General features: G+C 71.3%; 54 protein-coding genes and 4 pseudogenes (2 of these 58 only partly in view). 19 read left to right on the top strand and 39 right to left on the bottom strand.

Annotated elements, in window-relative coordinates:
* The 6 genes from FFT09_RS00865 to FFT09_RS00840 all read right to left on the bottom strand — a co-directional run.
* A protein-coding gene (locus FFT09_RS00865; RefSeq protein ID WP_138381505.1) for a beta-ketoacyl synthase N-terminal-like domain-containing protein crosses the window boundary here: on the bottom strand, positions 1-233 show its beginning. It extends 1,057 nt beyond the left edge of the window; the window shows 233 of its 1,290 coding nt (coding positions 1-233); its start codon is at positions 231-233; its stop codon lies beyond the left edge, outside the window.
* A complete protein-coding gene (locus tag FFT09_RS00860) occupies positions 230-1,498 on the bottom strand; it encodes a beta-ketoacyl-[acyl-carrier-protein] synthase family protein (RefSeq protein WP_138381504.1) in 1,269 nt (422 codons plus the stop codon). The genes FFT09_RS00865 and FFT09_RS00860 overlap by 4 nt, the downstream gene beginning before the upstream one ends.
* Entirely contained in the window at positions 1,495-1,959 is a 465-nt protein-coding gene (locus FFT09_RS00855; protein ID WP_138381503.1) for a cupin domain-containing protein, read from the bottom strand. Before FFT09_RS00855 ends, FFT09_RS00860 begins: the two co-directional genes overlap by 4 nt.
* Before the next feature lie 44 nt (positions 1,960-2,003).
* The gene (locus FFT09_RS00850) at positions 2,004-2,729 is read right to left on the bottom strand and encodes a SchA/CurD-like domain-containing protein (protein WP_081190239.1); all 726 of its coding nucleotides are present in this window, start codon (positions 2,727-2,729) and stop codon (positions 2,004-2,006) included.
* Positions 2,711-3,058 carry an antibiotic biosynthesis monooxygenase family protein gene (locus FFT09_RS00845; protein WP_037333268.1) on the bottom strand — a complete coding sequence of 116 codons (348 nt, stop codon included), beginning with the start codon at positions 3,056-3,058 and terminating at the stop codon, positions 2,711-2,713. The genes FFT09_RS00850 and FFT09_RS00845 overlap by 19 nt, the downstream gene beginning before the upstream one ends.
* A 178-nt stretch (positions 3,059-3,236) precedes the next feature.
* Positions 3,237-3,848, bottom strand: a complete 612-nt coding sequence (locus FFT09_RS00840; protein ID WP_244231126.1) for a TetR/AcrR family transcriptional regulator — start codon at positions 3,846-3,848, stop codon at positions 3,237-3,239.
* 311 nt (positions 3,849-4,159) lie between these two features.
* Between FFT09_RS00840 and FFT09_RS00835 the strand changes: the two are divergent.
* Positions 4,160-4,375: pseudogene (locus FFT09_RS00835) on the top strand (SAM-dependent methyltransferase); the annotation flags it as partial.
* A gap of 16 nt (positions 4,376-4,391) precedes the next feature.
* Here FFT09_RS00835 and FFT09_RS00830 read toward each other — a convergent pair.
* From FFT09_RS00830 to htpG, 3 genes are all read right to left on the bottom strand, one after another.
* Positions 4,392-4,844, bottom strand: a complete 453-nt coding sequence (locus FFT09_RS00830) for a MarR family winged helix-turn-helix transcriptional regulator (protein WP_244231124.1) — start codon at positions 4,842-4,844, stop codon at positions 4,392-4,394.
* A gap of 163 nt (positions 4,845-5,007) precedes the next feature.
* Positions 5,008-6,459 (bottom strand): CoA transferase, encoded by a 1,452-nt coding sequence (locus FFT09_RS00825; protein WP_244231122.1) that lies wholly within the window; start codon positions 6,457-6,459, stop codon positions 5,008-5,010.
* Positions 6,460-6,644: 185 nt separating this feature from the next.
* Positions 6,645-8,558, bottom strand: coding sequence for a molecular chaperone HtpG (htpG, locus tag FFT09_RS00815; RefSeq protein ID WP_024873789.1), 1,914 nt, complete (start codon positions 8,556-8,558; stop codon positions 6,645-6,647).
* 166 nt (positions 8,559-8,724) lie between these two features.
* Between htpG and FFT09_RS00810 the strand changes: the two genes are divergently transcribed.
* Positions 8,725-9,936, top strand: coding sequence for a C39 family peptidase (locus FFT09_RS00810; protein ID WP_138381501.1), 1,212 nt, complete (start codon positions 8,725-8,727; stop codon positions 9,934-9,936).
* Between the two features lie 6 nt (positions 9,937-9,942).
* Here the strand turns inward: FFT09_RS00810 and FFT09_RS23040 are convergent, their stop codons facing one another.
* The 4 genes and pseudogenes from FFT09_RS23040 to FFT09_RS00800 all read right to left on the bottom strand — a co-directional run bounded on the left by FFT09_RS23040 (position 9,943) and on the right by FFT09_RS00800 (position 11,730).
* The gene (locus tag FFT09_RS23040; RefSeq protein ID WP_208544322.1) at positions 9,943-10,566 is read right to left on the bottom strand and encodes a zinc-binding dehydrogenase; all 624 of its coding nucleotides are present in this window, start codon (positions 10,564-10,566) and stop codon (positions 9,943-9,945) included.
* Positions 10,567-10,587: 21 nt separating this feature from the next.
* Positions 10,588-10,632 (bottom strand): annotated as a pseudogene (locus FFT09_RS23500) (hypothetical protein); the annotation flags it as partial.
* Positions 10,633-10,666: 34 nt separating this feature from the next.
* Entirely contained in the window at positions 10,667-10,810 is a 144-nt protein-coding gene (locus tag FFT09_RS23035) for an alcohol dehydrogenase catalytic domain-containing protein (protein WP_208544321.1), read from the bottom strand.
* Positions 10,811-10,980: 170 nt separating this feature from the next.
* Complete coding sequence (locus FFT09_RS00800) at positions 10,981-11,730, bottom strand: SDR family oxidoreductase (protein ID WP_138381500.1); 750 nt, start codon at positions 11,728-11,730, stop codon at positions 10,981-10,983.
* A 225-nt stretch (positions 11,731-11,955) separates the two neighbouring features.
* Here FFT09_RS00800 and FFT09_RS00795 point away from each other — a divergent pair, with 225 nt between their 5' ends.
* Entirely contained in the window at positions 11,956-12,654 is a 699-nt protein-coding gene (locus FFT09_RS00795; protein ID WP_138381499.1) for a hypothetical protein, read from the top strand.
* A gap of 43 nt (positions 12,655-12,697) precedes the next feature.
* Here FFT09_RS00795 and FFT09_RS00790 read toward each other — a convergent pair.
* Positions 12,698-13,500, bottom strand: a pseudogene (locus FFT09_RS00790) (transposase family protein).
* A 117-nt stretch (positions 13,501-13,617) separates the two neighbouring features.
* On the opposite strand from FFT09_RS00790, the gene FFT09_RS00785 reads away from it, so the two are divergent.
* The gene (locus tag FFT09_RS00785; protein ID WP_167305310.1) at positions 13,618-14,376 is read left to right on the top strand and encodes a polymorphic toxin-type HINT domain-containing protein; all 759 of its coding nucleotides are present in this window, start codon (positions 13,618-13,620) and stop codon (positions 14,374-14,376) included.
* 521 nt (positions 14,377-14,897) lie between these two features.
* Here FFT09_RS00785 and FFT09_RS00780 read toward each other — a convergent pair.
* From FFT09_RS00780 to FFT09_RS00755, 6 genes and pseudogenes are all read right to left on the bottom strand, one after another.
* Positions 14,898-15,233, bottom strand: a pseudogene (locus FFT09_RS00780) (MmcQ/YjbR family DNA-binding protein); the annotation flags it as partial.
* A gap of 39 nt (positions 15,234-15,272) precedes the next feature.
* Positions 15,273-15,653, bottom strand: a complete 381-nt coding sequence (locus tag FFT09_RS00775) for an HAD family hydrolase (RefSeq protein ID WP_244231120.1) — start codon at positions 15,651-15,653, stop codon at positions 15,273-15,275.
* 237 nt (positions 15,654-15,890) lie between these two features.
* A complete protein-coding gene (locus FFT09_RS00770) occupies positions 15,891-16,898 on the bottom strand; it encodes a sporulation protein (RefSeq protein WP_138381496.1) in 1,008 nt (335 codons plus the stop codon).
* 146 nt (positions 16,899-17,044) lie between these two features.
* Positions 17,045-18,262 (bottom strand): YeeE/YedE family protein, encoded by a 1,218-nt coding sequence (locus FFT09_RS00765; protein ID WP_425273040.1) that lies wholly within the window; start codon positions 18,260-18,262, stop codon positions 17,045-17,047.
* Between the two features lie 97 nt (positions 18,263-18,359).
* Positions 18,360-19,973 (bottom strand): FAD-dependent monooxygenase, encoded by a 1,614-nt coding sequence (locus tag FFT09_RS00760; protein WP_138381495.1) that lies wholly within the window; start codon positions 19,971-19,973, stop codon positions 18,360-18,362.
* A gap of 15 nt (positions 19,974-19,988) precedes the next feature.
* Positions 19,989-20,951 carry an MBL fold metallo-hydrolase gene (locus FFT09_RS00755; protein ID WP_138381494.1) on the bottom strand — a complete coding sequence of 321 codons (963 nt, stop codon included), beginning with the start codon at positions 20,949-20,951 and terminating at the stop codon, positions 19,989-19,991.
* Positions 20,952-21,131: 180 nt separating this feature from the next.
* Between FFT09_RS00755 and FFT09_RS00750 the strand changes: the two genes are divergently transcribed.
* Entirely contained in the window at positions 21,132-22,454 is a 1,323-nt protein-coding gene (locus FFT09_RS00750; RefSeq protein ID WP_138381493.1) for an MFS transporter, read from the top strand.
* Between the two features lie 102 nt (positions 22,455-22,556).
* Here FFT09_RS00750 and FFT09_RS00745 read toward each other — a convergent pair whose 3' ends face one another.
* Positions 22,557-23,207 (bottom strand): response regulator, encoded by a 651-nt coding sequence (locus FFT09_RS00745; RefSeq protein ID WP_341868992.1) that lies wholly within the window; start codon positions 23,205-23,207, stop codon positions 22,557-22,559.
* Positions 23,204-24,334: a sensor histidine kinase gene (locus FFT09_RS00740; RefSeq protein WP_244231118.1), complete on the bottom strand. Its 1,131-nt coding sequence runs from the start codon at positions 24,332-24,334 to the stop codon at positions 23,204-23,206. Before FFT09_RS00740 ends, FFT09_RS00745 begins: the two co-directional genes overlap by 4 nt.
* Before the next feature lie 100 nt (positions 24,335-24,434).
* Between FFT09_RS00740 and FFT09_RS00735 the strand changes: the two genes are divergently transcribed.
* Positions 24,435-25,646, top strand: a complete 1,212-nt coding sequence (locus FFT09_RS00735) for an alpha/beta hydrolase (RefSeq protein ID WP_138381491.1) — start codon at positions 24,435-24,437, stop codon at positions 25,644-25,646.
* Here FFT09_RS00735 and FFT09_RS00730 read toward each other — a convergent pair.
* Complete coding sequence (locus FFT09_RS00730; RefSeq protein ID WP_138381989.1) at positions 25,621-26,157, bottom strand: ATP-dependent Clp protease proteolytic subunit; 537 nt, start codon at positions 26,155-26,157, stop codon at positions 25,621-25,623. The two genes, FFT09_RS00735 and FFT09_RS00730, sit on opposite strands and share 26 nt — an antisense overlap.
* Before the next feature lie 373 nt (positions 26,158-26,530).
* On the opposite strand from FFT09_RS00730, the gene FFT09_RS00725 reads away from it, so the two are divergent.
* The 4 genes from FFT09_RS00725 (at position 26,531) to FFT09_RS00710 (ending at position 33,111) form a co-directional block, all read left to right on the top strand.
* Positions 26,531-29,332 carry an AfsR/SARP family transcriptional regulator gene (locus FFT09_RS00725; RefSeq protein ID WP_167305308.1) on the top strand — a complete coding sequence of 934 codons (2,802 nt, stop codon included), beginning with the start codon at positions 26,531-26,533 and terminating at the stop codon, positions 29,330-29,332.
* Between the two features lie 103 nt (positions 29,333-29,435).
* Entirely contained in the window at positions 29,436-30,770 is a 1,335-nt protein-coding gene (locus tag FFT09_RS00720; protein ID WP_138381489.1) for an NAD(P)-binding domain-containing protein, read from the top strand.
* A gap of 44 nt (positions 30,771-30,814) precedes the next feature.
* Positions 30,815-32,005, top strand: coding sequence for an MFS transporter (locus FFT09_RS00715; RefSeq protein ID WP_138381988.1), 1,191 nt, complete (start codon positions 30,815-30,817; stop codon positions 32,003-32,005).
* A 41-nt stretch (positions 32,006-32,046) separates the two neighbouring features.
* Complete coding sequence (locus FFT09_RS00710) at positions 32,047-33,111, top strand: NAD(P)-binding domain-containing protein (protein ID WP_138381488.1); 1,065 nt, start codon at positions 32,047-32,049, stop codon at positions 33,109-33,111.
* 23 nt (positions 33,112-33,134) lie between these two features.
* On the opposite strand, the gene FFT09_RS00705 is transcribed toward FFT09_RS00710, so the two are convergent.
* Positions 33,135-33,539: an arsenate-mycothiol transferase ArsC gene (locus FFT09_RS00705; protein WP_138381487.1), complete on the bottom strand. Its 405-nt coding sequence runs from the start codon at positions 33,537-33,539 to the stop codon at positions 33,135-33,137.
* A gap of 55 nt (positions 33,540-33,594) precedes the next feature.
* Between FFT09_RS00705 and FFT09_RS00700 the strand changes: the two genes are divergently transcribed.
* Genes FFT09_RS00700 through FFT09_RS00690 form a run of 3 tightly spaced genes read left to right on the top strand, consistent with a single transcriptional unit; the run spans position 33,595 to position 35,604 of the window.
* A complete protein-coding gene (locus FFT09_RS00700) occupies positions 33,595-33,933 on the top strand; it encodes an ArsR/SmtB family transcription factor (RefSeq protein WP_244231116.1) in 339 nt (112 codons plus the stop codon).
* Positions 33,930-35,012, top strand: coding sequence for an ACR3 family arsenite efflux transporter (gene arsB / locus FFT09_RS00695; protein ID WP_279631000.1), 1,083 nt, complete (start codon positions 33,930-33,932; stop codon positions 35,010-35,012). Before FFT09_RS00700 ends, arsB begins: the two co-directional genes overlap by 4 nt.
* Before the next feature lie 43 nt (positions 35,013-35,055).
* On the top strand, positions 35,056-35,604 hold the full coding sequence (locus FFT09_RS00690) for a hypothetical protein (protein ID WP_138381485.1): 549 nt from the start codon (positions 35,056-35,058) through the stop codon (positions 35,602-35,604).
* A 54-nt stretch (positions 35,605-35,658) separates the two neighbouring features.
* On the opposite strand, the gene FFT09_RS00685 is transcribed toward FFT09_RS00690, so the two are convergent.
* Positions 35,659-37,029 carry a hypothetical protein gene (locus FFT09_RS00685; protein ID WP_208544320.1) on the bottom strand — a complete coding sequence of 457 codons (1,371 nt, stop codon included), beginning with the start codon at positions 37,027-37,029 and terminating at the stop codon, positions 35,659-35,661.
* Positions 37,030-37,410: 381 nt separating this feature from the next.
* Between FFT09_RS00685 and FFT09_RS00680 the strand changes: the two genes are divergently transcribed.
* Both FFT09_RS00680 and FFT09_RS00675 read left to right on the top strand, forming a co-directional pair.
* Positions 37,411-38,358 carry a hypothetical protein gene (locus FFT09_RS00680; RefSeq protein ID WP_081190258.1) on the top strand — a complete coding sequence of 316 codons (948 nt, stop codon included), beginning with the start codon at positions 37,411-37,413 and terminating at the stop codon, positions 38,356-38,358.
* Positions 38,348-39,268 carry an NADH-quinone oxidoreductase subunit H gene (locus tag FFT09_RS00675; RefSeq protein ID WP_138381483.1) on the top strand — a complete coding sequence of 307 codons (921 nt, stop codon included), beginning with the start codon at positions 38,348-38,350 and terminating at the stop codon, positions 39,266-39,268. The genes FFT09_RS00680 and FFT09_RS00675 overlap by 11 nt, the downstream gene beginning before the upstream one ends.
* Positions 39,269-39,279: 11 nt before the next feature.
* On the opposite strand, the gene FFT09_RS00670 is transcribed toward FFT09_RS00675, so the two are convergent.
* Together FFT09_RS00670 and FFT09_RS00665 are read right to left on the bottom strand one after the other, a co-directional pair.
* The gene (locus FFT09_RS00670) at positions 39,280-39,711 is read right to left on the bottom strand and encodes a CBS domain-containing protein (RefSeq protein ID WP_024873765.1); all 432 of its coding nucleotides are present in this window, start codon (positions 39,709-39,711) and stop codon (positions 39,280-39,282) included.
* Positions 39,712-39,795: 84 nt separating this feature from the next.
* Complete coding sequence (locus tag FFT09_RS00665; protein WP_081190260.1) at positions 39,796-40,575, bottom strand: TerC family protein; 780 nt, start codon at positions 40,573-40,575, stop codon at positions 39,796-39,798.
* A gap of 193 nt (positions 40,576-40,768) precedes the next feature.
* Between FFT09_RS00665 and FFT09_RS00660 the strand changes: the two genes are divergently transcribed.
* Positions 40,769-41,677 (top strand): sigma-70 family RNA polymerase sigma factor, encoded by a 909-nt coding sequence (locus FFT09_RS00660; RefSeq protein ID WP_138381482.1) that lies wholly within the window; start codon positions 40,769-40,771, stop codon positions 41,675-41,677.
* Between the two features lie 147 nt (positions 41,678-41,824).
* On the top strand, positions 41,825-43,348 hold the full coding sequence (locus FFT09_RS00655) for a DHA2 family efflux MFS transporter permease subunit (RefSeq protein WP_081190262.1): 1,524 nt from the start codon (positions 41,825-41,827) through the stop codon (positions 43,346-43,348).
* A gap of 129 nt (positions 43,349-43,477) precedes the next feature.
* Here the strand turns inward: FFT09_RS00655 and FFT09_RS00650 are convergent, their stop codons facing one another.
* From FFT09_RS00650 to FFT09_RS00640, 3 genes are all read right to left on the bottom strand, one after another.
* Positions 43,478-43,867: an STAS domain-containing protein gene (locus FFT09_RS00650; RefSeq protein ID WP_138381481.1), complete on the bottom strand. Its 390-nt coding sequence runs from the start codon at positions 43,865-43,867 to the stop codon at positions 43,478-43,480.
* A 240-nt stretch (positions 43,868-44,107) separates the two neighbouring features.
* Positions 44,108-44,566, bottom strand: coding sequence for an Lrp/AsnC family transcriptional regulator (locus tag FFT09_RS00645; protein ID WP_081190264.1), 459 nt, complete (start codon positions 44,564-44,566; stop codon positions 44,108-44,110).
* Positions 44,563-45,717: a M24 family metallopeptidase gene (locus FFT09_RS00640; protein ID WP_081190265.1), complete on the bottom strand. Its 1,155-nt coding sequence runs from the start codon at positions 45,715-45,717 to the stop codon at positions 44,563-44,565. Before FFT09_RS00640 ends, FFT09_RS00645 begins: the two co-directional genes overlap by 4 nt.
* A gap of 77 nt (positions 45,718-45,794) precedes the next feature.
* On the opposite strand from FFT09_RS00640, the gene FFT09_RS00635 reads away from it, so the two are divergent.
* The gene (locus FFT09_RS00635) at positions 45,795-46,757 is read left to right on the top strand and encodes a 5'-3' exonuclease (RefSeq protein WP_138381480.1); all 963 of its coding nucleotides are present in this window, start codon (positions 45,795-45,797) and stop codon (positions 46,755-46,757) included.
* Here the strand turns inward: FFT09_RS00635 and FFT09_RS00630 are convergent.
* From FFT09_RS00630 to FFT09_RS00615, 4 genes are all read right to left on the bottom strand, one after another.
* Positions 46,733-47,152, bottom strand: a complete 420-nt coding sequence (locus tag FFT09_RS00630; protein WP_244231114.1) for a DUF4333 domain-containing protein — start codon at positions 47,150-47,152, stop codon at positions 46,733-46,735. The genes FFT09_RS00635 and FFT09_RS00630 overlap by 25 nt on opposite strands.
* A gap of 47 nt (positions 47,153-47,199) precedes the next feature.
* Positions 47,200-48,390: a GNAT family N-acetyltransferase gene (locus FFT09_RS00625; RefSeq protein ID WP_138381479.1), complete on the bottom strand. Its 1,191-nt coding sequence runs from the start codon at positions 48,388-48,390 to the stop codon at positions 47,200-47,202.
* Positions 48,391-48,464: 74 nt separating this feature from the next.
* Positions 48,465-49,229 (bottom strand): DUF4333 domain-containing protein, encoded by a 765-nt coding sequence (locus FFT09_RS00620; protein ID WP_138381478.1) that lies wholly within the window; start codon positions 49,227-49,229, stop codon positions 48,465-48,467.
* Between the two features lie 87 nt (positions 49,230-49,316).
* Complete coding sequence (locus FFT09_RS00615; RefSeq protein ID WP_081190268.1) at positions 49,317-52,073, bottom strand: DEAD/DEAH box helicase; 2,757 nt, start codon at positions 52,071-52,073, stop codon at positions 49,317-49,319.
* Between the two features lie 74 nt (positions 52,074-52,147).
* On the opposite strand from FFT09_RS00615, the gene FFT09_RS00610 reads away from it, so the two are divergent.
* Positions 52,148-52,522: an MmcQ/YjbR family DNA-binding protein gene (locus FFT09_RS00610; protein ID WP_138381477.1), complete on the top strand. Its 375-nt coding sequence runs from the start codon at positions 52,148-52,150 to the stop codon at positions 52,520-52,522.
* Here FFT09_RS00610 and FFT09_RS00605 read toward each other — a convergent pair.
* From FFT09_RS00605 to tatA, 5 genes are all read right to left on the bottom strand, one after another.
* Positions 52,511-52,990, bottom strand: coding sequence for an SRPBCC family protein (locus FFT09_RS00605; RefSeq protein WP_081190270.1), 480 nt, complete (start codon positions 52,988-52,990; stop codon positions 52,511-52,513). The two genes, FFT09_RS00610 and FFT09_RS00605, sit on opposite strands and share 12 nt — an antisense overlap.
* Complete coding sequence (locus FFT09_RS00600) at positions 52,987-53,358, bottom strand: ArsR/SmtB family transcription factor (RefSeq protein ID WP_081190271.1); 372 nt, start codon at positions 53,356-53,358, stop codon at positions 52,987-52,989. The genes FFT09_RS00605 and FFT09_RS00600 overlap by 4 nt, the downstream gene beginning before the upstream one ends.
* A gap of 158 nt (positions 53,359-53,516) precedes the next feature.
* Positions 53,517-54,452 carry a diacylglycerol/lipid kinase family protein gene (locus tag FFT09_RS00595; RefSeq protein WP_081190272.1) on the bottom strand — a complete coding sequence of 312 codons (936 nt, stop codon included), beginning with the start codon at positions 54,450-54,452 and terminating at the stop codon, positions 53,517-53,519.
* Between the two features lie 3 nt (positions 54,453-54,455).
* Positions 54,456-55,406 (bottom strand): twin-arginine translocase subunit TatC, encoded by a 951-nt coding sequence (tatC, locus tag FFT09_RS00590; RefSeq protein ID WP_081190273.1) that lies wholly within the window; start codon positions 55,404-55,406, stop codon positions 54,456-54,458.
* Between the two features lie 95 nt (positions 55,407-55,501).
* Positions 55,502-55,689 carry the 3' portion of a Sec-independent protein translocase subunit TatA gene (gene tatA, locus FFT09_RS00585; protein ID WP_138381476.1) on the bottom strand. The gene runs 205 nt beyond the window's last position, so 188 of the gene's 393 nt are visible here — the last part of the coding sequence; its start codon lies off the right edge, out of view — the gene reads right to left on this strand; its stop codon occupies positions 55,502-55,504.

The following is a 55,689-nucleotide window of genomic DNA, read 5'->3' as shown; positions in this document are numbered from 1 at the left end:
CACAGGTCCGTCTGCGCCACGACCCGGGGCGCGATCGCCTCCGCCGGGTCGAACTCACCCACCTCCCCCGCGTACCGGACCGGGTACCGGCTCGTGTCGAACCGGCTGATGGCGCGGATTCCGCTCACCCCGGCCAGCGCGGAGCGCCAGAACTCCGCGGTGTCCCGCCCGGTCGGGGCGACGACACCGAGCCCGGTGACGACGACTTGGGCGACCTGGGCGACCTGGGTCATCGCGCCCTCCGGCATCTGGCGTCGAGCACCACTGCCGACTGGAACCCGCCGAAACCGCTGCCCACGCTCAGCACCAGGTCCACGCCCTGCTCCCGGGCCGCGCCCGGCACGTAGTCCAGATCGCACTCGGGGTCGCGGTGCTCGTAGTTCGCCGTCGGCGGCACGACGCTCCGGTCGATCGCGAGCACACAGGCGACCAGTTCGAGGCTGCCGATGGCGCCGAGCGAGTGCCCGACCATCGACTTGATCGAACTCATCGGCGTGCGGTAGGCGTGCTGGCCCAGACTGCGTTTGACCGCCGCCGTCTCGTGGCGGTCGTTCTGCTTGGTGCTGGAACCGTGCGCGTTGACGTAGCCGACCTCGTCCGGCGCGGCCTTCGCCCACCGCAGCGCTGTGGTGATCGCCCGTGCCATCTCGACGCCGTCGGCGGTCAGCCCGGTCATGTGGTGCGCGTTGCCGAACGTGGCGAACCCCGCGACCTCGCAGTACACGGTGGCGCCACGACGGCGGGCCCGGTCGAGGTCCTCCAGCACGAGCGCCGCCGCGCCCTCCCCCAGCACGAAGCCGTCCCGCATCGCGTCGAACGGCCTGCTGGCGCGCTCCGGCTCGTCGTTGCGGGTGCTCGTGGCCTTGATGGCGTCGAAGCAGGCCACCGTGATCGGCGAGACGGGAGCGTCGGCGGCACCCGCCACGACCACGTCGGCCGTCCCGTCCTCGATCAGTGCCGCGCCGTAGCCCACCGCGTCGAGGCCCGACGTGCAGCCCGTCGAGATCGTACGCACGGGGCCCCGCGCGCCGACGGCGTCGGCCACCTCGGCCGACAGGGTGCTCGGCACCAGCGCGTGGTAGAGAAACGGGGCCGCTTTGCTCGGGTCGACCAGCCATTCGGTCCCGGAGCCGGACACCTCGACATAGCCCTCCTCCAGCCGGATCGTCGACCCGACCGCGGTGCCCATGCTGACCCCGATCCGCCACGGGTTGAGCGGCGCCAGCTCGATGCCGGAGTCGTCGACGGCCTCGCGCGCCGCGACGAGTCCCAGCTGCGCGTGCCGGTCGAGCCGCGCGCACTCAGCCGGGGTCAGTCCCTCGGCGACCGGGTCGAAATCGCATTCCGCGGCGATCCGGGACCGGAAGCCCTCCGCGTCGAACAGCGTGATGCCCCGGGTCGCCGTCGTGCCCGAGGTGAGCAACCGCCAGAACGCGGCCACCCCGGCCCCGCCGGGCGCCACGACGCCGAGCCCCGTGACGGCCACGCGCCGCGTCACCGGCTTCCTCCCCCTGACTCGGTGGACTCGGTGTCGACGTGTCCCAGCTCGGGGCGCGGGGCCAGGGGGCCGAGGTGGAAGACGGCTCTGGCGGCGGCGGTGCCGTCGTTGCGCAGCCGGTGCCGGGTACCCGGCGGCACGAGCAGCGCGTCACCGGGGCGCAGCCGCCACGGCTGCCCGTCGAGGTCGACGGTCAGCGAACCCTCCACGACGTAGAGAAACTCCTCCGAGTACGGGTGGTAGTGCTCGGCGATCCGCTCGCCCGGCGCCAGGCGTGCCACACCGGAGAACCCGGAGACCGAACCGGCGTTGCGCGGGCTGAGCAGGGTCCGGATCTCACCGCCCCGGCGGCGGTCCGCGGGAACCTCCGACTCGTGTACCCGGTAGAGCGGGCGATGTGCGGGCCGCTGCCGCACCGGTACGGGGCCCGGCTCGACGGGCGACTCGGTTGCGTCCACCATGATCACTCCTGACGACACGAACGGTAGGGAAAGGACGGTGCGGGTCACGGGCCCGCGACGCCTGCCTCGCGGTGGGTCACCAGCGGCAGCCGGTGCTCGGTGAGAAACCGGGTGATCCCGGCGGTGGTGGCCAGCTCCCAGCCCGGCTCCAGCACGCTCTCCAGCGCGGAGACGGTCGGCGCCCCGAGCGCCGCCCTGCCGAGCCGCGCGAACGTCACGTCGGGGTCGCCGATCACGTCGAACACGCGGATCACGAGGTCGCCGTGCCGGAACACCGTCGTGCCCGCCACTCCCGACCGCGCTCCGGTGGCGAGCGGCGACGACTGGCCCCAGGCCAGCACGCGCGCGAGCGCGGCTCCCTGACCGGGCCGGACCGGGTAGCGCAGGGCCACGCGGGTGCGCGGCGGGCGCCCGATGCGGGAGTCGGGCACCGCGGCCTGGTGCGCCACCCGGGACATCAGCGCGTGGGCGAAGAACGCCCGCACCGCCTCGGGGTCACTCAGATCCCGGCGTCGTGCGAGCAGCGGGTTCAACGCCTCCTCCGTTCGCCGGATCGCCGGATCAGCCGCCACGTGCCGCATGATCGCCGGCAGTGGTCCGCGCACGTCCATGACGCGCACCACGTGGTTGCGCCAGCAGAAGACCGAGGTCGCGAGCAATCGGGCGCCGTCGCCGGCATCCGGATCCGGCCGTGGGTAACGGCGCAGGACCTCGCGCGCGGCGGCCTCGGTACCGGGCCGCACCGGGAAGGTCAGGGCGTGTCGTTCCACGGCGCCCCTCCGGTCTCCGCGCGCGCGGTGTCACGGTGGATGGTGTAGCGCAGGGATTTCCGCCGGGCGACCGTGGCCATCATCGGTGCGGCGAGTGCCTGGTGCTCTGGGGTGCGTTCCCACGCGAGGAAGTCCTCGGCGCTGCGCCACTGGCTGGTGATCAACCACTCGCCGGGCGAGTCGGTGGACTGGCACACCTGGTCGCCGAGATGGCCCGGGGTACGGGCCACGAGCCAGCGCACCGATTCGTAGGCGGCCAGGAACGCGTCCTCCGCACCCGGCTTGAGCGTCAGCAGGTACAGGACGCGGTACGCGGGTCCGGTGCTCATGCGATGCCTCCTGTCCACTGTGGATCGGAGTGGGAACTTCCTATCCAGACTCAACCACGCGAACAGTGAAAGTCAATACGAAAAACGGTCGACAGGAAAAGGAACGGACCCGATCCGGATCGATTTTACCAATACGCCACCGATCCGTATTTCTGACAGAAGCGAATTCGAGGACTATTCACGAAAGCTGGTTCCGTGCGATGACGTGCCCGGCCAGCACGTGATCGACAAGGCGCGCCGCGAAGCGGCCGTCACGCAGGTCGTCGGGGCTGCCCGGCACGGCCGAGCAGAGCACGACGCGGGACAGCACGGGACCGGTGAGCATGGTCAGCAGCATCTCGGTCTGGCTGTGCGGCGCGAGCGCCCCGGTCCGCACGCCCGCACACAGCACATCGCGGATGGCGCTCACCCGAGGCTCGATCACGAGGTGGACGTAGCGCGCATACAGCTCCGGCGTGCCCAGCAGCCGGGGCAGTAACCGGCCCGACCGGGACTCCACCAGCCACCGGCACAGCTCGTGGACCAGCACGACGAGGTCTTCCCGCAGGTCAGCGCCGGGTGGCCGGACCGGAGCCTCGGTGAGCGACTCCAGCACGTCGCGCAGGACGGCCTCCTTGTTCGGCCACCGGCGGTACAGCGTCGCCTTGCCGACCCCGGCCCTCGCCACGACGGCCTCGGTGGACAACGCCTCGACCGGCACGCCCTCCAGCAACAGGTCGACGGCCGCGCGCAGAATCGCCTGACTCGCCCGCTCGCTGCGGGGCCTGCCGGGCGCGCGCGAGGAGGGCACCGCAGCACCGGCCCCGGCCGAACACATCTCCACCGCCTTTCCCACCCATACCGCCGAGCGCGGGACGCGGTCGCCGAACACCGTGCGGCCACCCGACGGTGGCAGCCCACTGTAACCGGAAAAGGGACCGCTGTTTTAGCCAGCTAAACCGAGACGGAGGTGGTGTGAATCTGGTTCGTGAACGGGTTGGAAACATTGACGAAGGGCCAGCGGCCCGCGGATTGTTTTTCCGGTTCACCGGCCCCCGAGTGTGCCAGAATGGACCCCATGACTTCCGTCTCCGAGAGTTCCAATGCCTCCGCCGACGGTAGTCCACCGAGCACACCTTCGACGGGCAGCGCGCCGTCCTCACCTACTGGCACCGGCCACTGCACGCGATGACCGATGCCTTCGCCGCAGCCGGATTCCGGACAGCTGTGGTCAGTGAGCCGCCTCCGGCTCCGGGCGCGCATGAGCGTTTCCCCGGCGAACTGGCGGAAAAGCCGGTCTTCCTGTGTTTCCTGTTCTTCGTCCTGGAGGCGATCTGACCGCGCGCTCGACCGCTCAGTTCTCACACATCTTCACCAGCAGCGCCCGCAGGGTCGCGTATTCGGTGCCGCTCAGGTTCTCGACGAGCCGTTCCTCGGCCCGTGACCACAGCGTCCGGACCTCGGCCCGCACCGTCCAGCCGTGCTCGGTCAGCAGCACCGTGCCGCCCCGTCGCCCGGCGCGCCGTTCTCGACGGACGAGGCCGGCGCGTTCGAGCCGCTGCACCATCTTCGTCACCGTCGCGGGCACGGCCTGCACCCGCTCGGCGAGGTCGGCCTGCGCGAAGCCGGTGTCGTCCCAGCGCTGGAGCAGCACCTGCTCCTGCCCGCTGTAAACGCCGAGGCGGGACAGGTCCCGCGCCAGTTCGTTGCGGCGCAGCCGGGCCAGCAACACCAGCCAGTACAGGGCGGTGTCGGTGAGGTCGAACTCGCCGCCGGGAGGGACGGCGCCGGGGTGCGAACGCTCCACGCTATCGCTGCCCACGCACACCGGTTCGCGGCAGCACCGCGCCCACGTCAGTCACTGGTCCTCCCGGGAAGGTCGGCGACCAGCTTCGATCCGGCACGCCCGAGGCGTCAAGTCCGGGTGCCCCCTTCGGGTCACCCCGGCTCGACTTGATCGGCCATCCCAGCTAACCGCGCCCGGACGCGGACGGGATGTCCGTCGCCGTCCAGCTCGGCTCGTCGTGGCCCAGTTTGACGGCGCCACGCGCGAACCGCAGGGTGGTCCGGGCACCGCCCACCACGGTGAACGGCGGGATCACGCGCCGGGCGGGTCCCCAGTCGGTGTGCTCGGTGCCGGGGCCCTCCGGCACCGACGCGGGATCGAGCTCCGGCGCGGTGGTGGCGGGTGGTGTGCCCGCGAGCAGCCGGGCCATCCCGGCGAGCGAGGTGCGCACCCTGGTGCCACCGCGTCCGCGATGGCGCTCGGCGAGACCGCGCAGGGTCGCGGCCGCCAGCAACCAGCCCGCCGCGTGGTCGAGCGCCTGCACCGGCAGCGACGACGGTCCGTCCGTGCCCGCGCGGCGGGCGCCCTCGGCGGCGAGCCCGGAGGTCAGCTGCACGACGCTGTCGAAACCACGGCGGTGCGCCCACGGTCTAGCGGGGCCGTAGGCGCTGAGTGCGACGTCGACGAGTCCCGGACGCAGCCGCGATCGGCGCTCGGCGCCGAGCCCCGCGCGGTCGAGGGCGCCGGGGCGGAGGCTGTGGACAACGACATCGGCCTCCGCGAGCAGCGTGTCGAGGTGCTCGCGCCCCGCCTCGGTCCGGAAGTCCAGCCGGGCGCACCGCTTGCCCGCCGTGACCTCGGGAACCAGGCCGGGTTCCTCCCAGCCCGGCGGGTCGAGCCGCAGCACGGTGGCGCCCAGTCCCGCCAGCGTGCGGGTGGCGACCGGCCCGGCGAGCACCCGGGTCAGGTCCAGCACCCGGATTCCGGTGAGCGGACGCCGTTCGGTGGGAACCCACTGTGCCCCCTGTGCCCACTGCGACAAGCCGTTGTCGCGGGGCGCGGTCGGCTCGCGGGTGAGCAGCGGCGCGTCCGCCACCGCCCGGCCCTGCGGATGCCGTCGCCAGTCGGCGAGCGTGCGCATCGCACCCGCGCAGCCGCCGCGTGCGACGACCAGATCCTCCAGCTCCTCAGCCCGGTAGGCCCGGCACGCGGCGGCCACCTCGTCGCGTGAGCCGGGCACGCCGAGCACGTCGAGCGCGGCGTCGCGGTGCGCGGGAACGTTGGTGTGAAGGCGGATCCAGCCGTCGGCGCACTCGTAGTTGCCCGCGATCGGATCCCAGGCCGCCGGAAGCCGCCAGCCGTCGGGACGCAACGAGAAGCCGAACCACGCCGAGGCGGCCTCCTTGTCGACCCGCACGTGGGATCGGCCCGTCCCGACGCCTACCGCCTCGACGAGTTCGGCCACGGCGCATCCCGTCACCGCCACGGCGGCGGTGGCCAGTTCGGACACCGGGAACACCGAGGGCAACGCCGCCTCACCACGGCACTCGACGCGGCCGAGCCGGTCCGGATCACCGCCCAGCACTGCCCACATGATGCCCAGGAAAGCGTCGGTGACGCGATCGGGTGGCCGCATGCCGCCACCCTAGTGCGCGGCGCCCAACCCAGCCCCGCATCCACTGCGCCAGGCGGGCTAAAGCCGGGACCGATCCGGTGCTCGACCCGGCCTCGCCGGAGCACCGCGCGGTGCTGGACGCGGGCGCGGAGATCCCCGCCGACGGCCACGTACTACATCTGTAGTGACCGTCGGCGGGGATCTCGCTACAGCGCTCCGGTCAGCCGGCTCGCGAGCACCGTGGTGAAGCGCTGGGGGTCGGGCAGTTCGCTGCCCTCAGCCAGCAACGCCATGCCGTGCAGCAACTCGGCGGTCTCGCGCAGCGCCGCCTCCTCCGCCCCCGCGCCGTGGGCGTCCCGCAACGACGTCACCAGCGCGTGCTTCGGGTTCAGCTCCAGGATGCGCTTGGCCACGGGCACCTCCTGCCCGGCCTGCTGGTACATCCGCACCAACGCGGGCGGGAGGTCGTGGGTGTCGCCGACGAGGCAGGCGGGCGAGCTCGTCAGCCTGCTCGACAGCCGCACTTCCTTCACGTCGTCCGCCAGCGCCGTACTCAGCCACTCTCGCAGCGCGTCGAACTCGCTCTCGTCGGGCTTGTCCGCCTCCGCGGAGTCCTCGCCGTCGCCGTCCAGGTCGACCTGGCCCTTGGCGATCGACTGGAACGTCTTGCCCTCGTACTCGCCGACCTGCTCGACCCAGAACTCGTCGATCGGATCGGTCAGCACCAGCACCTCGAGGCCCTTGGCGCGGAACGCCTCCATGTGCGGCGAGTTCTCGATCATCGAGCGGGACGCGCCGGTGAGGTAGTAGATGTGGTCCTGGCCCTCGCCGGTCCGCTCGACGTAGTCCCGCAGCGTCGTGGGCTCCTCCGCGTCGTGTGTGGACGCGAACGACGCGACGTCGAGGATGGCCTTGCTGTTGTCCGGGTCCTCGACCAGCCCCTCCTTGAGCACGCTGCCGAACTCCCGCCAGAACGTGTCGTAGTTCGCGCGGTCGTCGCTCATCATGGCCTTGACCTCGGCCAGTACCTTCTTCACCAGGCGGCGGCGCATGAGCTGAATGTGCCGGTCCTGCTGCAGGATCTCGCGGGAGACGTTGAGCGACAGGTCCTGCGCGTCCACCACGCCCTTCACGAAGCGCAGGTAGTCGGGCACCAGCGCCTCGCAGTTGTCCATGATGAACACCCGCTTGACGTAGAGCTGGACCCCGCGCTTGGCGTCGCGGTAGTAGAGGTCGGCCGGCGCGCGGGACGGCAGGAACAACAGCGCCTGGTACTCGAAGGTGCCCTCCGCCCGCACCGAGATGGTGCGCAGCGGGTCGAGCCAGTCGTGGCTGATGTGCTTGTAGAACTCGCGGTACTCCTCGTCGGAGACCTCGTCCTTCGGCCGGGCCCACAACGCCTTGCGCGAGTTGACGGTCTCCCACTCGCGGGTGGTCGTGCCGTCCTCGTCGGTCCGCTCGACCTCCAGCCGGATCGGCCACGTCACGAAGTCGGAGTAGCGGCGCACGATCTCGCGGAGGACGGACTCGGCGGTGTAGTCGTGCAGGTGGTCCTCGGCGTCCTCGGGCTTGAGGTGCAGGGTCACCGCGGTGCCCTGGGGTGCGTCGGCGACGGGTTCGAGCGTGTAGGTGCCGGTACCGTCGGAAGCCCAGCGGACGGCTTCGGCCTGTCCGGCCTTGCGGGTCACCAGCGTCACCGAGTCGGCCACCATGAAGGCCGAGTAGAACCCGACGCCGAACTGGCCGATCAGTTCGCTCGCGGCGGCACCGTCGGCCTGCTTCGCCTCCCGCAGCGAGCGCAGCAGCTCCGCCGTCCCCGATTTGGCGATGGTGCCGATGAGGTCCACCACCTCGTCCCGGGACATGCCGATGCCGTTGTCGCGCACCGTGAGCGTGCGCGCGACCCGGTCGACTTCCAGGTCGATGCGCAGGTCGTCGATGTCGGCGTCGAGATCCTTGTCGCGGAAGGACTCCAGACGCAGCTTGTCCAGCGCGTCGGAGGCGTTCGACACCAGCTCACGCAGGAAGATGTCCTTGTTCGAGTAGATGGAGTGAACCATCAGCTGCAGGAGCTGGCGCGCCTCCGCCTGGAACTCGTGCGTCTCGATCTGGGCAGTCACTCAAGTCTCCTCGCCAGAAACACGGTTTGTCGTCCGGCCGCTCACACGGCCACCGGGTCGAGTATCCCGCGTGCCGCCCGGTCGCGGTGATCCCGCCCCGGTTGTGGCGCACACTCACCCGGAAAGGGGTTTACACGGCGTTTCAACATCATGAAAATCACTCGCCATGCGCAGGAGCCTGACGTCGTTCGCTCTCTCCGCCGCCACCGTCGCGGCCACCCTCACGCCCGCCGCCGCGGCGAGCCCGGGAGAGGAGGAGATCGACTACCACGAGTGGTCCGGGGTCTCGGCCTTCCACGACGGCGCCACCGACGGCGTCGCGGCCACCGGGAAGGGGTTGCGACTGTCGCGGCCGCCGGGCAGCACCGATACCGGAACCTGGCTCTCGCCGTGGTACTCCCCCGGTTTCGACGCCACAGAGCTGATCACCTCGTGGAACGCCACCACGCCCGACGGCACGTGGCTGAAGATCGAGGTCACCGCCCGCACCGGCTCCGGCGACCGCACGCCGTGGTACACGCTCGGCACCTGGGCCTACGGCGACGGCGACATCGAACGCACGACCACGCCGGGCCAGAGCGACGAGCACGCGGCCGTCTACGTCGACACCCTCGCCGCGAACGACGGCGTGGCGTTTCGCTCCTACCAGGTCCGGGTCACGCTGCACGGCGACGAGGACACGGGCGCCACGCCCGTCGTGCGCGCGGTGGGTGCGATGACCTCGACCGTGCCGGATCGCTTCGAGGTGCCGACGTCCGCGCCCGGCGCGGCGCGCGGCACCGAGCTGGCCGTGCCGCGTTACGCGCAGAACGTGCACTCCGGCCACTATCCCGAGTACGGCGGCGGGGGGCAGAGCTGGTGCAGCCCGACGTCCACCGAGATGGTCGTCGAGTACTGGGGCCGCGGCCCCGATGAACAGGATCTCGCGTGGCTGCCCGACGACTACGTCGATCCCACGGTCGCCCACGCCGCCCGCCACACCTACGACTACGCCTACGAGGGCACCGGCAACTGGCCGTTCAACACCGCCTACGCCGCCCACTACGGGCTGCGGGGCCACGTCACCAGGCTGCACTCGCTGGCCGAGCTGGAGAACTACATCGCCCGCGGTGTCCCGGTGATCACCTCGGTGTCGTTCCTGGAGAGCGAACTCGACGGCGCGGGGTACGGCACCGACGGGCACCTCATGGTCGTCATCGGATTCACCGCCGAGGGCGACGTCATCGTGAACGACCCGGCCTCGGACAGCAACGAGCAGGTGCGCAGGGTCTACCACCGCGACCAGTTCGAGACGGTGTGGCAGCGCACCCTCCGGCACACCGCCGATGGCGCCCTCGCCGGTGGCCCCGGCGGCATCGCCTATGTCATCCGGCCCTGAGCCGAGTCAGAACCGCAACAGCACCTTGCTGGACGTGGCCGCGTCGCGGGCGACGGCGAACGCCCGCTCGGCCTCGTCCAGGCCGAACTCGTGGCTGAGTACCGGATCGACGTGCAGCGATCCGTCGGCCAGGGCCGCCACCACGTCGGCGAGTTCGGCGTGGAAGCGGAAGGACCCGGCGACCGTCAGCTCCCGCGTGGCGACGAGCCCGGTGGGAAACGGCTGCTCCGGCGACGGCGGCAACCCCAGCAGCACGAGGTGTCCGCCCCGGCGCGACGCGAGCACGGCCGAACGCACCCCGGCGGCGGCACCGGAGGAGTCGATGGCGACCTCGGCCTTGAGGTCCTCGGGCGGCGCGCCCAGATGAGTGGCGGTGGCACCGAGTTCGCGCGCCACCGACAGCGGACGCTCTCGCAGATCGGACACCACGATCTCGCGCGCGCCCGCCCGCCGCAGCACGGCCACCACGAGCAGTCCGATGGGCCCGGCTCCCACGACGAGGACGCGGCGGCCCGCCACGGCCCCCGCGCGCGACACCGCGTGCCACGCCACGGAGGCGGGCTCGGCCAGCGCGGCCGTGCGCACCGGCAGGCCACCGGGCAGCGGCAGCAACCGCCGCGCGGCGACCACGTAGCGTTCGGCGAAGGCGCCGTCGGTGTGCGGTACCCGGGCGGCCGAGCCGAGGTAGGACGTGTGGGGACAGAGGTTCTGCCTGCCCTCCCGGCAGAGATCACACTGCTCGCAGGGGGTCGCGGGGGTGGACCGTGACCGGTGTGCCCTCGGCGGGACCGGACCCGTCGGCCGCGGCGGCGACGACGTGCCCGGAGACCTCGTGCCCCAGCACCATCGGGGCACGCAGCACCGACTCGCCCACCGCTCCCGAGGACCAGTAGTGCAGGTCGGAGCCGCAGATGCCGCCTTAGTCGACGGCCACCACGGCTTCGTGCGCCTCGGGGGTGCGCTGTGTCCGGCGCTCGACGCGCAGGTCGCCGGCCGCATGGGCGACCAGCGCCCGGTAGGTCGTGCTCATCGTGATCGGACTCCTCACACCACGGCCGTCATGCCGCCGTCGACGAACAGCACCTGGCCGTTGACGAACGCCGAGGCATCGGAGCACAGGAAGACGGCGGGGCCGACGAGGTCGGCGAGATCGCCCCAGCGCCCCGCCGGGGTTCGCCCGGTGACCCACGCGCTGAAGTCGGGGTCGTCGACGAGTGCCTGCGTGAGCTCGGTGGCGAAGTAGCCGGGCGCGAGCCCGTTGATCTGGAGGCCGCGTCCCGCCCACTCCGCGGTCATCGCGCGCGTCAGGTTCCGCAGGCCGCCTTTCGCGGCGGTGTAGGCGGCGATCGAGGGCCGGGCGAGTTCGGTCTGCACCGAGCAGACGTTGAGGATCTTGCCGCTGCCGCGCTCGATCATGCCACGGGCCACCGCCCTGCCCACCAGGAACGCACTGGTCAGGTCGGTGCGCAGCACAGCGTCCCAGTCGGCGAGGTCGAGGTCGAGCATCGGTTCGCGATGCTGGAAGCCGGCGTTGTTGACCAGGATGTCGACGCCGCCGTGCCGCTCGGTGACTTCAGCGACACCTCGCGTGACAGCCGCCTCGTCGGTGACGTCGAACGCCTCGGAGTCGCAGTCCAGCTCCGCGCGAGTGGCCGCGAGCCGCTCGCGCGGAGCGCGGCCGTTGAGCACCACCGTGGCACCGGCCCGCGCCAGCCCGGCGGCGATCGTGCGACCGATTCCCCTGCTGCTGCCCGTCACCAGCGCGACGCGGCCCGACAGGTCGAACAGCTCCACGGAGAACCTCCAAGAATGGTACTACCTTTGCAGCCGAAAAATAACACCATTGATTCACCCTGTAAACATCGTGTCCGCAGCCTGGGTAGCCGTGTTCGCACCGCACGATGCGGACACGGCTACGGGAACTGCGGACACGGCTACGTAACCTGCGGACACGGCGTCAGGGCAGTCAAGGTGGCCTTCACCGCACCCCGCCCGCGCGGACGGTGGCATCATGGGTCGATGAGTACCCCTGTTTCCTCGGGCGGCCAGCGCGGTGCGCGCCTTCGCCCCGTCCTCGCGGCCGGAGCGTGCGTGGTCGCCGCGGCGCTCACCGTGCTCGGCACGTTCCTCCCGCTGTTTCGCGGGGAGCTGAGCGCGCTGGGCAGTGTCCAGTTCGATCTGGCCATCACCGCGTGGGGCTTCGACACCAACGCTCCCGTCCAGGAGGGCGGCGTCGCCAACAACGGTATCCCGCTGTCCGTGGCGGCGGCGCTGCTGTTGGTCGCCGCTGTGCTGGTGGCGGTCCCCGCGTTGCGCCGACGTCCCACGCCGATGGGGCGGCTGGCGTGTGGCATGTCGGCGGCCTTCCTCGCCGGAATCACGGTCGCGGTGGTGATGCAGTCGCTGAGCTGGCTCGAGACGTTCCGCGCCACCGGCGACACCGGAGCGGTCCCCGAGGTCGGGCTGGAGACCGGGCTCGGGGCAGGCCTGTGGCTGCTGGTGGGCGCGACCGTGCTCGCCCTCGCGGCCGTGTGGCTGGCTCCCCCACCGGGGGCGAGCACCGCGGACCGCGAACCGATCACCCCGCGCTACGGCTTTCCCGCCCCGGGCGGCGGCCAAGCTCCCGGTTCACAGCCGGGGCCCCAACCCGGGCCCCAGCACGGTTCGCAGTCCGGGCAGCCACCGGCATCACCGCCTCCTGCCCAACCGCCGCACTGAACTCTGAGCGGCGCACGGCCTGGTAACCGCCGTGGTCCCGGACTCAGCGCACCACAGTGAGCCTTTTCCAACTTGGATTCCAGTTGGTCTGGATGAGCACGGTCACGGTTTTGATCAGTCGTGTTGCCTGGGTGGGGCAGCTGCGGATTTTGCGGAGGATGTGCCAGGATTTGAGTTGGGCGCCTGCCCCGTTCTCCGGGACCGCGCAGGCGGGCGGGTGCGGCGTTGACCTGCTTTTGCGTGTGTGACAGGCGTCGGTAGCCGCCGGTGTCGGGGTCGAGGCGGCGTCGAGGTTGCGGGACTCGAACTGCGGCGCCACCGCCCTGGTAGGCGGTATCAGCCAACACGCGGACCGTGGTGGTGTTGAGTCCGTCGATCAGGCCGTGGTCGCGGGCAGCGCGGGCGAGGCCCACACCAACCTGCCGGCCGGGTCTGCCAAGACCTGCACATTCACCCCGTGCCGTTTGTGTTTGCCGGAGTAAAAGGCCCGGTCATGGCCCGAGGCCATCCGACGCGGTCGATCGAGATCAGAGTGCCATCGAGGACCACGAAGGCCTTCCGGCGGGCCACGCCGAGCGCATGCTCCAGCGTCGGGGCAGCAGCAGCGAGGACATCGATGCCTTCCCGGACGTAGCGGAACGCCGTGGCCGTGCCGACGCCGAACCCACCGGCCAACGCGGTGTAGGTCTCGCCCTTCTTCAGGTGCGCCAGCACCAGTAACGCCTGCTCACCGGCCGAAAGCCGTCGCCACCGACTGCCCACCGCCCTCCGTCGATGGCGCAACGCATCAGCCAGCACCTGCAAGGCGCGGTTGGACACAGACATCCACGACGGGTAAACAAGCACCTGAAGCTCCTGGCCGGGCGAGTTGATCTAGGCAATCACCCGTCTACCAGGAGCTTCACCTACCTCGACACCACCCCGCCCTCCACACCCACACCAGGTTGGAAAAGGCTCAGTGGTGTGTTGCTTGCTGATGGCAGCACCGAGTCGATCGAGGACGTCCGGGTCGGTAGTGACCGGATATGGGCCACCGATCCGGAAACGGGTGAGGAAGGACCCCGCACGGTCCTGGCGACGATCACCAGCTCCGACGTCAAGGACCTGGTCGAGATCACGGTCGCCATAACGGGGTCGAACAGCGGCACCACCACCGTAGTGGCCACAAGCGAACACCCCATCTGGGTCGAGAACCAAGGCCGCTGGACCCACGCCGAGGACCTCACACGAGGTGACAACCTTGTCACCGCAACCGGGGACGCCGCCCAGATCGTTAGAGTCGAGCGACGGACCGAGATCCGACGCGTCCACAACCTCACCATCAACGGCACCCACACGTATTATGTGGCAGCGGGGGCGACGCCGGTCCTCGTTCATAACGTAAACGAAGGCGATATCTGCAACTTGACTCTCGGGCCCAACTTGACGGGGCAGAAGGCGGAGGGGGCTACTGCTGAGCGTGGAGACACTGTTCTCGCCCACCAGCAGAGGATGATCAATGAATTCGGGGATCGGAACGGTTGCGCTGCTTGCGGTGCCGAAAAGTCTGGCTACAAAGATGGGCACTGGACTGGCGACCACAACCCGCCGAACAAGCTCTCCCCGAATGGTCCGTGGACTCTCTATCCGCACTGCAGGAAATGCTCCAAACAGCAGGGTGGAATCGTGCGAACGCTCATCAAGGAGTACTATGGCTTCCCGGCCCTGAGAGCGAGACAGTAGGTGGAGTAAACGATGCTTTTCGCCTCGTGCACGATAAGATTCGCGCATGGTCTGGTTGTTGCCGCCGCGCCCGGGAGTGTCGACGACCACGCAGGCTGGGACGCTGCTGCTGACATAGTGCACGGTGGTCCGGACTCCCTGTTCATCGCGGTGCAGCAAGCCAACAGTGGTCCGGTGTCAGTCCAATGTGTGCAGGGGCCTTACGAGCCGAGTGGAAAGGTGCTTGTTTACTCAGGGAATCTGACTCTCCCCAAGGCGTCCCTCGAAATTTCGGATCCAAATGAATCGGTGCGATTGCTGATTCCCGTTCCGAATGTAGAGAATCGGGTCAACGTCTACGGAGACGGAACCGATGAGCCTGATGAGGTAGTCATCGTTCTGACGGGCGATGAGTCGTGGTGATCCACAAGCTATGACGGACGGGCTCTGTCCGGCAATTCGGACGGCACGTAGCTTCTCATCTCTGCGTGACGACCTTCGTCTTTGCGCAGCGGTGAATCACCCACACTGCCGACCGGAACGAACGGATGCCGCTGCACCAGGTCCGGCGGGGCGGACAGGCGCCACGCCTCGTACACGAGTTCCGCCAGCTCGCCCTCGTCGATGTCCGTCAGCCGCACGACGACCCAGCCGAAGCCGCCCGCGGTGAACTGCACCTCGAAGACGTCCGGCCGTTCCGCGACGAGGGCGGCCTGCTCCGAGAGCGTCTGCTTCAGTCCCACCGTCTCCGTCCTCGGCCAGTGGTAGCCGAACCGCGTTCCCCGTACGCCGAAGGCCGTGTAGTCGCGGACCGCGTCACACGTCACGTCGGCCAGCCCGGTCACCATGTCGTGCAGCGTCTTGCCTGACACACCCATGCCCGCGATTCTGCCGCCGACCCCCGACAGTCGGGAGCGCTACCGCCCCACCGCGGCCTCGGCGAACGCGGCGAGGGACGGATACTCCCAGTCCGGGGTGACGGGACGGCCGGGATCGGGGGTGGCACCCCAACCCGGCCGGTCGTGCCGCCGGTTGATCCATACCCCGGGTAGTCCCGCGCGTCGGGCGGGCAGGTGGTCGTGGAACAGGCTCTGTGCCACGTGCAGCAACCTCAGCCCGTCGCGCCGCGCGTACTCCGTGAGAGCCGCGAAGTTCGCCGGTGCCGGCTTGTAGCTGCCGACGTTCTCGGCAGTGATGACGTGGGCGAACTCCACGCCGAGCCGGCGACGGCTGCCCTCGAAGCTCGCTCTGTCAACATTGGACAGTACGACGAGCCGGAAGCGCCGCCGCGAGCACATCCGGGTAGCGCAGCGCGGGCTGCCCCGGCGACCACGGCCTCCTGCGCCGCGTAGGCGGTGAGCAGCGCTGCGTCGTCCAGTCCGGGATCGAAGCGCCGGGCCCACGGTCCGAGGACGGCGGCGATTCCCGTCTCCCAGTCGATGAGCGTGCCGTAGCAGTCGAAGCTGAGAGTGTCGTAGTCGCCGAAACCGTCGCTCACGCATCCTCCTCGGTCCGCGGGCCGCTGTCGGCTCGGCTCACTCCTCGAAGTCGGGTTCCTCGAAGTCGTCAGCGTCGAACTCGGCGGCGTCGATGTCCGGGGTCTGGACGGCAGGCACGTCGTCGCCGTCGAACACGCCGTCGACGACCTCGCCGAGCACCATGCCGCCGACCACACCGGCCGCCGCGCCCGCGATCACACCGCCGACGCCGGGACCACTGCGCTCGGGTTCCCCGCCGGGGTGACCGTACTCGCCGGGATAGCCCGGTGCGGCGCCCATGCCGTTGGCTCCGACCTGGTGCAGCCACTGCCCGATCTCGGGCGTCCAGTCCCGCTGCTCGGCCTCTCCGTGCGGCGCGTGGAACCGCCCGAAGTGGTCACCGTCCTGGCGGAACAGGCCGCCGCGTTTGTTCGCCTCCAGCGCCACGTGCAGTTCCTGCGGCGTGGTGACGAACGTGAGCTGCACCTGCGGGAACCCGTCCCCGGACTGCGGCACGAGTTCCAGCTCCTGGAAGAACGGCAGCCCCTGCGGCATCCCGGGCAGCCGCCCACCCGTGTTCTCCGCCTGCTGCAACCCCAGGCCGAGGTCCCCGAACGCCCGCAGCATCGCCACCTGCGAGGGCAGGGGGTTGATGAGCACCGGATCGAGGTCGCCCTCGTCGGGCGCGTCCGCCACCACGAGTTCCGTGCGCAGGCCGACGCCCGCGCCGGGAAGCGGCGATCCCTCCAGTGCGGTGATCGGCGACTCCCACGGCAGCTGGAGCTGGAACGGGACCACGACGGACTCCCGCGAGGGCACCCGCAGGTTCCGGGCCGCGACCACCCTGGCGAGCTCGCCGGACGCACCGTGTTCTCCGGAGCCGTACTCGACCTCGACCCGGGTCAGCAGCGACAGGGTGACCTCGTCGATCACCGCGTCGGCACCACCGCCCTCGATGTGTACCTGACCCGTGAGCACCTGACCGGGCAGGGCGTGGGGGCTGTCCAGCACCGTGTCGACTGACGCGCCTCCGGCACCGAACGCGCTCAGCAACCGCTTGAACATGCGTGGGGTTCCTCCTCGGAACAGGGGTACGGGTTGTGATCGCCAGCATACCGACGGTGGCAGCCGTGTCACCCACGTTCTTGATCATGATCGGCTTCCCGTGGTCGCGACCAGTGTCGTCGTCGCCGCGCTTCTCGTTCCCGCTGTCAGCACACGCTGTCGGAGGTCTTCGGCACGGTCAGCCCGAACAGGGGCCGTAGCTTGAGGCCCACCCAGGTACCGCCCAGCGCGAACACCGCCCACAACCAGCCCTGCAGGCTGCCGGTGGAGATCCCGCCGAGGTAGGCGCCGATGTTGCAGCCGCCCGCCAGCCGGGCACCGATTCCCATGAGGACGCCGCCCAGCACTCCGGCCACGGCGGTGCGCCACGGGATGCCGGTGTGCAGTTTCCACGCCCCCGCCGCCGCGGCGGCCACGGCCGCGCCGAGAATGATGCCGATGTTGGTCAGGCCCGTCTTCTCGGTCCAGATCGAACCGGCCAGCATGTCCGCGTAGCGCTCGGACTGCCAGAACTCCCACGCCTCCGGGTGCAGCCCGACCAGCTGCAGCACCTTCGCTCCCCACAGCGCGAACGCCGTCGTGACGCCCCAGATGCCGCCGGAGACGAGCATCACGGCGGCGGCCAGCACGCCGAGCACGACCGCGCCCACGAGCTTCGGCCACGAGCCGCGCAGCACCCGCACGGGACCGCGCGCCGACGGGACAGCGCCGGGCGGGGGCGGGTTACGCCGCGACTGCACCACCCGGCTGATCGCGACGACACCGGCCAGTACGGCGATGGTGAGCGCCCAGGTTCCGAACCAGCCGAGGTGATCCGACAGCAGGACGCCGGGCACCTCGGGCCAGCCGTCGAACGCCGGGAAGGCCCAGGTGTAGAACACCGAGCCCGCGATGAACCCACCGAGCGTGAGCAGGATCGCCGACTGGCCCGACCCGACCGCGAACAGCGTTCCCGACGCGCACGCGCCCCCGAGCTGCATTCCCACCGCGAACAGGGCGGCACCGGCGAACAGCGGCAGCCCGATCGCGCCCGCGGACGGCGAGGGCGACGAGCCGAACAGCCCGGCGCCACTGGCCACCACCAGCGCGATGAGCGTCGACGCCGTGCCCAGCAACACGGCGTGCGCGCGCAGTCCCTCCCCGTTGCCCACGGCGAGCAACTGCCGCCACGCCGAGGTGAACCCGAAGCGCGCGTGGAACAGCGCGATCCCCAGTCCGAGACCGATCAGCAGCAGCGCGCCGAACTGCGCGCCGTGCGCCATCCAGACGTAGGCACTCAACGCGAGCGAGAGCAGTCCCGCGACGGTGAGCGGCAGCACCCGCACCCGGCCCTGCGGCGGCGCGGGCGGCGCCTCCCGCGCCACCGGCGAACGCGGGCCGGACGGCGAGGACGACGGTGCGGCGGAAACGGACACGGCGGGCTCCAGCACGACAGCGACTCACGGTAGTTCTCCGGCGAGGCTAGCCAGTCGTGCTCGGCCGTCCCATTATCTGGTCGCGTCGCGGTGCGGCATCGCCCACGGCGCGGCGCAACACCGTGGGCAACTCGGCGGGGTCGGTCACGATCCCGGCCACGTAGGCGTCCGGCCTGAGCACCCACAGTTCGCCCGGACGAACACCGAGTGCGGCGGCCACCCGGCCCTCCGGGTCGATCTCCGGCAACGACACCGCCCGGACCGGACCGGCCGGAACACGCGGCAGCGCCCCGTGCGCGTCCACGCCGGGACCGGCCAGCACACAACAGCCCTCCCGCGCCAGCTGCCGTAACCGGGTGGCGCCGGGCGCCGTCACCGGCACATCCGGGACGAGGACACCCGGCGCGGGAGCGGGCACCCGGCCCTTCGGCGGCCGCCCCGCGAACGGGCGAGAGTCGTCGGGTGTCGTCAGCGGCGAGGTGACATACCAGAACGGCTCGGCGAACCTGCCCGAATCGACTCTGGCGCGCAGCGCCGGATCGGTGGCCGCGCCCTCCAGTACCGCCAGCCGGGTCGCGTGACCCCGGTCGTCGTGGGGCACCAGGAAGTTCATCGTGGCGGTGGTGACGTCGAGGTTCTCCACGGCGGCGGCGTGCCGCTCGTCGTGATAGGTGTCGAGCAGCGACGGCGGCGCCCAGCCACGCAGTACGTAGGCCAGCTTCCACGCCGCGTTCTCGGCGTCGGCGACCCCGGAGTTCAGCCCTCGCGCCCCGAACGGCGACATGAGGTGTGCCGCGTCACCGGCCAGCAGCACCCGGCCCACGCGGAACCGGTCGGCCACGCGCGCGTGGAACCGGTACACCGACTTCCACCGGATCTCGTAGTCGGTGCCGGGGCCGACGATCGCGCGCACCCGCGCGTCCAGCACACCGCTGCGCTCCTCCTCGGCCAGGTCGTAGTCGGCCGGGACCTGCCAGTCGATGCGGAACGTGGAGCCGGGGCAGGGATGGATCAGCACCTGCCGTCCCGGATTCCACTCCGGATCGAAGTAGAAGCGGCGTTCCGTCGCCCAGTCCGGCAGGTCGGCCCAGATGTCGCAGATGAGGAAGCGGTCGTCGAACGAGTGCCCGTCGAAGCGCACTCCGAGCACCTGCCGAAGGGCGTCGCAGCGCGCGCCCGTGCAGGCCACGGCGTAGTCGGCGACCACCCGGGCGCCGGTCGCGGTGGTGAGCACTACCGCGTCGTCGCTCTGATCGACGTCGACCACTCGGTGACCCCAGCGCACGGTGATGAGGGGCTCGGCCGCGATCCGCTCGTCCAGTACCTCCTCGACCCGCGCCTGCGAGATGTTGACGAACGGAGGGAAAGCGGGTGAGCCCGCGTCCTCCAGCGTCAGGGAGAACAGCTCGCGATCGCGGTGAAAGGTGCGTGCCGTCGTCCAGGTGACGCCCTCGTCGGCGATGCGGTGCCCGGCGCCCACCGCCTCCCACACGTCGAGGACGTCACGCTGCTGGCAGATGGCCTTCGACCCGGTCGGGTCGCGTTCGGCTCGCCCGTCGAGCAACACCACGGGCACGCCGCGCCGCGCCAGTAGCAGCGCGGTGGTCTGTCCCACCGGCCCGTTCCCGATCACCGCAACCCCGCGGTCGCGCACGGTCATCGCCCCGGTCTCCGCTCAGCCCTGCAACAGGTCCCACACCTCGCGGTCGCGTTCCGCGGTCCAGATCACCGGACGTTCGACACCGGACAACTCGTCCCAGAGCCGCGCGACGTCGAACGGCAGGCAGTGCTCGAAGATCGGCCAGCGCCCGTAGCGCGGGGCGAGCGCCGTGTGCGTGCGCTCGAAGGCCTCCCGCAGCGTCCCGCCCGCATGGTGGACCGCTCCGACTTCGCGGATCATCACCCGGAGGAAGTCGCGGGTCTGCTCCACGGCGGCGTCCACCGCCGCCCGGCCCCGGCTCACCGCACCACGCCCGCCGACGAGCGCCTCGGCGCCGAACGCCTTCACCCGGTCCAGCGTCGTCGCCGCCCAGTCCCGGTGGAAGGCATCGCCCGTGTACAGCGCGGCCTCCGCCTCCACCAGGTCGCCCGCGAAGAGCACGCGCCGCCGCGGGAGCCAGGCCACGATGTCGCCCTCGGTGTGCCCGCGCCCGCAGTACTGCAGCACCAACTCGCCGCGGTCACCACCGAGATCGATGGTGAGCCGGTCGGAGAACGTCAGTGTCGGCCACGTCAGGCCCGGCACGGAGTCCGCGGCCTTGGCCAGTCTCGGCATGCGCGCGAACTCGCTCTCCCAGTCCTCGCGACCGCGCTCCGCCACCAGCGCCCGCGTGTTCTCGTGGGCGACGATCACGTCCGCGTCGAACGCCGACGCCCCCAGCACGCGCACCGCGTGGTAGTGGGAGAGCACCAGGTAGCGCACCGGCTTGTCGGTGTGCTCCCGCAGCAGCGCCAGCCACTCACGGGCCGCCACCGGCGTCGCCAGCGCCTCGAAGCACACGAGGAAGTCCTCGCCCTCGATCGCGCCGACGTTGGGATCGCCCTCGGCGGTCAGCGCGTAGACGCCGTCGGCCAGCACCTCCAGCGTCTGTTGCTTGTCCTCCAGATCCGCCGACGAAGCGAACGCCTTCGGGGCCACGACGCCACCTCCGATGGTTAACGTCTGAACTATCTCCGCGCCCGAGCCTAGATCCCCGGCCACCAACACGGCAAGACCGTCCGCCGATCCGGCATCCCGCCGGATTCAAGGGGCTGACGAACGCCGATGCGGCGTCTACTATCCGCTCGATCCGAGTGTCAGCCGAACAACGGAGTTCCCATGCCCACTCGCACGTCCCCGACCGACCGCCCCGGGCTGTCGCGGGAGGAACGGAAGGTCCTGTTCAGCACCCTCGCCGGGACATCCATCGAGTGGTACGACTTCTTCATCTACGCGCAGGCGGCCAGCCTGGTGCTCGCACCACTGTTCTTCGCCCCCGTCAGCGAGGACTCCCCCGGCCTCGCCACGGTGCTCTCGCTCGCCACCATCGGCATCAGCTTCCTGTTCCGGCCGCTGGGCGCCATCGTCGCGGGCCGTTACGGCGACAAACTCGGCCGCAAGAAGATGCTCGTCTTCACTCTCGTGACGATGGGCTCGGCGACCGCCCTCATCGGACTGTTGCCGACCTACGTCGAGATCGGTGTCGCCGCGCCCGTCGCACTGATGCTGCTGCGGATCGTGCAGGGATTCTCGGCGGGCGGCGAGTGGGGCGGAGCCGCCCTGATGTCGGTGGAACACGCGCCACTGCACCGGAGGGGACTGTTCGGAGCGTATCCGCAGATCGGTGTCCCCATCGGACTGATACTGGCGACCGGGGTGCTGTGGCTCATGACCACGATCACCACGCCCGCGCAGTTCGAGGCGTGGGGCTGGCGCGTCCCGTTCCTGCTGTCGGTGCTGCTCGTCGGGCTCGGCTACCTCATCCGCCGCTCGGTGGAGGAGAGCCCGGTGTTCCGCGAGATGCTGCAACGCAAGAAGGACTCGTCGGCTCCGCTGCGGGATCTGTTCCGCGGCAACACCAGGCAGGTCGTGCTCACGGCGCTGATCTTCGTGGCGAACAACGCGGCCGGGTATCTCGTGATCGCCTACTTCATCTCGTACGGCACGTCGGAGCTGGGCATGGAGCGAGGCCCGGTGCTGCTCGCCACGGTCTTCGCCTCGTGCGGCTGGCTCGGGTTCACGCTCTACGGCGGAGCGCTGTCCGACCGCATCGGCCGGGTACGCACGTTCCAGCTCGGCTACGCGTTCGTGTTCGTGTGGATGGTCCCGCTGTTTTTGCTCATCGACAGCGGCAACATCCTGCTGTTCGCGGGATCGATCTTCGTGCTCACGTTCGGGCTCGGCCTGTCGTACGGACCGATGTCGGCGATGTACGCCGAGATGTTCCCCGTCTCGGTGCGGTACTCGGGAGTATCGATCGGCTACGCACTCGGCGCCATCCTCGGCGGGGCGTTCGCCCCGACGATCGCGGAGCTGCTGATGCAGAACACCGGCTGGTCCGGCTCCGTCGGCCTCTACATCATGGTGCTGTGCGTGGTCTCGTTCGCGGGCGCCACCGCGGTGAAGGAGCCCCGGGGCGCCGACCTGGGTGTCACGAACTGACGGTAGCCGTGTCCGCAGATTAGGTAGCCGTGTCCGCACTTCTCGTAGCTGTGTCCGCACCGCACGATGGGGACACAGCTACGCAGGCTGCGGACACGACGGTCAGGGGAGGTGGGCGTCGTGTACCAGCAACGCGACCTGGGTGCGGTTGTCGACGCCGAGTTTGGTGAGGACGCTGGTCAGGTGGGTCTTCACCGTGGCGACGCTGACACCGAGGCGCCGCGCGATGTCGGCATTGGTGTAACCCTGCTCCAGCGCCACGACGACGTCGTGCTCGCGGGCGCTCAGCTTGGCGAGCGCGGCTCGTGCCGTGTCCCGCAGCTCGTCGCGGGCGACGGTGCGGTCGAGCAGCCGCCGCAGCACCGGCGAGGACACGGCGGGATCACCGGCGACCACGCGGCGCAACGCCGCGACGATGTCTCCCGGCGGCGTGTCCTTGAGCAGGAACCCCACCGCCCCCGCACGCAGCGCGCTGACCACGTTGTCGTCGCTATCGAAGGTGGTCAGCACGATGACCTGCGGAGCGTCCGCCCTGTCCCGGGCTCGCCGGGTCGCGGTGATGCCGTCGACCCGGGGCATCCGGAGGTCCATGAGCACCACATCCGCGGGGTTGGCGTCCAACACCCGGGGCACCTCGCCACCGTCCGCGGCCTCGGCGACCACCACGATGCCGTCCGCGCCGTCGAGCATGACCCGCAGCCCGGCGCGGACGAGCGGATCGTCGTCCACGATGACCAGCCGAATCGATGTCACGGGGGCCACGGTAACCAGGCTCGCAGCCGGAAGCGCTCCGGGTCCGCCTCGTGGCGCACCCAGCCGCCCGCGAGGCGCAGCCGCTCGGCCAGGCCGAGTAAGCCTCTGCCCGCGCCGGGCAGGCCGCTGCCCGCGCTCGACCGCGCGTTGACCACCGCCACCGTAATCCCGTCACCGGGCGCGCCCTCGATCGTGAGGGTCACCGGCCTGCCCGGTGCGTGCTTGCGGGCGTTGGTGAGAGCCTCCTGCACGACCCGGTAGACCGTGCGCCCGGCTTGGCCGGGCGCCTCGGCGTCCGCCGCCAGCCGATCCCGCAAGTGCACTACGGTGCCCACCTGCCGTGCCTCGTCGACCAACTCCGGCAGGTTCGCCAGTCCCGGTGTCGGTGCGGTGACCGCGCCGCCGGACTCGTCCTCGTGCAGCAGTGTGACGACCTCCCGCACGTCCTCCAGCGCACGGTGGGCGGCGCCGCGGACGACCCCGGCCGTCTCTGCGAGTCGCTGGGGCGACTGGTCCGGCCGGTACTCGAGCGCTCCCGCACAGGTGGCGAGCAGGGACAGCCGGTGGGCCAGCGCGTCGTGCAGCTCGCGGGCGATCCGGTTGCGTTCGGCCGCGCGGGCCTCGGCGACGAGCCGGGCCTGCTCCGCCTCCGCCCTGCGAGCACGCTCGGCGAGCGAGGCCACGACCTCGGCACGCGCCGCACCCCACGCACCCCAGCCGAGCAGTCCCGCGTGCACGGCCACCACGAGCACCAGCCACCAGCCGTAGGGCAGGCCCGCCATCGGCAGCCACAGGCCGCGCACCCCGTGCGCGCAGGCTCCGGCCAGCGCGGTGCCGAGGGCCACACGGAACGGCCGGTAACGCGCCACGTGCACCGTAGCCAGAGTGGACATCGGCGTGACCGTGGTGGCGAACGACGCGAACAACGCGAGCACGAGCGCGGTGGGCACCGGCCGCCGCAGCAACCAGGGCAGCGCCACCAGCGACGCCACGCCCGCGGCGCCCCGCACGGCCCACCACCCACCGGGCCCGCCGGTGTCGTACTCGGCCCACGCGGTGGCCAGCACCACCAGACCGAGCACCCCGCTCGCGAACCACATCCAGTGCCGACGAGAACGACTCCGCATCCCGGCAGCCTAGGCCGTGACGGACAGCTACGACTTTGGTCGAAGTCGTGCTGGCGTCCCGGCCGATGCGGACGCGGCGTCACCAGTCCACAATTCACCCATGCCTGTTGGGTACCTCGTCACGCTCCTCCTCTTGGGCCTCTGCACCGGCCTCGCGCTGGCTCCGCTACGCTCTCCCCGGCCACTCGCCGTGTTCAGCTGGGTCATGAGCATGGTCATCGCGGAGCTGCCGCTGCTCGTCCTCGGTTTCCTGCTCGCGTCGACCGCGCTCGCCGTGGTGGAGGATGACCTGGCCTGGCCGGCCGCGCCCGCCCTACTAGGGCTCGCGGCGGCCATCGCCGCCGGGCAACTGGTGCTGTTCGCGCGGACACTGCGCGCTGCGGCAGTGCTGCGCCAGGCCCTCGACCAGGAACTCGGGACGGGCCGTCCCACCGGGCGGGCGGCGAGATCGACGGTGTGGCGCCTGTGGGCCGCGCTGGTGCCACTGCCCGTGCCCGACCTGCGGGTCCGCCGCGTGCGCAACCTCATCTACGGTGATGCCGGCGCACGGCACCGGCTCGACCTCTACCGTCACCGCGACACCACGACCGGCCCCACACTGATCTACCTGCACGGCGGCGGCTACCGCAGCGGCCGCAAGAGCCGGGAGGCCCGCCTGCTGCTCACGCGCCTCGCGGCGCGTGGCTGGGTGTGCGTGGCCGCGAACTACCGGCTCCAGCCGAAGGCCGGTTTCGTCGAGCACGTCAACGACGCCAAGCGGGTCATCGCCTGGGTCCGCGAGCACGGCGCGGACCACGGGGCCGACCCAGGCACGATCGTCATGGCCGGGAGTTCGGCAGGCGGCCACCTCGCGGCACTGTGCGCGCTCACACCGGGCGAGAGCGCGCTGGAGGAGGGCGTCCACGGCGCCGACACCACGATCACGGCGGCGGTGGTCCTGTACGGCTACCTCGGCGAGTACTACCCGCACCTGCACGACGAGTCCGTCGTCGCCTCCACTCCCGACTCCTACGCCCACGCGCACGCGCCGCCGGTCCTCGTGATCCACGGTGACAACGACACGTTCGTGCCCCCCGACGGGGCTCGGCAGTTCGTCGCCGCGCTCCGCGACCGGACCACTGAGCCCGTGGTGTACGCCGAGCTCCCCGGCGCCCAGCACTCGTTCGACCGGTTCCCGTCGGTGCGCTTCCACGCCGTCGTCGACGCCGTCGAGGACTTCACCGACTGGGTGCGGCTGCGCGAGGGCGCCCAGGGTGCCCGAGCCGTCGACGATCGGGAACGTCAGATCACCGCTCCGGACGCGCACGGCTGACGATCTGGTCGGCGAAGCCGTACTCCAGCGCCTCCTTCGCGGTGAACCAGCGGTCGCGGTCGGCGTCGGCGACGATCCGCTCCATCGGCTGCCCGGTCTGCTCCGCCGTCAGCTCGGCGATCCGCCGTTTCGCCTCGGCGAAGGCCCCGGCCTGGATCGCGATGTCGCTCGCGGTACCGCTCACCCCGGCCGAGGGCTGGTGCATCAGGACACGGGTGTTGGGCAACAGGTACCGCTTGCCGCGCGCGCCGGAGGACAGCAGGAACTGCCCCATCGACGCCACGAAACCCATGCCCCAGGTCTGCACGTCGGGCGCGATGAGCTGCATGGTGTCGTAAATGGCCATTCCCGCGGTCACCGAACCACCCGGCGAGTTCACATAGAACGAGATGTCCCGCTGACCATCCTCCGCGGCGAGCAACAACAACTGTGCGGTGATCCGGTTCGCCACCTCGTCGGTGACCTCGGAACCGAGGAACACGATCCGCGAGCGAAGCAGCTGGTCGAACACGGGATCACTCGCAGGGGACGCACCCGGCGCACTCAGCTCGGGCCACCGGGTGCCATGCCCAGCAACAGTGTCGTGATTGGACACTCGGTCCACAGTAGTCTCCATGAATGGTCCACTCCTCGATTCGATCGGCTCGCCCGGCTTCACGTTACGCCGCCCAGCGGTTCCCGAGGGGCTGATCGGGGCCGGTTCGCTCAGGGCGATCACCCGGTCACCTTCGCGGCGAGGCGGCCGCCTGTCGTCCGCCGCCTTTTCTCCCCGCCCACGCCGCCGTGCGCCGTCCCTGGCCTGCGAGCCGTCCAGTATCGTTTCAGTGACGAGCCGGTGCCGTCGCCCCGGTCGTCGCGTTCGTTCTGGGGGGAGGAGCTCACGGGTGTGGGAGATCCGCGTGCTGGGGCCGGTGGAGGTCCGGCGCGAGGGAATTGCCGTGCCCGTGAACGCCCGGATGCTGCGCGCGGTCCTCGCCTCACTCGCCATCCGGGCGAACGAGGTGGTCTCGCACCACACCATCCGGCAGGACCTGTGGGGCCCTGAGCCCCCGGCGAGCGCCAGGCCGACGGTGCGCAACTACGTCCGGCGGCTCCGGAGTGTGCTGGGCAGCGACGTGATCGACACCGCGCCCTCGGGATACCGGATCTCCACCCCGCCGCACCGCGTCGACATGGTGGACTTCGAGGACAGGATAAGACGCGGCACGGCACGCGGCGTCGACCCCGAGGAACGCCACAGGCTGCTGGCCGAGGCGCTGCGGCTGTGGCGCGGCGGGCCGCTCGCCGACCTCGACGGGCTCCCCGTCACCGAGCACGTGGGATTACGCCTGCACGAGCGGTACCTGCTGGCGGTGGAAGCGCAGGCCGCGGCGGCGCTGGTCCTGGGCGAGCACGAGCCGCTGCTGCCGCAACTGCGGGAGCTGGTCGCGCACCACCCCACCCGCGAGGGCCTGGTCGCGCAGTTCATGCAGGTCCTGCACCGCAGCGGACGCCGTGGCGAGGCGCTGGAGACGTACCTGTGGGTCCGCCGCAGGCTCGTCGACGAACTCGGCATGGAACCCGGCGCGGAGCTGCGGCGCGTGCATCGCCACATCCTGGACGACGCGCAGGCCCCCGCGGAGACCGAGCAGGCCGCGACCGTGACCGCCCCGAGCCACGCGGGGGCGCGGGCGCAGCTGCCGATGGACATCGCCGAGTTCACCGGCCGGGTCCGCGAACTGAGCCAGTTGCTGGAGCTCGCCGACCTGGACGGTGCTCGGTCGTCCACGGCGGCTCGCGTCGTGGCCATCACGGGGATGCCCGGCTCGGGCAAAACCCGGCTCGCCGTGCATCTGGCCCACCGGCTGGTCGAGCGAGGCCAGTACCCGGACATCCAGCTGTGGAGCGACCTGCGTGGCTTCGACCGCAGCGCCCCGCCCACCAGGGCCGGCGACGCGCTGAACAACCTCCTGCGCCTGCTCGGCGTCCCCGGCGCCCGCATTCCGGTCGAGGAGGAGGCCAGGGCCGCACTGTTCCGCAGTACGCTGGCGGGCAAGCGGGCGCTGTTGCTGCTGGACAACGTGGCCGACGAGGAACAGATTCGCCCGCTGCTGCCCGCCGACCCGAGCTGTCTCGTCATCGTCACCAGCAGGCGTTCACTGTCCGGCCTGGACGGGCTGCGGTCGGTGCCACTGGACGTCATGCCCGAGGCCGAGGCCGTCGACCTGCTCCGGCGCATCGCCGGAGCTTCCCGGGTACCCGACGACACCCCGGCGGTCCGCCGGGTGGCACGCCTGTGCGGGTTCCTGCCGATCGCGCTGGCACTGGCGGCGCGCCGCCTTCGAGACCGTCCCGTATGGACGGTCAACGATCTCGTTCACCGGCTCGACAGCACCGACCGGCGCCTGACCAGGCTGTCCGTCGGCGATCGCGACCTGCGCACCGTCTTCGAAGTGTCCTACCGCGCGCTGGCCCCCGAGCACCAGCGCCTGTTCCGGCTGCTCGGCCTGCACCCGGGAGAGGAGATCACCCCGCAGGCCGCGGCCGCGCTCGCGAACGTCCCGGTGGCCGACGCGGACGACGCACTGGAGTCCCTGGTCGACGAGCAGCTCCTGCAGCAACCCACCGCCCGGCGGTACCGGTTCCACGATCTCGTGCGCGTCTACGCCCGGGAGGTCGCGACGGCCGACGAGAGTCCCGCGGACCGCGCGACCGCGCTGGATCGGCTCTACGCCGCCCACCTGCACACCGCCGTGGCGGCGCGGGAGCTGCTGGCCTCCCACCACGGCGTGCCGTTCCCGCTGCCTCGGCCGGACGGGGTGCCGGGCGCCGCGACGTTCGCGACCAGGGACGAGGCGCTGACCTGGTGTGAGACCGAACTGGGCACCCTGTCCGCACTCGCGCGGCACGCCGCCGCCCACGGACCACACCCGGTGGCGTGGCAGCTTCCCGCCGTGCTGCTGATGTTCTACTACCTGCGCAGCCACTGGACGGACTGGATCACCACCCACGAGATCGGCCTCGAATCCGCCCGCACACTGGGCGACCTGCGCGGACAGGCACTGCTCCTACGGGGACTGGGGGTCGCGAAAAGCGACCTGCGGCGGTTCACCGAGTCGGTGGAGTGCCACCGCAGAGCCCAGGAGGCCTTCGAGGCGTGCGGCGATCTCGCGGGCTCGGCGTGGAACCTGAACAACCTTGGCGTCGTCCAGGTCGACCGGGGGCAGTTGACCGACGCGGCCGCCAACTTCCGCGCGGCGCTCGATCTCTTCCGCCGGGTCGGTGACACCTACGGTGAGGGCATCTGCCTCAACAACGCGGGCGACACCGAACGCAGGCGGGGCAGGCCGGAGCAGGCCGAGACCCTGCTGCACGAGGCGTTGACCGTGCTGGCGCGGATCGGCGCCGAGGACGGCCATCGCTTCACCTACGCCAGCCTGGGTGATCTGCACCGCGACCGAGACGATCACAGTGGAGCACTGCACTGCTACCGGCGCGCCGCCGAGGCCGCCCGCGCCGCGGGTGACCAGCGCACGGCCGCGCGCGCTGACCACAGCATCGGTGACTGCCTGCACGCACTGGGCGATCCACAGGGCGCACGTGAGCATTGGCGCACCGCGCTGACCACCTTCGACACGCTCGGCGATCCGCAGGCGGCGGCGCTGCGTGCCCGGGTGCCGTCGGACCCCTCGTTCGTGGCCGACTGACTCCCACTCCCCGCATATCGATGCCTGTCGATGGTTGCCATCATCGACCGCTGCCGATAGTGTCTGGATCATCAATCGAATCACATCGATCAAAGGAGTCCGGATGTCCGACTCACCGGTCGTCGTCGTGGGAGCGGGCCCCGTGGGGCTGGCCGCGGCGGCGGAGGCCGTCGACCGGGGACTGCCCGTGCTGGTCCTGGAGCAGGGCGCGAACGCGGGCGCGGCGGTGGCCGAATGGGGCCACGTGCGCCTGTTCTCCCGGTGGGGTGAACTCGTCGCGCCCGCCGCGCGGCGCCTGCTGGAACGACAGGGCTGGCGGCAGCCGGACCCTGACGTCTACCCGACGGGCCACGAGTGGGCCGAACGGTATCTGCGGCCGCTGGCCGCGGCGCTCGGCGAGACCGTGCGGTTCGGTACCGAGGTCGTCGGCGTCACCCGCCGGGGCCGTGATCGCGCGGTCGACGCGGGTCGCGACTCGGAGCCACTGGTGGTTCACGCCCGGACCGCGCAGGGCGAATCTCGTCTCACGGCGCGTGCGTTAATCGACGCGTCCGGCACGTGGGGCTCGCCCAACCCGCTGGGCGGTGACGGCCTGCCCGCGGTGGGCGAGACGGCGGCGAACGACCGGATCACCTACCGGGTGCCCGACCTGACCGACGCGGCGATGGCCGCGCGTTACGCGGGCAGGCACGTGGTGGTGGCGGGAAGTGGCCACTCGGCGCTGACCGCGCTCGTGACCCTCGCCGAGCAGGCCGAACGCGATCCCTCGACGAGGATCACGTGGCTACTGCGCCGCGACGCCGTGGGGGCGGCGTTCGGCGGCGGCGAGGCCGACCAGCTCCCCGCGCGCGGCGCTCTGGGCATGCGAGCACAAAGGGCGGTCGAGGCGGGCAGCATCGAGGTGGTCCGGGGATTCCGCACCGAGGCGGTGGAGCGTGACCCCCAGGGGCGGTTGTCCCTGCGGGCCTCGACGGGGCAGGTGCTGGAGGCGGTCGACGAGGTCGTGGCGGTGACCGGGTTCCGCCCGGAACTGTCGTGGCTGTCGGAACTGCGGCTGGCACTGGACACGACCCTGCAGGCGCCGGTGGCCCTGGCGCCGCTCGTCGATCCGAACGTGCACTCCTGCGGCACCGTGTACCCCCACGGCGCCGCGGAGCTGGCACATCCGGAGCCGGGAGTCTTCCTGACCGGGATGAAAAGCTACGGGCGCGCTCCCACCTTCCTGGCGATGACGGGATACGAGCAGGTTCGGTCGGTCGTGGCGGCACTGGCGGGCGACCGGGACTCGGCCGAGCGGGTGGAGCTGGTGCTGCCGGAGACCGGAGTGTGCGGCGGCGCCGGACTGGCGGCGGAACCGGCGGCGGCCGACGACGAGGGCTGTTGTGGCTCCCCCGCCGGAAGCCACGCGGTGTCGCTGTCCGCCCCGGCCGCCCGCTGACCGTCGTGACCGGCTCACGGGTGCCGACCGAGGTGCCCGCGCCGATGGTCGAGGGACGGCGCCGCGCGCTCGCCGCGCTGTGCGTCACCCAGATCACCAGCTGGGGCGTGCTCTACTACGCGTTCCCCGTGCTGCTCACCGAGATCAACACCGCGACAGGGTGGTCGCTGCCGTGGCTGACGGCGGCGTTGACCGCCAGTCAGCTGGTCTCCGCCCTGGTCGGCATCCCCGTGGGCCGGTGGCTGGACCGGTACGGGCCCCGCGTCGTCATGACGACGGGGTCCGTGCTGGCGGTCGGCTCGCTCATCGCGGTCGCCCTCGCGCCCAGCCTCGCGTGGTTCGGCACGGCGTGGGCGGTGACCGGTATCGCGATGGGAGCCGTGCTCTACCCACCCGCCTTCGCGGCGCTGACCCGCTGGTACGGACCGGATCGGGTGCGAGCTCTGACCATGGTGACGCTGGCCGGGGGATTGGCGAGCACCGTGTTCGCCCCGCTGACGGCCATGCTGTCGGCGCACCTGGACTGGCGCGGTACCTATCTGGCGCTGGCCGCGATCCTCGGAGTGCTCACCGTCCCGGCGCACTGGTTCGGGCTCCGGTTGCCGTGGCCGCCCGCACCTCGACCGGGCGCGCGTCACCACAGCGCCGATCCCGCGCGGGTGGCGCGCAGCCGGGCGTTCCTGGCGCTCGTGGTGTCGCTCAGCGTGGCGGCGTTCGCGACGTTCGCGGTGGTGATCCACCTGGTGCCGCTGCTGGCGGAACGCGGAATCGGCACCGCGACCGCGGCCGTGGCGCTGGGGCTGGGCGGTGCAGGCCAGGTGGCGGGGCGGCTGGGCTACGCCGCGCTGACCCGGCGGACCACGGTCCGCGCCCGCACCGCGGGAATCCTGCTGGCCATGGCGGTGACCACCGCGCTGCTGGGCGTGTTCACCACGGTGGCAGCACTGGTCGTCGCCGCGGTCGTCGCGGGGATGGCGCGCGGCATGTTCACCCTGGTGCAGGCCACCGCCGTCACCGAAAGGTGGGGCTCGACGCACTACGGCCGCCTGACCGGGCTGCTGTCGGCGCCGCTGACCGTCACGATGGCGCTCGCACCGCTCGCCGGCGCCGCGCTCGCCGAGCTGCTCGGCGGCTACGCCGTCACGTTCGTGCTGCTCGGAGCACTGACGGTGGCCGCCTCGGTGCTGTCGCTGGCGTCTGTCCCGACCACTTCGGCCACCGCAGCGACACGGTAGCCGACCTGCTTCACACCCTTTTCCGTGCTCGAAGGAGAGTCATGCACGACGTCATCATCATCGGAGGCGGACAGTCCGGCCTCGCCGCCGCCCGCGCGGCGCTGGAGGCGGGCCTCACCCCGCTGGTCCTGGAAGCCGGGCCGGAACCGACCGGGTCCTGGCCGCACTACTACGACAGCCTCACCCTGTTCTCTCCCGCCGGGTACAGCGGCTCGCCCGGCGCGCCCTTTCCCGGCGATCCCGAGCGCTACCCCACCCGGGACGAGGTCGTCGCTCACCTGCGTACCTACGCGGCGAGCCTCGACGTCGACATTCGGACCAGGACCAGGGTCACCGCCGTCACCACCGAGGACAGTGGACGGTTTTTCGTCCACACCGAGGCCGGTGACCCGCTGACCGCCTCGGGCGTGATCGCCGCCAGCGGCTCGTTCGGCAACCCACACCGTCCCGTGCTCCCCGGCCAGGAAAGCTTCACCGGCGAGGTCCTGCATGTCGCCGACTATCGCGACCCCAAGCCCTACGCGGGGCAGCGCGTGGTCGTGGTCGGCGGCGGCAACTCGGCCGTGCAAGTGGGTTTCGAACTGGCCGAGCTCGCCGAGGTCACGCTCGCCACCCGGCAGCCCGTCACCTTCGTGCCGCAGCGGACCGACGGCAGGGACCTGCACTACTACCTGCGCGAGACCGGTTTCGACGACCTGCCCCCGGAGTGGCTTGCCCAGCTCGTGTCCAGCACGCTCGTGCTGGACACCGGCGAGTACCGACACGCCGTCGAATCCGGCCGTCTGCGCCGTCGGCCGATGTTCTCGGGACTCGACCGGGACTCGGCCGTGTGGACGGACGGGCACCGGGAGACGGTGGACACGGTCCTGCTCGCCACGGGCTATCGCCCGCACCTGGACTATCTGGAGCCGCTCGGCACCCTTGACGCTGGCATTCCCCGGCACGTGGGTGGCCTCTCCACCACCCACGTGGGGTTGGCGTACGTGGGGCTGGAGTTCCAGCGCAGCTTCTCGTCGAACACGCTGCGGGGTGCGCACCGCGACGCCGAGTACGTCATGGGCCCGCTGGCCGCACACGTCCGCAAGGCCGGACGCCTCGTCGCCTGAGCCGGTGGTCGCCCCCCACCCGCTCAGCCGTCGAGGAGTTCGGCGAGCAGGCCCCGCACACGGCGGTCGATGTCGTCGCGGATCGGGCGCACGGCCTCGACGTCCCGGCCTGCCGGGTCGTCGAGGTCCCAGTCCAGATAACGCTTGCCGGGAAAGATCGGGCACGCGTCACCGCACCCCATCGTGATCACCACGTCGGCGGCCTCGACGTCGGAGGTGGACAACTTGGCGGGGACCTCGGCTGTGATGTCCAGACCCCACTCCGCGAGCGCCTGCGCCGCCGCGGGGTTCACCCGCTCCCCCGGTTCGGAGCCCGCCGATCGCACGGCCACGCGCCCCAGCGCGTGGTGCTGCAGCAGCGCCGCGGCCATTTGAGAGCGGCCCGCGTTGTGTACGCAGACGAAAAGCACCTCGGGACTGTCGGTCATCACACGCTCCAGAACACACCGGACGGCCAGGATGGGCTCAATGTATCATCATCGCGTGATATCAGTCAGTGATGATTCCCCACCCGCGACGGACGGGCTCCCGGCCGACCTGCTGCGGCTGCTCTCGGACCCGCTCCGCGCCCGCATCATCCGGCTGCTCGCCGGGGAGGCGCTGTGTACCTGTCACCTGGTGGAGGAAACCGGCGCGAGTCAGACCAACGTCTCCAACCACCTGCGACTCCTGCGCGAGGCGGGAGTCGTCACCACCGAGCCCTGCGGCCGCTACACCTACTACGTCCTGCGTGCCGACGTGCTGCGTCGCCTCGCGGCCACACTGTCCGACCTCGCCGCCGACGCCGAGCGCAACACCCGCAACCGGAGGCCCTGCCCGTGACCGACCTCAAACCGCAGCCTCCGGAGAACGACGTTCTGCGGCGCCTGTCGTTCCTCGACAGGTTCCTGCCCGTCTGGATTCTCGCCGCCATGGGCGCGGGGCTCCTGCTGGGCCGCTTCGTGCCCGGCCTGCAGGACGTGCTGGACGCCGTCACCATCGGCCCGTTCTCGGTACCGATCGCGCTCGGGCTGCTGTTGATGATGTACCCGGTGCTGGCGAAGGTGCGCTACGACCGGCTCGACTCCGTCACGCGCGACCGGCGCACGATGGCGCTGTCCCTGGTCCTGAACTGGGTACTCGGTCCCGCGCTCATGTTCGCGCTCGCCTGGCTTCTGCTGCCCGACCTTCCGGAGTACCGCACCGGGCTGATCATCGTGGGGCTCGCGCGCTGCATCGCCATGGTGATCATCTGGAACGACCTGGCATGCGGTGACCGGGAGGCCGCCGCGGTCCTCGTCGCGCTGAACTCGGTCTTCCAGTTGCTCATGTTCGGGGTGCTGGGCTGGTTCTACCTCGAACTGCTGCCGGGCTGGCTCGGGCTCGACACGACCAGCGTCCACTTCTCCTTCGGCGAGATCGCCCTCAACGTGCTGATCTTTCTGGGCCTGCCCCTCGCCGCGGGCTACCTCACCCGCCGCGTCGGTGAGCGCACCCGGGGCCGCGACTGGTACGAGAGCCGGTTCCTGCCCCGCATCGGCCCGGTCGCGCTGTACGGGCTGCTGTTCACGATCGTGCTGCTCTTCGCGTTGCAGGGCGACGCCATCACATCGCAGCCACTCGACGTCGCCAGAATCGCGTTACCGCTGCTGGCCTACTTCGCGATCATGTGGGCGGGCTCGTACGCGCTGGGCCGCGCCGCCGGACTGGCCTACCCCAGGGCGACCACGCTGGCGTTCACGGCGGCGGGCAACAACTTCGAGCTCGCCATCGCGGTCGCCATCGGCGTCTTCGGGGTGAGTTCGGGGCAGGCCCTGGCCGGAGTGGTGGGACCACTCATCGAGGTCCCGGTGCTCGTGGCGCTGGTCTACGTCAGTCTCGCGCTGCGTCGGCGCTGGGCGGCACGCACGACCACCGGGTGAGTTCGGCAGGACGGGCGGCTCGGCGGCTGCCAGCATCGGCTGCATGACCCGCCCGGCCACCGCCGCCGCTACCGACGCCGCCGCCACCGCCGCCCACTCCGCCTACTCGGCGGAGGGCTGGACGGACTTCGCGGTCGCCACGACCGGGGCGGCGGCGGCACTGGCGGGGCTGCTGTTCGTCGCTCTGTCGATCAATCTGAGCGGCATCCTGACCGGACGCGGTCTCACGGCCCGCGCCGCCTACACCCTCGTGCTGCTCGCCACTCCCCTGCTCGTCGGCGTCCTGCTGCTCGTGCCGGACCAGGACGAGCGAGTCCTGGGCGCCGAGTTGCTCGTGGTCGGAGCGGGCAGTGGCCTGGCGCTGGCGAGGCTCAGCCGACCGGGCCGACGGTCCCGCGAGCAACGGCTGGTCTGGTGGGCGGCCACCGAAGCGACCCCCGCACTGGTGCTCACGGCGTCGACCGCGCTCGCGGGCGTGGGGCTGCTCACCGGGGCCCTCGGTGGTCTGTACTGGGTTCCCGGCGCCGTTCTCGCCGCCTTCCTGGCCGCGCTGATCAACGCCTGGGTGCTGCTCGTCGAGATCCTCCGCTGACGCCCGCCACGCCCGCGCGGCCCAGCGGCGTGACGGGCGTGGCGGCGGTTCGGCTCAGGGTGCGATACCGACGCCCGGAAGGTGACGCAGGGCTCGTTCCCGCCCCTCGGTCAGCGCGGGCCAGTGCTGACCGCCCCGCCTCGGATACACGCGGTCCGCGTAGTCGGCCGGCTCGAAGTCCGGTTCGAAGAAGCAGCCGGTGCCGTAGCGGGCGTCGAACGCGGGGCACGCCCGCGCCACCGACCCGGGCGAGGGCCGCTGCCCGGTGCGGACCCAGCCGTGCAGCGCCGACAGCGCGGTCGCGTACTCGGCCTGGCTCAGCGTGCTGTGCTCCGCCTCCCGCGTGAAGGTCTGCACCAGCCGCTCGGCGTGACCCGCGCCCGCCAGGCTCGCGCGATAGGCCGACTCGTGCTCGACGAACGCCGTCGGGTCGTCGATGGCGTGCAGCGTCAGCACCGGCACGGTAACGGCGCCGGTCGCGTCACTGTCGAACGAGAGGTCCCGCAGCGCCGAAGGGTCCGGCGAGAACCGCGCCACACCCGCGTTGAGCGCCCGGTCGTCGTGGGAGCCGGTGTAGCGGACGCCGCGGTTGCCGAACGGGTTCCGTCCACCGAGTCGCTCGTTGACGATGTCGGCGAACGTGAACGTGGCGAACCGCAGGTGCGACTCCAGCGTGCGCTCCGGGATCTTCGTCACGGCGAGGATGTCCGTCAGGTTGCGCTGCTGCCGCACCGTGCGCCGGTCCGGCTCCGACTGGTATCCCGTGCATTCCTGCAACCGCTGCCGCAGCTCGGCCGACGTCAGGTCCGAGCCCTCCGGCAGTCCCTGCCACACCGGGTACCGGGGCTCGTCGGGCCGGGGATGATTACCGCAGTAGTACTGGTAGACCACCCGCAGATCCACGCGGAAGTCGTAGCCGCGCGAGCCTCCCGCCAGCATGCCGTTGGTCAGCAGGACACCGTCGTAGGGTCGCTGTGGCGCGGTGCCGTAGATCTCGGCGGCCTTCGCGGCCACACTGCCGCCCCACGACTGCCCGTGCAGCACCGTCGTGCGGGGCGCGCCGAACCGCTCGACGAACAGCCGCCGCAGGTTCTCGGTGTCCTCGGCGGCCATCCGCGCGCCGAACCCGCCGCGCCGGTACGCCGAACCGGCCCAGGCATAGCCCTCCTCGACCATCACCGACCACCGGGTCAGGTCACGCTCACTGCGCTCGGGGTCGGATCCCTCGGTGAGGCCGGGGCCGCCGTGCGCGTGCAGCACGAGCGAGCCGTTCCAGTCGTCGGGTATCGCGATCGTGTAGTACGCACCGTGCGAGTCCTGCCCGGCATAGCACGTCGCCGCGACCGTCAACTCCGCCGGGCACGCCGTGGCGGCCGGTCGCACCGGATCGGCCTCGACGGCTCCGGCGCCGGTCGGCGGAAGCACTCCGGCGACCGTGGCGGCCAGTGTCGCCGCGACGACCGCGATGCGCCCCCGGCGCGGTCGGTGTCTCGCCGATTTCACTCTCCCGCGAGATGGCTCACCCGTCAGCACAGCGACCTCCTTTGGTCTCCGGCGCGCGGTCGCGCCGCCGGACGGGGATGCTAGATCAGCTCACGGCACCGGCCGGAGTTCTGTTCATAACGTTCGCGAGCGCCGGTTCCTTCGTCCGTCACCCGGCGGAGTGGCAGGGCACTGTCGAGTGGCCGGGCCGGGCTCCGGCCAATACGCTGTGCGATCGCGGGCAGCGGGTCATGTGGACTGTCCTCACCGGACCGTACCGCCCGTTCCCGGCGAACCGGCGGCGAGCTTCGGGGAAGGCACGGTGTGGTGGAACTGAGTGCGTGGCTGCTGCGCCACACTCCGGTACGGCCCCTCGTCGTCGCGGTGCCGGGTGGCACGGGAGCACGGCTGGCCGTGGAGCGGGCGGTGCGCGAGCGCGGTTGGCGCCCCGCGCGAGGTCCCGCCGAGGCGAACGTTCTCGTCGTCGCCGGCGCGGCCGGTCCCGACCTCGAACCGCACCTGAGCCGGGTGTACGACGCGGTACCCGCTCCCCGCGAACGCGTCGACGTGGCCGGTGTGTCCGCCGCAGACCCACAACTCGATGCCGCGGCGACGGCCCTGCGCGACCTCTCCCGGCAACGCGAGCGCCTTCCCGCCACGCGCGGCACCGTCACCGCACCGCAGGCTATCCGGTCGCTGCGGCTCGGACCGGTCGCGCCGCTGTGGCCCGCGGGGCTCACCGTTCACGCGGTGGTCCGCGACGGGCTGCTCGCCGACGTGAGCACCGAGGTCGCCGGGGAACCGGCCGGATCGTTCTGGACCGCCGACGACACCAGAGCGCGCGCACTCGACGCGGCGGCGCGGTTGCTCGCGGTCGCGGGCTGGCCGGACGCCGCGCAGACGGCCGCGTACCTGCGCGACACCGCGCTCGCCGGGACCTTCGGCGCCGAACAGGCGCCGTCGCTGCGGCGCTGGGCGCGGCGGGTACGCGGATCGCCTGCGCTGCGCAGGCTGCTCACCGGAGTGGGCGGCGTCCCGCCGGGACCGTCCGTTCCCCGGTCGCTCACCGGCGACGCCCGCCGACGGCTGCACCGCTGGGTCACCGTGGCGGCGGGCGACGGCACGTCCCGTCCGGCGCGGGACGAGGCGACCCCATGGGCCCTCGCCGCCCTGCCGGGCCTGCTGCGGGCGAGTCCACCGGAGCGGGCGGGGCTCGTCGTGGCCAGCCTCGACCCCGACGCCGACGCCCTGGTGGGTACCCATGCCGGTTGAGACGGCGAGCTGGTGGGCCGCCGCCGCGTTACCCCTCGTCCTGGGGCTGCTGGCCCTGGGCGCCTCGGCCTTCGACACACGTCTGGCGCTGCGCGCGTCGGGAGGCCCGCGCCAGGGGGCCGGGACCGCGCTGGCCGCCCCCGCGCGGACGGTCGCCGCGCTGATGGTGCAGCAGGCGCGCGGTGCTCGTCACGACGGCGTCGCCACCCTGCGGCGCCGTGGCGCCGCGGGCGCCCTGCTGGCGACCGCCGTGCTCACCGCGGTGGTGGTGCCGTGGGGTGGGGCGGTGGTCGCCGACGTCTGCGGCGGCCTGGTGTGGTTCGGCGCGCTGGAACTCGTCGCGTGGGTCGCGCTGTGGTCGAGCTGCCCGGAGGGCACATCCGACGGCGCGGCCTCGCGGTTCGTCCGGCACGGCGCACACTGGCTGCTGCCGCAGGCTCTGGCACTGGGTGCGACGGCACTGGCCGCGGGGTCGTGGCGTCCTGCGGAGATCGTGGCGGCCCAGCAGGACGCGTGGTTCGTCCTGTGGCTGCCCCTCGCCTTCGCCGCCTACCTCGTCTCGGTCCGCGCCCGCGCCTTCGCCCGCCCCGGGTCACCCTGCGGCAACGGCACCGATCCGTTGCCCGGAATGTCCGGTGTGGACCGGCTGCTGGTCACCGCAGGCCGATGGACACTGCTCGTCACCGGCTCGGCGATGGCGGTCCCGCTGTTCCTCGGCGGCGGCGCAGGGCCGGTACTGCCGGCCTGGGCCTGGTCGCTGGTGAAAACCCTCGCCGTGCTGCTGGCGCTGGTGTGGTGGGCCCGCCGGACACCCGGCCCGAGCCCGGGAACGCTCGGTGGACACACCGTGCTGGTCCTCGCGGTGGCGGGGCTCGCCCAACTGCTGGTCGCCGCCGTCGTGGCCGGGTGAGGTTTCGGGGCTCAGCCGGAACGGGCCTGCTGCTTGCTGATCGCCTCGACGAAGTGCCCGACGGCGTTCTCCGGAAGGTTGCGGGCGACGTCCGCCTCACTGATCATGCCGACGAGCCGGTGGTTCTCCACCACCGGAAGGCGCCTGATCTGGTGTTCCTCCATCAACGTCAGCGCGTCCCGCACGTCGGCCTCGCTGTCGATGTAGAACGGCTTGCCCTGTGCCAGTTCCGCGGCCGTCACGTCCGTGGGGTCCTTGCCGTCGGCGACGCACTTCACCACGATGTCGCGGTCGGTGATGATGCCGTGCAACCGGTCGTCGTCCCCGCAGATGGGCATGGCCCCGACGCCGAGTTCCCGCATGCGTCGCGCCGCCGTCTGCAGCGTGTCGTGCTCTCCGACGCATTCGACGCCGGAATGCATGATGTCCTTCGTGTGGGTCATCGCAGGCTCCTGGGAAACGTGGTCCTTCCCTGCACCGTCGCGCGCGGGCCCCGGTCGGCGACAGGGCCCAAAGTCCCGCAGGCGTCAGCTCGCGCCGTCGGTGACGTCGGCGCCGCCCTGGTCGCTCTTGACGTAGGTCGGGTGGAGGTGGACCGGCTCCTTGGACCGCTTGCCGCGGGCTCGGAGGTTGAGGAACTCCACGAAGATCGAGAAGGCGATCGGCCCGTACACGTAGCCCTTGGGAATGTGGTGGTCGAGCCCCTCGGCGATGAGACTGCCGCCGATCAGCAGCAGGAACGACAGGGCCAGCATCTTCACGGTGGGATGCCGGTTCACGAAGTCGCTGATCGCCCTCGCGGACAGCAACATGATCGCCATGGCGACCACCACGGCGGACACCATGATCGCGAGTTCGTCGACCATGCCGACGGCGGTGATCACCGAGTCGAGGGAGAACACGATGTCGAGGATCACGATCTGCACGATCACCGAGGCGAAGGACACCGCCTTGCGGCTCGTGCCGTGCTCCGCGCCCTCCAGTTGCTCGTGGATCTCGTAGGTCGCCTTGCCCAGGAGGAACAGGCCACCGAGCAGCAGGATCAGGTCCCGGCCCGAGATCTCCTGCCCGAGCACCGTGAACAGCGGTGCGGTCAGCCCGATGACCCACGACAACGAGGCCAGCAACAGCAGGCGGGTCACCAGGGCCAGTGACAGTCCGATGAGGCGCGCCCGCTGTTGCTGGTGGTCGGGCAGTCTGCCGGCCAGAATGGAGATGAACACGATGTTGTCGATGCCGAGCACGATCTCCAACAGGAGCAGTGTGCCGAAGGCGATCCACAGCTCGGGGCTGAGCATCCACTCCATCGGTCGGAAGCCTCCATCCAGGTCGGCGGACGCGGCACGACACCGCGGTCAGCGGCGGATCTTTCCCGGAAATCCGCCCGGACGCCACCGCCTTCACCCGGATTCTTTCACGCCGGTACGCTCGTCGTGATCTCCACTCTTCTCGTCGGTGCCAGGACCCGCTCATCCTGATGACGTCCCGGGAGGAGCAAAGGTGACAGAGGCGGCTAAGGCGGCTAAGACGGCACAGCAGCGGGAACTCGCGACCCTGTTCGACGCCGAGCGCACGCGGCTTCGCGGGGTGGCGCTGCGCCTGCTGGGCTCGCTCGACGAGGCCGACGACGCGATCCAGCGGACCTGGCTCAAGCTCAGCCGCGAGGACACGACCGGTATCCGCAACCTCGCGGGCTGGCTGACCACGGTGCTCGCCAGGGAGTGTCTGGACCTCCTGCGTGCCCGCACACGGCGGGCCGAGTTCGTCCTGCCTGACGACCCACTCGCGCCCACGTCCCCGAATCCGGTCGAGGACGACGTGGTGCTGATCGAGTCGGTCGGCCGTGCGCTGCTGGTGGTGCTCGACCGGCTGAGCCCGGCCGAGCGGGTCGCCCTCGTGCTGCACGACGTGTTCGGCATGCCGTTCACCGACGTCGCCCCCGTGGTCGCGCGGTCACCGGTGGCGGCCAAGAAGCTCGCCAGCCGGGCCAGGCAGAAGATCGGCGGAGGTGCTGTCACCGAACCGTCGTCGCGGCGGCGACTGGCGGAGCAACGGCGTCTCGCGTCGGCATTCGTCGCTGCCGCACGCCACGGCGACCTGGCCGGGCTGCTGGTCGTCCTCGCGCCCGACGTCGTGCGCACCGCCGATGCCGCGGCCGTGCCCGAGGGAGTGCCTCTGGCGATCAGCGGGATCGACGCCGTGGCGCGGGAAACGGCGGTGCTGGGCGGGCGAGCCGCCGCCGCGACGCTGGTCCTGGTGGACGACACGGTGGGCATCGTGGTCGCACCGGGCGGTCGGCCGAGGCTCGCGCTCGTCCTCACCTTCCGGGACGGCCGGATCAGCGCCTACGACGTCGTCGGCGATCCCGCCCGGCTCGCGGCGCTGCGGCTGCGGCTCCTCCCGGCGTAGTACCCCTCCGGCGGAACAAACGCGTCGCACCCTGTCAGACCCCCGGGCTAGGCTGGTTCGTACCAGGGGGCGCCACCTTCGCGACAACGTCGTCTCGCTTCGCGTCTCCGTTCTGCCCGTACAGCGAAGCCATGTCAGAGGTCGCCCATGCACGACAACACCAGCGCCGCACCCGCGGCCACCGAAGCCAGACCCGCCGCGCCACGCGCCACACCGCTCATCGCGGTGCTGGTCACCTCCGCGTTCGTGATGATCCTCAACGAGACGATCCTCAGCGTGGCGCTGCGCGACCTCAGCCTGGAACTCGGAGTGGCCACCACCACGGCGCAGTGGCTGACCAGTGGCTTCCTGCTCACCATGGCGGTGGTCATCCCGATCACCGGGTTCCTGCTCGAACGGTTCACACCCCGCCAGATCTTCCTGACGTCGCTGACCCTGTTCAACACGGGCACGCTGCTCAGCGCACTCGCGCCCGGGTTCGGGATGTTGCTGGCGGGCCGCATCGTGCAGGCCTGCGGCACCGCGGTCATGCTGCCGCTGTTGATGACCACGGTCATGCGGCTGGTCGCCCCCGAGCGGCGTGGCGCGACCATGGGCACCATCACCATCGTCATCGCCGTGGCACCGGCCCTCGGGCCGACCATCGGGGGTGCGGTGCTGTCGTCACTGGGCTGGCGCTGGATGTTCTGGATCGTGCTGCCGCTGGCGCTCATCGCGCTGGCGATCGGAGCGGCGTGGCTGCGGCTCGACAGCACCACCCGGCGCGTGCCGCTCGATCTGCTGTCGGTACTGCTGTCCGCGATCGGCTTCGGGGGACTGCTCTACGGCCTGTCCTCCATCGGCGAGTCCGGCGGTGGCTCCCATCCCGTGCCGCCGTGGCTGGCGATCACGGCCGGGATCGCCGCACTGGCCGTCTTCGCATTCCGGCAGACGCGGTTGCAGCGGGCCGACCGCGCACTGCTCGACCTGCGCCCGTTCACCCACCGGAGCTTCACCGTCGCCCTCGTGCTGACCGGGTTGCTGTTCATCTGCCTGCTGGGTGTGGCCTCGATCATGCTGCCGCTGTACCTGCAGACCGTGCTGAACACCAGCACGTTCGTCAGCGGGCTCGCGGTGCTGCCGGGAGGTCTGGTGCTGGGCCTGCTCGGACGCCCGGTCGGCGCCCTGTTCGACCGGGTCGGCGCTCGCCCGCTGGTGATCCCGGGCGCCACGGCCATGGCGGTGGCGCTCTGGCTGTTCACCACGCTGGGCCCGGAGTCACCGCTGGGCCTGGTCATCGGCATCCACGTGCTGCTCATGGCAGGGCTCGGGCTGATGATGACCCCGCTCATGACCGAGTCGCTCGGGTCGCTGCCCGACCACCTCTACTCACACGGCAGCGCGATTCTGTCCACGCTGCAACAGGTCGCGGGTGCTCTCGGCACCGCCGTCTTCGTCACCGTCGCGGCGCTGGGAAGCTCCGCCGACGCGGTGGGGCCCGACGCGGGTGGACTGCGAGCGGCATTCGTCGTCGCCGGAGTCGTCGGCATCCTGGCGGTGCTGACGTCGTTGCTGGTGCGACGGCGCCCGGACGGCGGAAACGGTGCGGACGGCGCGGACGACGCATCCCGGGTCGAGTCCGCCGACGGTCCCACCACGCGCGATTGCCAGGATCAGGCGCCGGTGGCCTGAACGACGGAACGGCTGTCCCCGCACGCTGCTGAACGGGGACAGCCGAGCCGACGTCGTACGCCCCGTCGGCGGCCGGACGCCGGCCACCCCGTCATTACCCACAGTGGCGGGCGGTCCAAACCGTTGATGTCACCCGGCCACGGCGTCCGCGGTGGCCGAGGTGGCGGCCGGGTCCAGCGAGGCCAGCGCCTCGTCGAGTGTGCTGGTGAGCACGGTCAGCTGCTGGTCAAGGCCAGTGATCTGCAAGGGACGGTAGGTCACCCTGGTGGGCGCCAGCACCCGCAGTTCCACTTTCCGCCGCGCGCACACGTCGGCGAGCCGCAGCAGCTGGCTCAGACCGCTGGAGGACAGAAAGGTGAGTCCGGTCAGGTCCGCCACGACGCCGCGCCGGGCGGCCTCGCACGCCTGTTCCAGCTCCTTGCCCAGTTCCTGGGTACCGAGCAGGTCGAGCTCGCCGTGCAGGCGAAGGACGGTGATCGCGTCGTGGTGTGTGATTCGGGTCGTACAGGACTGAGTCATTGCTCGCGTCTCCTTCCGCCAGCCTTGTTACTCCGGCGTAGGTGAACTGAAGGGCCGACCATCCGGGACACGGCGTCGGGAAGCGAGAAAGCACAACTCAGGCCTGCCACGGTAGCTGGGCAGCCACATGGACGCGGCTGCCTGCTGAACCGCTATCCCCGAACACTACGCACCGCAGCGGCACATCGCCAGTTCGGGTGGATTTCGACACAAGGAGTGACCTGCCGCCACGGCCCTTGATCAGAGCGTCGGCGAACGTCCCTCGTACGGGGTGGACAGCACCACGGTCGTGCGCGTGGAGACCTTGGCCGACTCCCGGATGCGGCGCAACAGGTCCTCCAGGCCCAGGGGTGAGGCCACGCGCACCAGCAGGACGTACGACTCGTCACCCGCCACCGAGTAGCACGATTCGATCTCCGCGATGTGCTCGAGCCGCTGCGGGTAGTCGTCGGGCGCGGCGGGATCGTTGGGCGTGAGGGAGATCAGCGCTGTCAGCGGCAACCCGATCTGTTCCCCGTCGAGCCGGGCCGTGTACCCGCGGATCACGCCACGCTGTTCGAGGCGCCGCACCCGCTGATGCACGGCCGACACCGACAGCCCCACCCGTTCGGCCAGGTCGGTGAAGCTGCGCCGCCCGTCGGCGGCGAGTTCCCTGACGATGGCCCGGTCCAGTGGCTCCAGTCCCGCGCCGGTGGTCATGCCGGCAGGACGGTCAGCTCGTGGGGCCGCGTGTTCAACGGCTCGACGCCGTCGGCGGTGACCACCACGATGTCCTCGATCCGCGCACCCCAGCGTCCCGCGTCGTAGACGCCCGGCTCGACGCTGAAGGCCATACCGGGTTCGAGGGGCAGGTCGTTGCCGCCCATGATGTAGGGCTCTTCGTGGACATCCAGCCCGATGCCGTGCCCGGTGCGGTGGATGAACAGCTCGCCCAGCCCCGCGTCGGTGAGGATGTCCCGCGCGGCGGCGTCCACGTCGTGTGCCGTCGCGCCGGGCCGCACCGCCGCCACCGCGGCGGACTGGGCCCGTTGCAGCACGGCGTAGGTGTCGGCGACGCCGGGCGCGGGCTCCCCGACGGCGTAGGTGCGGGTGGAGTCGGAGTTGTAGCCCTCCGGGATCGGGCCACCGATGTCCACGACCACCACGTCTCCGGCCTCGATGACCCGGTCGGACACGTCGTGGTGCGGGCTCGCGCCGTTGGGACCGGATCCGACGATCACGAAGTCGGCCCGCTCGTGCCCCTCGGCGACGATGGCCTCGGTGATGTCGGCACCCACCTCGGCCTCCGTGCGTCCCGGCCGCAGCCACTCCCCCATGCGCGCGTGAACGCGGTCGATGGCCTCGGCCGCCCGGCGCAGGGCCGCCAGCTCGGCGGCGTCCTTGCGCATCCGCAGTTGCCGCAGCACGGGCCCCGCGAGCGTCTGCTCCGCGCCGGCCACGGCGTCACGCAGCCGCAGCACGTGCAGCGCGGCCATGGTGTCGCTGACCGCGACCCTGCCGGGATTGCGGCCCAGCCGGTCGGCCACCATCCGGTACGGGTCCTCGCCGTCGACCCACGTCGCCACCTCGATACCGAGTTCGTCGGTGGGAACGTCGGCGTAGCCGGGCTTCTCCAGCGCGGGCAGCACCAGTGTCGGCACGGCGCCGGAGCTGTCCCGGGCCGGCACGACCAGCACGGACAACCGTTCGAACGAGCCGCCGGCCTGCCCGAGCAGGTAGCGCAGATCGGAACCGGGCCCGATGAGCAGCGCATCGGTGGCGGCATCGGCCGCGGCGCCGCGGGCGCGATCGAGCCGGGCGCGTAACGTGGCGGCAGCGGGGGCGGGGTTGTGCAGCGAACGACGCGACATGGCCGAGAGCCTAGCCCGGTGGTGTGGTGGCCGCCCGCACACCCACCGGGGTCGGTGGCGTGTGGCAGGCTGGGCCCGTGACCGCCCCGCTGGTGCTGCTCGACGCCGCGAGCCTGTACTTCCGTTCGTACTTCGCCCTGCCCGAGTCGATGACCGCGCCGGACGGCACACCGGTCAACGCCGTGCGTGGCTTCACCGACACCGTGGCGCGCGTGCTGACCGACCGCCGCCCGGCCGGGCTGGTGGCCTGCCTCGACGCCGACTGGCGACCCGAGTTCCGGGTGCGGGCGCTGCCCAGCTACAAGGCACACCGGGTGGCCGAGCCCGCCGAGTCCGGCCCGGACGCCGAGGAGGTGCCCGACACGCTGACTCCGCAGGTCCCGATCATTCTGGAGTTGCTGGAGGCGGTCGGCCTCGCCACGGCGGAGGCCGAAGGATACGAGGCCGACGACGTCATCGGCACGCTCGCCACGCGGGAGCGGACGCGCCCCGTCGAGGTCGTGACCGGCGACCGGGACCTGTTCCAGCTCGTGCGCCACACACCCAGCCCCGTTTCGGTGATCTACGTCGGCAAGGGCTGGGCGAAGGCCGAGGTGCTGGGGCCGGACGAGGTCGCCAACCGCTACGCGCTGCCGACCGACGGCGCGGGCCCCGCCTACGCCGACATGGCGATGCTGCGCGGCGATCCGTCCGACGGCCTGCCCGGCGTGGCGGGTATCGGCGAGAAGACGGCCGCCAAGCTGATCAGCCGGTTCGGCTCGTTCGAGTCACTGCTCGAGGCCGCGGCGACCGGTCACCGTGACGTGCCGCCCCGGGCGAGGAAAGCGCTGGCCGAAGCGGCCGACTACCTCGCCGTGGCGCCGCTGGTGGTGCGTGTGGCCACCGACGCGCCCGTGACGGCCACGGCGGGCGAGTCGGTCCCCACCGGACCCGCCGATCCGGAACGGGTCAAAGAGCTGGCCGAGCGCTACAACCTCGGTGGCTCGGTGACCCGGCTGCTGGCGGCCCTGCCCGGTCACACGGGAAGTCCCACCTCGTAACGGCCGTCCTCGTCGAGGATCTCGATGGGCACCCGTGCGGGTTCGCCGCCGATGCGCGCGGTGCAGTCGAACGTGTTGCCCACCCGGACCGGCTCCGCCGCCGGGCAACTGACGCTCTCCACGTCGGCGATACCGTAGCTGCCGCGCAGTACCGAGCGCACGGACTTCTCCACGGCCGCCTGGTCCAGTGCCTTCGGGACCGGGGTAAGCGACGTGTGATCCGCCGACGGCGAGGTGACCGGCTCCGAGGTCACCACCGACCGCGAGGTTTCGGTCGCCCGCCCGCCAGCGTCGTCGGCGTCGTCGCCGTCGCCGTCACCGGCGCAGGCTCCCAGCGTGACGGCCGCGCCGGACACCACGACCGCCCATCCCCACCGCATACCGCGAAACCGCACCGCCGGACACTCCACCCGTCTGCTTGTCGTTCGACCTGCCTCTCGGCTCAGAAGAACGTACCGCACCAGGGGGCCCGCCGAGTACGGGCCAGTTCGTCGAGCCGCACCGCCACGCCGGGGTCGAGCACGCTGATCCGGCCCGCGTCCACCAGCGCCGAGGGCAGCCACCCGCCTGCGAAAATCATCGCCAGCTCGGCCACGCCCAGTGCGGCATCGGCAGGCTCGTCGGTGCGGCTCACCTCGTCCGGACCCACCCGGTAACGGCCGGTGTTGTGGTCGAGAACCGGGTCCGTCACCTCCAGCACCAGCGGCGCCCCGTGCCAGGTCCGGGCGGCGAGCGCCGCTTCGACGTCCACCAGCCGCAGCCACGTCTCGTCGGTCAGCTCGGTGGTCTCGCAGGCGCGGGGGTCTGTGAGCAACAGCTCGACCGGCTCGTCGAGCGGCCGGTTTCGCGCGATCACGGTGTCGACCAGGTCCACGCCGAGCAGGAACCGCCACAGCCCGGCGAACGCCGTGGCGTTGCCGCTGTGGAGATCGACCACGCGCAGCGTCGCCGACATCCCGGAGTCCCGGCTCACCCGGTAGAGCGCGAAGCCGTCCGGGCCGTCCGCGCCGTGGTGTACGAGGGCCACCGCGGGGTCGTCGCCGCTGCGCATTCCCGCGAACAGCCCGGGCCACCACCGGTCGCGGCTCATCATCCCCGGCCGCAGGGGCAGGGCCGAGTACACCTCGGGCAGCCTGCGTTCCGCCTCGTCCAGATCGAGCATTTCGATCCGACCGCCCTCGGGGGCGTCGGGCCGCAACCGCGCCCGCTGCCGGGACACGGTGTACGAGCGGGCGCGGCCGGCGATCCCGTAGCCGAACCGCCCGTAGATGGGCCCCTCGGTGGCGTACAACGTCGCGGCACTCACTCCGCGACCGGCCAGCTCGGCCAACTGGGTACGCATGAGCCCCGTCAGCACGCCGCGCCGCGTGCGGTCCGCCCGTACCCCCACACCCGTGACCGCGGCCAGCGGGACCCGCGCGCCGCCGGGCACGACCAGCTCGGCGTCCGTGGACCGCGCCGTGCCCACCAGCTGCTCGTCGAACGCTCCGAGCACGCGGCCCGGCTGGAACACCGGGCGGACGCGCTCCCACTCCTCGTCGGTCCCCGGCCCAGCGTGCAGGGCGGCCCGGAAGAGCCGGTGAGCGGAACGGAACTCGTCGTCGCGCAGCGCGCGGACCGCTACATCGTTCATGTGCTCGATCCTGTCGTCCGATGCGGGTGCGGCGCCAACCATTTGCGAGCGAGCCGACACCACCGGACGTGCGATCAGCCTTGCGCGGTGGGCGGCTCCACGGTGTAGTGACCCTCGTCGCTGGTCACCGTGATCTGCACGCTCTGCTGTTCACCGTTGACCGTGGCCTCGCAGGAGAAGGAGTTGCCCTCCTCCACGGCCTGATCGGCCGGGCAGCTCACGCTTTCGACGGTCAGTCCGAAGCTGTCCTCGAGCAGCCCCTGGACGTCGCTCTGCATGCTGTTCTGGTCGAACACGGTGGGGTTGAGCAGGCCCGGTACCCAGAACAGCACCACGGCGGCGGCCGCGAGTACGACCACGGCCGCACCGATGCCGATCCAGAGACCCTTACCCGGTCCGCCGGACGAGGGTTGCTCCGGCGGCAGCGGTGAGCCGTACTGGCCGTAGGCGTTCTGCTGGTCCTGGGGCGCACCGTAGGGCTGCTGCCCGTAACCGGGCTGACCGTAGCCCTGCTGCCCGTAGCCCTGCTGACCGTACGGCTGCTGCCCGTACTGGCCCTGCTGCTGCGGCGCGCCGTACTGCTGGCCGTAGGGGTCCTGCGGTATGCCCTGAGGCGGCGACTGTTCGTACGGGTTCGATCCCGGCTGCTGACCGTACTGGCCCGGCGCGCCGTATCCGGGCTGGCCGTACTGCTGGCCGTACGGCTGCTGGGCCTGCTGACCGTACTGTTGCTGCCCGTAGGGTGGTGAGCCGGGTTGCTGGGCGAAACCCCCGGTTCCCGGATTCGCGGGCGGTTGCTGACCCCACTGCGGGTCGTTACCTCCGTACGGCGCGCTCATCGTGTTGCCTTTCGCCAGTCACAGCCGGTCACCGTCGCACAGCGGTGGCCGCGCCACGCGCCCGCCGCTGCCCGTGATCCAACCACATCACACCTCGCCCGCGGCGACCACACCGCGGCGCAGCAGACGCGAAGCCTTCGCCGCCGCCCCGCCGACGGCGTGGTCGCGGCCGAGGACGTCCCTGATCTGTTCGAGCAGGTCGATGACCTGCCGTGACCAGCGCACGAAGTCGCCCGCCGACAGCTCCTGGCCGTTGACCTCGGCGGCGGTGAGGACCTTCTCCAGCGACTCGCCCCGCGCCCACCGGTACACCGGCCACGCGAATCCGGCGTCGGGCTCCCGGGTGCGGTCGAGCCGGTGGGCGCGCTCGTCGTCCACCAGGTCGGTCCAGACCCGCACGGTCTCCCGCCAGGCATCGGCCACCGGCCCCGACGGCAGCTTCGACTCGGCGGCGGAGTCGCGGCGCGCCTCGTACACCAGCGTGGACACGACGGCCGCCAGCTCGGCAGGAGGCAGGCCGTTCCAGAGCCGTTGCCGGATGCACTCCGCCGCCAGCAGATCCGACTCGCTGTAGAGCCGCGACAGCAACCTGCCGTGCTCGGTGACGTCGTCCCCGTTCTCGCCGAGGTAGCCCCGTTGCGACAGCAGTCGCCGGATGCGGTCGAACGAGCGCGCCAGCGAGTGCGTCGTCGCGGCGACCTTGCGCTTGAGCTGTTCGTTCTCCGCCGTCAACCGCTGGTGGCGTTCCATCCACCGCAGGTTGGCCTCGCGGTCGGCCATGCCGTGAACGGGGTGCGCACGCAGCTCGCGGCGCAGCTCGGCCAGCTCGGGATCGGAGTTCGCGTCGGAACGCCACCGCTGCCTGCGGGGTGGCCGCAGACCGGTCTCCCGCAACGCCGAGGCGATGTCGCGCCGGGTCTTCGGCGAGCGCAGCTCGACGTGCTTCGGCAGTTTCAACCGCCCCAGCGGCTCCACCGGCGCGGGGAAGTCGGACAGCGACAGCGCACCGGACCAGCGATCCTCGGTGATCACCACGGGGCGCGGCTCGTCGAACTGGTCCACCCCGGGATCGATCACCACGGCGAGCCCGGCCCGCCGTCCCGAGGGCACGGCGATGACGTCGCCCTTGCGCAGCTTCTCCAGCGACCGCGCGGTCTGGACCCGTTTCGCCGACGTGTTCTGGCGCGCGAGCTCCTTCTCCCGCTCGGAGACCTTCCTGCGCTGCGCCAGGTACCCCAGCACCTCGTCGACATCGCCGGTGACGGCCTCGGCGTAGCCGCGCAGTGCCTCCTCGTTGCGCTCCACCCGCCGCGACAGGCCCACCACGGAGCGGTCCGCCTGGAACTGGGCGAACGACTGTTCCAGCAGTTCCCTGCCCTTCGCGGCCCCGAACCGGCCGACCAGGTTGACGGCCATGTTGTAGCCAGGCCGGAACGACGAGCGCAGCGGATAGGTCCGGGTCGAGGCGAGACCGGCGACCTGCCTCGGGTCCACCCCCGGCTGCCACACCACGACCGCGTGGCCCTCGACGTCGATCCCACGACGGCCCGCGCGCCCCGTGAGCTGCGTGTACTCCCCCGGAGTGAGGTCGACGTGCGCTTCCCCGTTGTACTTGACGAGCCGTTCGAGCACGACCGTGCGCGCGGGCATGTTGATGCCCAGCGCCAGCGTCTCGGTGGCGAACACCACCTTCACCAGGCCCCGGACGAACAGTTCCTCGACCGTCTCCTTGAACGCGGGCAGCAGGCCCGCGTGGTGGGCCGCGATGCCCTGCTCCAGGCCCTCGCGCCACTCCCAGTAACCCAGCACGGACAGGTCACCGTGGGGCAGGTCGGCCGTGCGCTCGTCGACGATACGGCGCACCTGCTCGACCTCGTCGGGACCGTTGAGCCGCAGCCCCGACCGCACGCACTGCGAGACCGCGGCGTCACACCCCGCGCGGGAGAAGATGAACACGATGGCGGGCAGCAGCCCCGCGTGGTCGAGCCTGCCGACGACCTCGGTGCGCGACGGCGGGCGGTAGCGCGGCCCCCTGGGCGGCGCGCCGCGCCTGCCCCGGCCGCGCAGCCCGGCGGGGGCGTGCGCCCTGGCGGTGTCCTCGACCTTCCGCAGCAACCGCGGATTGATCTTGGCCTCACCGGTGTCGGCGTGCTCCCCCGCGAAGAGGTCGAGCAGCCGCCCGCCGACCACCATGTGCTGCCACAGCGGGACCGGCCGGTGCTCGTCGACGACGACGGTCGTGTCGCCGCGCACCTCGACCAGCCACTCACCGAACTCCTCGGCGTTGCTGACGGTGGCGGACAGGCCCACCACCCGCACGTACTCGGGCAGGTGCAGGATCACCTCCTCCCACACCGCTCCACGGAAGCGGTCGGCGAGGTAGTGGATCTCGTCCATGACGACGTAGCCCAGCTCGTCGAGCGTGGTCGAGCCCGCGTACAGCATGTTGCGCAGGACCTCGGTGGTCATCACCACGATCTGCGCGCCGCCGTTGATTGAGGTGTCGCCGGTCAGCAGGCCGACCGCGTCGGAGCCGTAGCGCCGCACGAGGTCGGCGTACTTCTGGTTCGACAGCGCCTTGATGGGCGTGGTGTAGAAACACTTGCGCCCCTCGGCCAGCGCCAGGTGTACGGCGAACTCGCCCACCACGGTCTTGCCCGCGCCGGTGGGCGCGCAGACGAGCACGCCGTGCCCGCCTTCGAGCGCCTCGCAGCCCTGGACCTGGAAGTCGTCGAACTCGAACGCCATCTCGGCCGCGAACCGGGCGAGCTGCGGGTACCGGTCACGCCGCCGCGCCGCCGCGTAGGCCTCGGCGGGGGTCGGGGAGGAAGTGGAGGAGTCCACGATCGTCAGGGTTTCACACCCCTGCGGCGCCGCGCACGGGGTGGGTGTCGTGGGGTCCCGCTACCCTCCCGGACATGGCAGTGTGGACCCCGCGACGGCTGCGCTCGGTGTGCGTGTCGATGCCCGGTGCCCGGGAGCGCTTTCCGTTCCTTCCCAGGCTGAGCGTGTTCTTCGTCGAGGACAAGATGTTCGCGCTGTCGGACCTGAACGCCGACCCGCTCACCGTGAGCGTGAAGGGTGATCCGGAACTGTCGCTGTACCTGCGCGACACCTATCCGGCGATCACGCCGGGCTACCACCTGAACAAGCGGCACTGGAACACGATCCTGCTCGACGACTCCGTGCCGGACGGCCTGGTGGCCGACCTGATCGCCGAGTCCTACGACCTGGTGGTCGCCGGGCTGCCGAAGTACCGGCGCGAACGCCTGGCGGCGCAGTCAGGCCAGTAGCGCGTCGAGCTTCGCGTAGCCCTGGACGATTCCGGTCTCCATACCGCTGGCCAGCATGGCGTCGCGCGCTTCGAGGGTGTCCACCAGCGACAACGACGTCACCCGCGTACGAGCGCCGCCGAGGTCGTCGAAGGTGGCGGTCTCCAGGCTGACCGCGTCGGGCAGGTCGACGAAGGTGAACGTCTGCACGATCCGCTGCGGCGCGCGCACCTCGTGGAACGAGCCGTAGAACTCCGTGAGCCGCTCCCCGTTCCGCCACGCGGAATAGCGGTAGGCACCGCCGGTACGGGCGTCCCACGTCTCGATGCGCATCTCGATGTCGTCGGGCCCGAGCCAGCGCCGCACGAGGTCTGGGTCGGTCCAGGCGCGGAACACGCGCTCGGGCGGCGCGTCGAAGTCCCGCACGATCCGCACGGACGGCAGATCGGGCACGGCCTCGATCACGGTGTCGTGGGTCTGGGTGGTCATGATGCCTCCTGGGCGGGTGGACTGTCGGTGTCCTGCGAGTCGGCGGTGGAGTCGAGTTCGGCCAGCACCGCGTCGAGGCGGCGGTAGCGCTCCTCGGCGGCGAGCCGGTAGCGCTCGATCCACTTGGTCGCCAGGTCGAGGACGTCTGCCTCCAGATGGCACGGCCGGGTCTGGGCTTGCCTGCCACGGCTGATCAACCCGGCCTGTTCCAGCACCCGCAGGTGCTTGGACACCGCCTGCGTCGACACGTCGTAGGGCTCGGCCAGCTCACCCACCGTGGCGTCCCCGGCGGCGAGCCGGGACACGATGTCGCGGCGGGTCGGGTCGGCCAGCGCGGCGAACATGCGGGACAACCGGTCGTCGGTCACGGCTCTCGCCACTCCCTTCGATCAACCATCTGGTTGATAAAACGTTAGGCGGCTACGGGCTCACTTGTCAACCAGATGGTTTCACGCGGGCTGGACCCCGTGAACTGCGGACACGGCTACAGGAACTGCGGACACGGCTACGCAGGCTGCGGACACGGCTACGGGAGCTGCGGACACGCCAGCACGCGCAGCGCCGCCGGAACGCAGGTCGCGTTCACCGGCAGCGCGCCGAGCGGGTCACCGTCGGCGAAGACCGGCCACTCCGCGGTGCCCTCAGTGCCCGCCGCTCCCTCGATGCGGACGCGGGTCGCGCGCAGCGTATGGACCGCGGGGTGGCGCACATGCTGCCCCGTGCGCAGGCGCGGCAGGATCCGCGCCAGGCGGGTCCTGCTCACGCGGCCCACCACGGTCACATCGAACACGCCGTCGTCGGGACGCGCGGACGGGCAGATCGGCACGCCGCCGCCGTAGAACGGTGTGTTGCCCACCGCGACCAGCGTGGCCGACACCCGCACGGACCCGGCGTCGGTGTCCACCACGACCGGTCTCGGCCGCAGCGACAGGAGTTCCCGCAGCAGGGCGGCGTCGTAGCGGCGCGGGCCCGACGGCCACGGCAGGCGGTTAGCCCGCGCGTTGACGGCCGCGTCGAAGCCGGTACACAGCACCGTGCCGAACCACCGCGACGACCCGGGATCGTCACCGTCCACCCGACCCAGGTCCACGGTGCGGTCGCTGCCGCCACGCAGGGCCGACAGCAACGCCGTCACGGCCTCGCCGGGCCTGCCGGGCACGCCCAGAGCGCGGGCGAAGTCGTTTCCGGTGCCCGACGGCACGAGCCCGAGCGCGACCTCGGTGCCTGCGCAGCACTGCACGGCCTGGTGGGCGGCGCCGTCGCCGCCCACCACCACGAGCGCGTCCAGCCCGGCCGACCGGCACGCCGTCACCGAATCCCGCAGCGCCTGGGGCGTGGCCGCGGAGATCAGCTCAAGGTGGTCGACCTCGGCGCGCAGCCGCTCGGCGACCGTGCCCGCGATCCGTGCGGCCGTGCCGTGCCCCGAACCCGGATGCACGGCCAGCGCCACTCGCCGCCCCATGCGTCAGGTCACGTCGTCGGTGTTCGACCGGCGGCCGGGCTTCTCGCCCGGGTCGTCATCGGCCGTGCTCGGGGTGTACTCGAACGGGGCTGCCTCGTCGTCGGACAGCGACGCCCAGCTCTCCTCCCCGCGCTGCTTGACCTTCTTGCGGTCGTGCAGCCGGGTGACCTGCAGTGCCAGCTCCAGCAGGACCGTCAGGGCGCCCGCCAGCGCGATCATCGAGAACGGGTCGGCCGGAGTCACGAACGCCGCGAAGACGAACGAGGCCAGGATGAGCCCCCGCCGCCACTTGCTCAGCTGCGCGTAGGAGACCACGCCGACCCGGTTGAGCATGATGACCAGCAGCGGAACCTCGAAACTCACCCCGAAGATCAGCAGCAGCGACAACACGAACGAGACGTACTTGTCACCGGTGAACCAGGTGTCGAAGGCGCCGCCACCGAAGTTGACCAGGATTTCCAGGGCGTAGGGCACCAGCGCGAAGGCCAGGACGGCACCGAGAGCGAACAGTACGCTCGCGAAGCCCACGAACGTCAGCGCGTAGCGGCGTTCCTTGGAGTACAACCCCGGTGCGATGAACGCCCACATCTGGTAGATCCACGCCGGGGCGAACAGCACCGCACCCGCCGTCAGCCCCACCTTGAGCTGGATCATGAAGGCTTCGAACGGCACGGTCTGCAACAACCGGCACTCCCCGTCCCTGGGGAACCGGTGTTCGGACGGGATGGAGCAGTACGGGCCTTTGACGATGTCACCGAGCGACGGGATGGGCCCGACCTGGTTGCTGAACCACAGAAAGCCGACCACACCGCCCGCGACCAGGGCGAGCAGCGCGTACGCCAGGCGACGGCGGAACTCGTAGACGTGCTCGATGAGCGTCATCGTGCCGTCGGGATTGCGCCGACGACTGCGCGTGCGCCGCTTACTCGAGCGGCCGTTCGAGGAGTCCGCCACGAACCGTGTCCGTTTCCATCCCGTGTTGACGAATCAGGCTTTGATCAGCCGAGGTCGGTGCCGGACCGGCCCGGCCCGGCACCACCCGGCACGGCTCAGCCAGCGTTGCGCTGGGTCTCCTGCGCGGACTGCTGCCGCTTCAGGTCGTCAAGCTGTCGCTGGAGCTGCTGCACCTGCTCGTCGGTGTTGGCGGCGGTGCCCGTCTGCGGCGCGGACGCCGTCGGCACGCTCTGCGCGGTCGGGGTGACCGGTTCGGCGGCCTGCGGGGTGGACTGCGGCAGCT

The sequence above is a fragment of the Saccharomonospora piscinae genome, assembly GCF_005862235.1.
GTDB lineage: Bacteria > Actinomycetota > Actinomycetes > Mycobacteriales > Pseudonocardiaceae > Saccharomonospora > Saccharomonospora piscinae.
Note: the sequence above shows the minus strand (reverse complement) of the source record. Positions and strands in the feature narration are given on the sequence as shown.

Coding starts and splice junctions, on each gene's coding strand:
- FFT09_RS00670 (WP_024873765.1), bottom strand. CDS start 39,711: ATGACCCACACGAAGGACATCATGCATTCCGGCGTCGAATGCGTCGGA.
- FFT09_RS00690 (WP_138381485.1), top strand. CDS start 35,056: ATGACCCGCCCGGCCACCGCCGCCGCTACCGACGCCGCCGCCACCGCC.
- FFT09_RS00595 (WP_081190272.1), bottom strand. CDS start 54,452: ATGGGGCGGCGAGTGGCGCTGGCCGTGCATCCGGGTTCGGGGCACGGC.
- FFT09_RS00795 (WP_138381499.1), top strand. CDS start 11,956: ATGAGTACCCCTGTTTCCTCGGGCGGCCAGCGCGGTGCGCGCCTTCGC.
- FFT09_RS00640 (WP_081190265.1), bottom strand. CDS start 45,717: ATGTCGCGTCGTTCGCTGCACAACCCCGCCCCCGCTGCCGCCACGTTA.
- FFT09_RS00775 (WP_244231120.1), bottom strand. CDS start 15,653: ATGTGCTCGCGGCGGCGCTTCCGGCTCGTCGTACTGTCCAATGTTGAC.
- FFT09_RS00675 (WP_138381483.1), top strand. CDS start 38,348: ATGCCGGTTGAGACGGCGAGCTGGTGGGCCGCCGCCGCGTTACCCCTC.
- FFT09_RS00710 (WP_138381488.1), top strand. CDS start 32,047: ATGCACGACGTCATCATCATCGGAGGCGGACAGTCCGGCCTCGCCGCC.
- FFT09_RS00735 (WP_138381491.1), top strand. CDS start 24,435: ATGCCTGTTGGGTACCTCGTCACGCTCCTCCTCTTGGGCCTCTGCACC.
- FFT09_RS00760 (WP_138381495.1), bottom strand. CDS start 19,973: ATGACCGTGCGCGACCGCGGGGTTGCGGTGATCGGGAACGGGCCGGTG.
- FFT09_RS00620 (WP_138381478.1), bottom strand. CDS start 49,229: ATGAGCGCGCCGTACGGAGGTAACGACCCGCAGTGGGGTCAGCAACCG.
- FFT09_RS00625 (WP_138381479.1), bottom strand. CDS start 48,390: ATGAACGATGTAGCGGTCCGCGCGCTGCGCGACGACGAGTTCCGTTCC.
- FFT09_RS00720 (WP_138381489.1), top strand. CDS start 29,436: ATGTCCGACTCACCGGTCGTCGTCGTGGGAGCGGGCCCCGTGGGGCTG.
- FFT09_RS00705 (WP_138381487.1), bottom strand. CDS start 33,539: ATGACCGACAGTCCCGAGGTGCTTTTCGTCTGCGTACACAACGCGGGC.
- FFT09_RS00715 (WP_138381988.1), top strand. CDS start 30,815: ATGGTCGAGGGACGGCGCCGCGCGCTCGCCGCGCTGTGCGTCACCCAG.
- FFT09_RS00750 (WP_138381493.1), top strand. CDS start 21,132: ATGCCCACTCGCACGTCCCCGACCGACCGCCCCGGGCTGTCGCGGGAG.
- FFT09_RS00645 (WP_081190264.1), bottom strand. CDS start 44,566: ATGACCACCGGCGCGGGACTGGAGCCACTGGACCGGGCCATCGTCAGG.
- FFT09_RS00740 (WP_244231118.1), bottom strand. CDS start 24,334: ATGCGGAGTCGTTCTCGTCGGCACTGGATGTGGTTCGCGAGCGGGGTG.
- FFT09_RS00810 (WP_138381501.1), top strand. CDS start 8,725: ATGCGCAGGAGCCTGACGTCGTTCGCTCTCTCCGCCGCCACCGTCGCG.
- FFT09_RS00650 (WP_138381481.1), bottom strand. CDS start 43,867: ATGACTCAGTCCTGTACGACCCGAATCACACACCACGACGCGATCACC.
- FFT09_RS00855 (WP_138381503.1), bottom strand. CDS start 1,959: ATGGTGGACGCAACCGAGTCGCCCGTCGAGCCGGGCCCCGTACCGGTG.
- FFT09_RS00605 (WP_081190270.1), bottom strand. CDS start 52,990: ATGACCACCCAGACCCACGACACCGTGATCGAGGCCGTGCCCGATCTG.
- FFT09_RS00655 (WP_081190262.1), top strand. CDS start 41,825: ATGCACGACAACACCAGCGCCGCACCCGCGGCCACCGAAGCCAGACCC.
- FFT09_RS00610 (WP_138381477.1), top strand. CDS start 52,148: ATGGCAGTGTGGACCCCGCGACGGCTGCGCTCGGTGTGCGTGTCGATG.
- FFT09_RS00845 (WP_037333268.1), bottom strand. CDS start 3,058: ATGAGCACCGGACCCGCGTACCGCGTCCTGTACCTGCTGACGCTCAAG.
- FFT09_RS00665 (WP_081190260.1), bottom strand. CDS start 40,575: ATGGAGTGGATGCTCAGCCCCGAGCTGTGGATCGCCTTCGGCACACTG.
- FFT09_RS00770 (WP_138381496.1), bottom strand. CDS start 16,898: ATGTTCAAGCGGTTGCTGAGCGCGTTCGGTGCCGGAGGCGCGTCAGTC.
- FFT09_RS00825 (WP_244231122.1), bottom strand. CDS start 6,459: ATGCGGCCACCCGATCGCGTCACCGACGCTTTCCTGGGCATCATGTGG.